The organism is Halococcus sediminicola (assembly GCF_000755245.1).
Lineage (GTDB): Archaea > Halobacteriota > Halobacteria > Halobacteriales > Halococcaceae > Halococcus > Halococcus sediminicola.
The window spans coordinates 1-56134 of the sequence record NZ_BBMP01000009.1; the positions used below are offsets into that span (position 1 = coordinate 1).

The 56134-nt window shown below is 57.6% G+C and carries 55 protein-coding genes and 4 pseudogenes (1 of these 59 cut by a window edge); 33 read left to right on the plus strand and 26 right to left on the minus strand.

Translation table 11 applies throughout. From position 1 onward, the window contains the following. Positions 1-195: 195 nt before the first annotated feature. Positions 196-801 (plus strand): hypothetical protein, encoded by a 606-nt coding sequence (locus ACP97_RS06525; protein WP_049997040.1) that lies wholly within the window; start codon positions 196-198, stop codon positions 799-801. Positions 802-890: 89 nt separating this feature from the next. Here the strand turns inward: ACP97_RS06525 and ACP97_RS06530 are convergent, their stop codons facing one another. The 3 genes from ACP97_RS06530 to ACP97_RS06540 all read right to left on the minus strand — a co-directional run bounded on the left by ACP97_RS06530 (position 891) and on the right by ACP97_RS06540 (position 1682). Next, on the minus strand, positions 891-1130 hold the full coding sequence (locus tag ACP97_RS06530) for a hypothetical protein (protein WP_049997041.1): 240 nt from the start codon (positions 1128-1130) through the stop codon (positions 891-893). 34 nt (positions 1131-1164) lie between these two features. Then, positions 1165-1446, minus strand: coding sequence for a PadR family transcriptional regulator (locus ACP97_RS06535; protein WP_049997042.1), 282 nt, complete (start codon positions 1444-1446; stop codon positions 1165-1167). A 68-nt stretch (positions 1447-1514) separates the two neighbouring features. Continuing rightward, positions 1515-1682 carry a DUF1931 family protein gene (locus tag ACP97_RS06540; RefSeq protein WP_049997098.1) on the minus strand — a complete coding sequence of 56 codons (168 nt, stop codon included), beginning with the start codon at positions 1680-1682 and terminating at the stop codon, positions 1515-1517. 583 nt (positions 1683-2265) lie between these two features. Between ACP97_RS06540 and ACP97_RS21255 the strand changes: the two are divergent. Both ACP97_RS21255 and ACP97_RS06545 read left to right on the plus strand, forming a co-directional pair. Further along, a pseudogene (locus ACP97_RS21255) lies at positions 2266-2454 on the plus strand (RNA-guided endonuclease TnpB family protein); the annotation flags it as partial. Between the two features lie 239 nt (positions 2455-2693). Next, positions 2694-4016, plus strand: coding sequence for an orc1/cdc6 family replication initiation protein (locus ACP97_RS06545; RefSeq protein WP_049997043.1), 1323 nt, complete (start codon positions 2694-2696; stop codon positions 4014-4016). On the opposite strand, the gene ACP97_RS19815 is transcribed toward ACP97_RS06545, so the two are convergent. Next, positions 4017-4370, minus strand: coding sequence for a hypothetical protein (locus ACP97_RS19815; protein ID WP_154019962.1), 354 nt, complete (start codon positions 4368-4370; stop codon positions 4017-4019). Between the two features lie 151 nt (positions 4371-4521). On the opposite strand from ACP97_RS19815, the gene ACP97_RS06550 reads away from it, so the two are divergent. Further along, a complete protein-coding gene (locus ACP97_RS06550) occupies positions 4522-6561 on the plus strand; it encodes a S9 family peptidase (protein WP_049997044.1) in 2040 nt (679 codons plus the stop codon). Between the two features lie 659 nt (positions 6562-7220). Here the strand turns inward: ACP97_RS06550 and ACP97_RS06555 are convergent. Continuing rightward, a complete protein-coding gene (locus tag ACP97_RS06555) occupies positions 7221-8282 on the minus strand; it encodes an RNA-guided endonuclease TnpB family protein (protein WP_049997045.1) in 1062 nt (353 codons plus the stop codon). Between the two features lie 426 nt (positions 8283-8708). Next, the gene (nucS, locus tag ACP97_RS06560; RefSeq protein WP_049997046.1) at positions 8709-9416 is read right to left on the minus strand and encodes an endonuclease NucS; all 708 of its coding nucleotides are present in this window, start codon (positions 9414-9416) and stop codon (positions 8709-8711) included. Positions 9417-9790: 374 nt separating this feature from the next. Here nucS and ACP97_RS19820 point away from each other — a divergent pair, with 374 nt between their 5' ends. Together ACP97_RS19820 and ACP97_RS21405 are read left to right on the plus strand one after the other, a co-directional pair. Then, on the plus strand, positions 9791-9979 hold the full coding sequence (locus ACP97_RS19820; protein ID WP_154019963.1) for a hypothetical protein: 189 nt from the start codon (positions 9791-9793) through the stop codon (positions 9977-9979). A gap of 60 nt (positions 9980-10039) precedes the next feature. After that, positions 10040-10150 (plus strand): DUF7692 domain-containing protein, encoded by a 111-nt coding sequence (locus ACP97_RS21405; protein ID WP_449404919.1) that lies wholly within the window; start codon positions 10040-10042, stop codon positions 10148-10150. A 412-nt stretch (positions 10151-10562) separates the two neighbouring features. On the opposite strand, the gene ACP97_RS06570 is transcribed toward ACP97_RS21405, so the two are convergent. Next, positions 10563-10901, minus strand: a complete 339-nt coding sequence (locus ACP97_RS06570) for a hypothetical protein (RefSeq protein ID WP_202593572.1) — start codon at positions 10899-10901, stop codon at positions 10563-10565. A gap of 1355 nt (positions 10902-12256) precedes the next feature. On the opposite strand from ACP97_RS06570, the gene ACP97_RS19010 reads away from it, so the two are divergent. Continuing rightward, the gene (locus ACP97_RS19010) at positions 12257-13084 is read left to right on the plus strand and encodes a DUF7260 family protein (RefSeq protein ID WP_079977573.1); all 828 of its coding nucleotides are present in this window, start codon (positions 12257-12259) and stop codon (positions 13082-13084) included. A gap of 117 nt (positions 13085-13201) precedes the next feature. Here ACP97_RS19010 and ACP97_RS06585 read toward each other — a convergent pair whose 3' ends face one another. Then, positions 13202-13861: a DUF4013 domain-containing protein gene (locus ACP97_RS06585; RefSeq protein WP_049997049.1), complete on the minus strand. Its 660-nt coding sequence runs from the start codon at positions 13859-13861 to the stop codon at positions 13202-13204. A gap of 411 nt (positions 13862-14272) precedes the next feature. Further along, positions 14273-15469 (minus strand): RNA-guided endonuclease InsQ/TnpB family protein, encoded by a 1197-nt coding sequence (locus ACP97_RS06590; RefSeq protein WP_237561115.1) that lies wholly within the window; start codon positions 15467-15469, stop codon positions 14273-14275. Positions 15470-15563: 94 nt separating this feature from the next. Between ACP97_RS06590 and ACP97_RS06595 the strand changes: the two genes are divergently transcribed. The 4 genes from ACP97_RS06595 (at position 15564) to ACP97_RS06610 (ending at position 18535) form a co-directional block, all read left to right on the plus strand. After that, entirely contained in the window at positions 15564-16310 is a 747-nt protein-coding gene (locus tag ACP97_RS06595) for an integral membrane transporter (RefSeq protein ID WP_237561116.1), read from the plus strand. A gap of 381 nt (positions 16311-16691) precedes the next feature. Next, positions 16692-17126: a cytochrome c maturation protein CcmE domain-containing protein gene (locus tag ACP97_RS06600; protein WP_237561117.1), complete on the plus strand. Its 435-nt coding sequence runs from the start codon at positions 16692-16694 to the stop codon at positions 17124-17126. Beyond that, the gene (locus tag ACP97_RS06605; protein WP_049997051.1) at positions 17123-17848 is read left to right on the plus strand and encodes an ABC transporter ATP-binding protein; all 726 of its coding nucleotides are present in this window, start codon (positions 17123-17125) and stop codon (positions 17846-17848) included. The genes ACP97_RS06600 and ACP97_RS06605 overlap by 4 nt, the downstream gene beginning before the upstream one ends. Positions 17849-17854: 6 nt before the next feature. After that, positions 17855-18535: a heme exporter protein CcmB gene (locus ACP97_RS06610; protein ID WP_154019964.1), complete on the plus strand. Its 681-nt coding sequence runs from the start codon at positions 17855-17857 to the stop codon at positions 18533-18535. Here the strand turns inward: ACP97_RS06610 and ACP97_RS19020 are convergent, their stop codons facing one another. From ACP97_RS19020 to ACP97_RS06625, 4 genes are all read right to left on the minus strand, one after another. Continuing rightward, complete coding sequence (locus tag ACP97_RS19020; RefSeq protein WP_079977575.1) at positions 18536-18652, minus strand: CcmD family protein; 117 nt, start codon at positions 18650-18652, stop codon at positions 18536-18538. It abuts the gene before it with no gap. 6 nt (positions 18653-18658) lie between these two features. Further along, the gene (locus ACP97_RS06615) at positions 18659-19327 is read right to left on the minus strand and encodes a cytochrome c biogenesis protein (protein ID WP_049997100.1); all 669 of its coding nucleotides are present in this window, start codon (positions 19325-19327) and stop codon (positions 18659-18661) included. Between the two features lie 110 nt (positions 19328-19437). After that, positions 19438-20124, minus strand: coding sequence for a cytochrome c biogenesis CcdA family protein (locus ACP97_RS06620; RefSeq protein WP_049997052.1), 687 nt, complete (start codon positions 20122-20124; stop codon positions 19438-19440). Beyond that, positions 20124-21581, minus strand: a complete 1458-nt coding sequence (locus tag ACP97_RS06625; RefSeq protein WP_079977576.1) for a c-type cytochrome — start codon at positions 21579-21581, stop codon at positions 20124-20126. Before ACP97_RS06625 ends, ACP97_RS06620 begins: the two co-directional genes overlap by 1 nt. Before the next feature lie 169 nt (positions 21582-21750). On the opposite strand from ACP97_RS06625, the gene ACP97_RS06630 reads away from it, so the two are divergent. Genes ACP97_RS06630 through ACP97_RS06640 form a run of 3 tightly spaced genes read left to right on the plus strand, consistent with a single transcriptional unit; the run spans position 21751 to position 25825 of the window. Further along, positions 21751-22221, plus strand: a complete 471-nt coding sequence (locus tag ACP97_RS06630) for a thioredoxin family protein (RefSeq protein WP_202593573.1) — start codon at positions 21751-21753, stop codon at positions 22219-22221. Then, positions 22218-24611: a cytochrome c biogenesis protein CcsA gene (gene ccsA / locus ACP97_RS06635; RefSeq protein WP_049997053.1), complete on the plus strand. Its 2394-nt coding sequence runs from the start codon at positions 22218-22220 to the stop codon at positions 24609-24611. Before ACP97_RS06630 ends, ccsA begins: the two co-directional genes overlap by 4 nt. Before the next feature lie 2 nt (positions 24612-24613). Continuing rightward, complete coding sequence (locus ACP97_RS06640) at positions 24614-25825, plus strand: carboxypeptidase-like regulatory domain-containing protein (protein ID WP_049997054.1); 1212 nt, start codon at positions 24614-24616, stop codon at positions 25823-25825. 555 nt (positions 25826-26380) lie between these two features. Here ACP97_RS06640 and ACP97_RS06650 read toward each other — a convergent pair. Then, positions 26381-26953: a DsrE/DsrF/DrsH-like family protein gene (locus ACP97_RS06650; RefSeq protein ID WP_049997056.1), complete on the minus strand. Its 573-nt coding sequence runs from the start codon at positions 26951-26953 to the stop codon at positions 26381-26383. 61 nt (positions 26954-27014) lie between these two features. Next, positions 27015-27272 (minus strand): sulfurtransferase TusA family protein, encoded by a 258-nt coding sequence (locus ACP97_RS06655; RefSeq protein WP_049997057.1) that lies wholly within the window; start codon positions 27270-27272, stop codon positions 27015-27017. Between the two features lie 201 nt (positions 27273-27473). Between ACP97_RS06655 and ACP97_RS06660 the strand changes: the two genes are divergently transcribed. From ACP97_RS06660 to ACP97_RS06680, 5 genes are all read left to right on the plus strand, one after another. Next, positions 27474-28661: an MBL fold metallo-hydrolase gene (locus ACP97_RS06660; protein ID WP_049997058.1), complete on the plus strand. Its 1188-nt coding sequence runs from the start codon at positions 27474-27476 to the stop codon at positions 28659-28661. Beyond that, positions 28662-29168 carry a YeeE/YedE family protein gene (locus ACP97_RS06665; RefSeq protein WP_049997059.1) on the plus strand — a complete coding sequence of 169 codons (507 nt, stop codon included), beginning with the start codon at positions 28662-28664 and terminating at the stop codon, positions 29166-29168. After that, on the plus strand, positions 29165-29632 hold the full coding sequence (locus ACP97_RS06670; RefSeq protein ID WP_049997060.1) for a DUF6691 family protein: 468 nt from the start codon (positions 29165-29167) through the stop codon (positions 29630-29632). Before ACP97_RS06665 ends, ACP97_RS06670 begins: the two co-directional genes overlap by 4 nt. A gap of 325 nt (positions 29633-29957) precedes the next feature. Further along, complete coding sequence (locus ACP97_RS06675) at positions 29958-30620, plus strand: DUF2270 domain-containing protein (protein ID WP_049997102.1); 663 nt, start codon at positions 29958-29960, stop codon at positions 30618-30620. Positions 30621-30963: 343 nt separating this feature from the next. Further along, entirely contained in the window at positions 30964-31368 is a 405-nt protein-coding gene (locus ACP97_RS06680) for a helix-turn-helix domain-containing protein (protein ID WP_049997061.1), read from the plus strand. Between the two features lie 299 nt (positions 31369-31667). On the opposite strand, the pseudogene ACP97_RS06685 reads toward ACP97_RS06680, so the two are convergent. Continuing rightward, a pseudogene (locus tag ACP97_RS06685) lies at positions 31668-33417 on the minus strand (transposase). Positions 33418-33718: 301 nt separating this feature from the next. Here ACP97_RS06685 and ACP97_RS06690 point away from each other — a divergent pair. Beyond that, complete coding sequence (locus ACP97_RS06690; RefSeq protein ID WP_049997062.1) at positions 33719-34102, plus strand: ArsR/SmtB family transcription factor; 384 nt, start codon at positions 33719-33721, stop codon at positions 34100-34102. 1 nt (position 34103) lies between these two features. Further along, entirely contained in the window at positions 34104-35063 is a 960-nt protein-coding gene (locus ACP97_RS06695) for a permease (RefSeq protein WP_049997063.1), read from the plus strand. 131 nt (positions 35064-35194) lie between these two features. On the opposite strand, the gene ACP97_RS06700 is transcribed toward ACP97_RS06695, so the two are convergent. Further along, positions 35195-35614: a RidA family protein gene (locus ACP97_RS06700; protein ID WP_049997064.1), complete on the minus strand. Its 420-nt coding sequence runs from the start codon at positions 35612-35614 to the stop codon at positions 35195-35197. Between the two features lie 141 nt (positions 35615-35755). Between ACP97_RS06700 and ACP97_RS06705 the strand changes: the two genes are divergently transcribed. The 3 genes from ACP97_RS06705 to ACP97_RS06715 are packed head-to-tail and all read left to right on the plus strand — an operon-like array spanning position 35756 to position 37791. Continuing rightward, the gene (locus tag ACP97_RS06705; RefSeq protein WP_049997065.1) at positions 35756-36154 is read left to right on the plus strand and encodes an ArsR/SmtB family transcription factor; all 399 of its coding nucleotides are present in this window, start codon (positions 35756-35758) and stop codon (positions 36152-36154) included. Further along, positions 36147-37310: an ACR3 family arsenite efflux transporter gene (gene arsB, locus ACP97_RS06710; protein WP_049997066.1), complete on the plus strand. Its 1164-nt coding sequence runs from the start codon at positions 36147-36149 to the stop codon at positions 37308-37310. Before ACP97_RS06705 ends, arsB begins: the two co-directional genes overlap by 8 nt. Before the next feature lie 13 nt (positions 37311-37323). Beyond that, positions 37324-37791 (plus strand): low molecular weight phosphatase family protein, encoded by a 468-nt coding sequence (locus ACP97_RS06715; protein WP_049997067.1) that lies wholly within the window; start codon positions 37324-37326, stop codon positions 37789-37791. A 335-nt stretch (positions 37792-38126) separates the two neighbouring features. Here ACP97_RS06715 and ACP97_RS06720 read toward each other — a convergent pair whose 3' ends face one another. Together ACP97_RS06720 and ACP97_RS06725 are read right to left on the minus strand one after the other, a co-directional pair. Next, positions 38127-39383 (minus strand): MFS transporter, encoded by a 1257-nt coding sequence (locus ACP97_RS06720; RefSeq protein WP_049997068.1) that lies wholly within the window; start codon positions 39381-39383, stop codon positions 38127-38129. 89 nt (positions 39384-39472) lie between these two features. After that, complete coding sequence (locus ACP97_RS06725) at positions 39473-40345, minus strand: winged helix-turn-helix domain-containing protein (RefSeq protein WP_049997069.1); 873 nt, start codon at positions 40343-40345, stop codon at positions 39473-39475. Between the two features lie 190 nt (positions 40346-40535). Here ACP97_RS06725 and ACP97_RS06730 point away from each other — a divergent pair. Both ACP97_RS06730 and ACP97_RS06735 read left to right on the plus strand, forming a co-directional pair. Continuing rightward, positions 40536-40898: pseudogene (locus tag ACP97_RS06730) on the plus strand (recombinase family protein); the annotation flags it as partial. A gap of 228 nt (positions 40899-41126) precedes the next feature. After that, positions 41127-43115, plus strand: coding sequence for a transposase (locus ACP97_RS06735; RefSeq protein WP_202593574.1), 1989 nt, complete (start codon positions 41127-41129; stop codon positions 43113-43115). Between the two features lie 320 nt (positions 43116-43435). On the opposite strand, the pseudogene ACP97_RS19025 reads toward ACP97_RS06735, so the two are convergent. After that, positions 43436-43754: pseudogene (locus ACP97_RS19025) on the minus strand (transposase); the annotation flags it as partial. A 494-nt stretch (positions 43755-44248) separates the two neighbouring features. Here ACP97_RS19025 and ACP97_RS06740 point away from each other — a divergent pair. Further along, positions 44249-45124, plus strand: a complete 876-nt coding sequence (locus tag ACP97_RS06740; protein WP_049997071.1) for a ParA family protein — start codon at positions 44249-44251, stop codon at positions 45122-45124. Positions 45125-45189: 65 nt separating this feature from the next. Here the strand turns inward: ACP97_RS06740 and ACP97_RS06745 are convergent, their stop codons facing one another. After that, positions 45190-46425 carry an RNA-guided endonuclease TnpB family protein gene (locus tag ACP97_RS06745; RefSeq protein WP_049997072.1) on the minus strand — a complete coding sequence of 412 codons (1236 nt, stop codon included), beginning with the start codon at positions 46423-46425 and terminating at the stop codon, positions 45190-45192. 61 nt (positions 46426-46486) lie between these two features. Between ACP97_RS06745 and ACP97_RS21005 the strand changes: the two genes are divergently transcribed. From ACP97_RS21005 to ACP97_RS06760, 5 genes are all read left to right on the plus strand, one after another. Then, positions 46487-46621, plus strand: a complete 135-nt coding sequence (locus tag ACP97_RS21005) for a hypothetical protein (RefSeq protein WP_272913435.1) — start codon at positions 46487-46489, stop codon at positions 46619-46621. Between the two features lie 82 nt (positions 46622-46703). Next, on the plus strand, positions 46704-47105 hold the full coding sequence (locus ACP97_RS06750) for a hypothetical protein (protein WP_049997073.1): 402 nt from the start codon (positions 46704-46706) through the stop codon (positions 47103-47105). 320 nt (positions 47106-47425) lie between these two features. Then, on the plus strand, positions 47426-47743 hold the full coding sequence (locus ACP97_RS06755; protein WP_049997074.1) for a hypothetical protein: 318 nt from the start codon (positions 47426-47428) through the stop codon (positions 47741-47743). Positions 47744-48311: 568 nt separating this feature from the next. Beyond that, positions 48312-48467, plus strand: a complete 156-nt coding sequence (locus tag ACP97_RS19825; protein ID WP_154019965.1) for a hypothetical protein — start codon at positions 48312-48314, stop codon at positions 48465-48467. 242 nt (positions 48468-48709) lie between these two features. Further along, entirely contained in the window at positions 48710-49387 is a 678-nt protein-coding gene (locus ACP97_RS06760) for a helix-turn-helix domain-containing protein (RefSeq protein WP_049997075.1), read from the plus strand. A 474-nt stretch (positions 49388-49861) separates the two neighbouring features. Here the strand turns inward: ACP97_RS06760 and ACP97_RS19830 are convergent, their stop codons facing one another. After that, the gene (locus ACP97_RS19830) at positions 49862-50146 is read right to left on the minus strand and encodes a hypothetical protein (RefSeq protein ID WP_154019966.1); all 285 of its coding nucleotides are present in this window, start codon (positions 50144-50146) and stop codon (positions 49862-49864) included. A gap of 658 nt (positions 50147-50804) precedes the next feature. On the opposite strand from ACP97_RS19830, the gene ACP97_RS06770 reads away from it, so the two are divergent. Further along, complete coding sequence (locus ACP97_RS06770) at positions 50805-51263, plus strand: hypothetical protein (RefSeq protein WP_154019967.1); 459 nt, start codon at positions 50805-50807, stop codon at positions 51261-51263. Here ACP97_RS06770 and ACP97_RS06775 read toward each other — a convergent pair. The 4 genes from ACP97_RS06775 to ACP97_RS19840 form a co-directional block, all read right to left on the minus strand. Beyond that, positions 51255-55325 carry a type IV secretory system conjugative DNA transfer family protein gene (locus tag ACP97_RS06775; protein ID WP_049997078.1) on the minus strand — a complete coding sequence of 1357 codons (4071 nt, stop codon included), beginning with the start codon at positions 55323-55325 and terminating at the stop codon, positions 51255-51257. The two genes, ACP97_RS06770 and ACP97_RS06775, sit on opposite strands and share 9 nt — an antisense overlap. Beyond that, positions 55325-55525: a hypothetical protein gene (locus ACP97_RS19835; protein ID WP_154019968.1), complete on the minus strand. Its 201-nt coding sequence runs from the start codon at positions 55523-55525 to the stop codon at positions 55325-55327. Before ACP97_RS19835 ends, ACP97_RS06775 begins: the two co-directional genes overlap by 1 nt. 21 nt (positions 55526-55546) lie before the next feature. Next, a complete protein-coding gene (locus ACP97_RS06780) occupies positions 55547-55990 on the minus strand; it encodes a hypothetical protein (RefSeq protein ID WP_154019969.1) in 444 nt (147 codons plus the stop codon). A gap of 69 nt (positions 55991-56059) precedes the next feature. Further along, on the minus strand, positions 56060-56134 hold the end of the coding sequence (locus ACP97_RS19840) for a hypothetical protein (protein WP_154019970.1). It continues 216 nt past the right edge of the window; the window shows 75 of its 291 coding nt (coding positions 217-291); its start codon lies off the right edge, out of view; it ends in the stop codon at positions 56060-56062.

The following is a 56134-nucleotide window of genomic DNA, read 5'->3' on the forward strand; positions in this document are numbered from 1 at the left end:
TCTGTGTCATTACGGTTGCTTCATATGGGTCTTCTTGTGAGTATTTGTGTACTGATCTATGGCACGAGCATGAACATCACGTTTTTTTTTTTTTTAATGATCCGGCGACCACCGAGATCTACACACTGCATATCGTCGGCAGCGTCAGATGTGTATAAGAGACAGATTTAAGGGGGTTACGAAACCCACAGATGCATGGCAACCGTAGCCGCTCCGACCTCTACCATCGAAGAGATACAGTTCGTCATCGATTCCGCCGGTTCACAGTATGCTGGCATGGCCGCAGGACTCATTCTTGGATTGCCTGTTGTCGCATTCCTCTCCGGAAGTTCGACGCTCCTGTTCTACGTCCACGTCGGCCTCGGTGCGTTCTGGTTCGGCCTCGATTTCTTCTTCCGGTACGTGATGGCACCGGCTCTCGAAAACGCTGGTCCCGATACGGCTACCTCGGTTATTCCGCATCTCACGCCGAAGATCATGGTCGTCGGCGAATCGCTGACCCTCGGCACGATTGGCTCGGGTATCACACTCGCGTACCGGCTCGGCTACTGGAGTAGCCCGTCAGTCTATCTCTGGGGAGCACTCGCCGTGGCGATAGTGATGATTCTCATCGCGTTCGGCCCACTTCACTCGCTCCAAACCGCGATGCTCGTCGAACTGGCTTCGTCTGCTCCCGACGGACAGCGAGTCGGTGAGTTGAACCGGCGAGCACTTCGCTGGCTCATGGGGATGACCGGTCTCATGCTCGTGGTCATCGCCATGATGACCGGCCTCCGAGGCTTCCTGCCAACCGTCGGATAGCCCATCGAGAGATAACTTGAGTGCGAAAATTACCGTTGGATGCGAGACGACTGTCCTGTTTCTGTTGGAATTGACCCCTGCAACGGGCATTACCCGATGTAGGAGCCGTCCATCTCACGGTCGATCTTGGTTCGCACGAATTCCTCGGAAATAACCTCATAGCGAATCGTTCCGTCTGCTTTTTCGCGCACGCACGCGGTACAGAACGTCAGTCGGCGCTTGGTCCCGTCTTCTAGAACGTACGTTTCACTCTCGCGGACAGCGGCCGCTCTCGAACCACAGTTCGGGCATGGCGCGAGTCTCTCCTCGACGTCACTCTCATCGCTCATTGGTGGTTTGTTCTCGACATCCGAGTGGAGGTTGTCAGGCTTCGGCAGCCACGTATTGGTCTTCCCACTCGCGGCGCGCCTCGATCTCGCGGCGGCCACGCTGAGTCACCTGATAATAGTTCGTTCGTTTATCGATCTGGCCTTTCTCAAGCAGGCCTTTGTCGACGAGTGTGTCGAGGTTCGGGTAGAGCCGCCCGTGGTGAATCTCACCCTCATAGTACTGGTCGAGTTCGCTTTTGAGCGCGAGGCCGTGCGGTTCATCCTTGCCGGCTGCTACGTACAGCAGATCGCGCTGGAAGCCAGTCAGATCGTACATATCTCAGAAATGGTTATTCAAAGACTAAAATATATCGATACCGAACAAGGTCTGCTACTCGGCCCGATTCAGAGATCGCGGGGCTGAACGGTCTTGCGGTCGTTGTCGTTTGCTCGTCGTGCAGCCTTTTCAAGCAAGTCCGCGACTTCGCTATCGAGTGCATCGTAGAAGTCCGCCGAGACGTTCTGGTCTGCGAGCTGGTCTTTGATTGCCGATTTGACGATCAGATCCGTCATACAATCGTATTCCCGTCGATTCGTACTTATACCCTTTCGAAGCACGGCGAAAGTGAACGAGAGCTTCATCAATAACGGCTCGCGGCTTGTCGTCGAGGCGGTCGAGTCGATCGTCTCACCGTGACAGGCACGAATGAAGCAATCGAGTGCTTCGGTCACCTCATTGAGGTTGCGACAGAGCTACGCCACCACCCTCACACCCCTATCGATTTGTTCTGTATCACAAGCCCCACCCAACGCACTCAAACTACTAACAGAGTGATATGATAACTCTATGCTGCCAACGATAGCAGACGCGGACGAGAATCTATGAACTCCTCTACTGATGCCTATGGAAACTCAGGAGGGAAAGAGACCTCTACTACCGAGAAACAGGTGAGAGTATAGCTATCCGTTTCATAATGAGGCCAATCAAAAGAGCTGAAAGCTGTGGCTTCAAAACAAATCGATAGGGGTGTGTCTTTCTAGATTGCTTACAGAATGTGGAAAGGAAAGGAAGGGAGAAATAATTGGTATGATATGAATTGTAGGACACTCATTTCTCTCCTTTAGCGAGTGCTAAAGGTGTGAGTAGGAAGAGATATCCGAGAGGGAAGCGAACGCTGCGTGGAACATTCTTTCTCGTGGTCTCGATCGCATAGGTGAATCATTCTGAACCCACACCTATGGAGACTGTACTTCCTGTGAATACAACTGTATCTACAAAACGTGTCGTAGAGGCAGGAAGCCACACGCTCTTAAGAAGCAAATAACGTCAGCCATGAGTGAGTAAGACACGATGGTTCACTCACAGTTAGGAGAGAACACCCTCCCCTTCGTTTGGACTGGAACAAATCGATAGAGGTGTGGGGGTGTTAGAGTTGACAACAGGAAGAACTCTACAAAACAAATCGTTAGGGGTTGCATTGGAAAGTACTGAATCACAGTGTCTCATAGCTGCTGAGGTCCACAACGACGGAAAACAAATCGACAGGGGAAATTTTTTAGTACGTTGGGTGAGGTTGAAGCAGCATGCCCTCAGAAAGCGACTCGAAAGAAGTTCCCGAGTCCGCTAGTTCTATCAAAGATCTCATTCTTGAACAAGAAGAAGCTGCAAATCTCATCAAGAACCGGTCCCTTCTCGAACCGAACGAGATCGTCGCTGAGGATCGAATCGTCGGGCGTGACACCCAACTCACCAATATCACCCAGCATCTTCGCGTTGCAATCAGTAACGAACGCCCTCCGAATCTATTTTTGTATGGTCCCTCCGGTACTGGCAAATCACTCATCATCAATGCCGTCTGTGAGAACATCCTCGAACTCTGTGAGAGTCGCGATATCCGTTTTGGCGTCATCCAAATGAATTGTCAAAACATCGGTACTCTCGGCTCTGCTCTCTATGAACTCGTCCGGAAGGTTGCAGAGGATATTGGAGTCCCTGTCGAGATCCCTGAACAGGGGATTCCGAACAAGAAAAAATGGCGGGAACTCTATCGTCTCATCAACGAACACTACGATACTGTCGTATTCATTCTTGACGAACTCGATATGCTCGTCGGTCGCCGGGATATGGACGAACCAGCTTTCTCTCGGCTTCTCTATCAGCTCTCTCGTGCAGGAAGTACCAATGACATCACCGCACGGGTATCAGTCACGGCAATTACCAACGATACGAAGATGATGGAAAACGTCGGTAGTCGCGCGCTCAGTTCGTTTACTCCTGAAGACGTCCATTTCAGCGACTACGACGCCAATCAACTTCGAGAAATTCTCTGGGCACGGCAGGATGCCTTCTACGAAAATGCACTTAGCGAGGACGTGGTTCCTTTAGCAGCAGCATTCGCTGCCCAAACCAACGGGGATGCACGGAAAGGAATTGATTTGCTGCGAACAGCAGGATCACTCGCCGAGCGCGCCGGTGCAAACCAAGTACAAGAACAGCACATTCGCAAAGCCCAAGATAAAGTCGAGAAAAATCGCGTGTTGGAGGTCACACGCGGTATTAGCACTCAAAAGAAACTCTGTCTGTTCGCAACTGCTGCCATTGCTCGCGAGGCGGGTACTGGGGCAGCGAAAAGTCCTCTGGGTTACCAGGTCTATCAGTACCTTACGGAGACTCTCAATGTCGACCAATACCACCAAGAAACGTATGTGAACAAAATGAAAGAGCTTACTACATACTCACTGGTCGAGACCGAGCGAAAAAGTCAGGGACCCCACTCGGGAAGCTACCTAGAGTTCACCTTTGGAGAGAATCCGGCGACGATCATCGAAACGCTGCGTGAAGATTCTCGATTGGACGACGCCCACGACGAGGAACTCCGCGCAGTAGTGAACGCCCAATTGAGATAGTCAGAAAAGGTGGTGATTCCCAGAGACAATCGCTAAGGTTTCCGCTTGACGACCGTATATACCTGCGTAGGAGAGAGTATTATTCCATCTGTTCTCTCCGACGATGCCGCTCTTCCGATACGACAGAACAAGTCGATAGAGGTGTGCCCGTCCCCTCATGGCATTCTTGCTCACAACAAATCGATAGAGGTGTGCCCGTGCTGCTATTCCCCCCCCCTTTTCGAGCGTCGAAGAGGTCCCGTCAAGACGGTCGTATACCTCAACGAGATGGCGATACTCCACTGTGTCATCATCCTGCTCGAGAACAACCTCGACGAATTGCTTAATCAGTTTGCCAACTACGATGTTCTCCACTGAGAGCGTCCTGCGAAGTACAGAGGAGACGTAGCTCTACCTACATGATGGCTATTTGACAAATCAATCACCTCGTTGAAGCGGGCTGTCACTACTCGCGGACCATCAACCGAACCCCGTAATTTTTCGTACACTGTAGCCAAGGAAAATCATGGACCTCGCTGAATACTATGATTTGACAATCATCAGCGCTCCGGCTGTTTCACCGGACGGCGAACGGGTGGCTTTCCTTGCGACTGAATATGGCGAAGACAACGATGATCGCCATACCTCTCTGTTCGTCGTCCCAACGGACGGTAGCGACGAACCGTATCGGTTGACCCGCATATCAGACGCAGGGAATCCCCAATGGAGTCCAACTGGCCGCTACCTCGCATTCACTGCCAGCCGGGACGAAGACACTGAGATTACTGTCGAATCTAACGAAACTGATGAACGCGACGAAACCACTGCTGACGATGACGATGGTGACGAACCGGCGTCGCAGGTCTGGATCTTCGATATGAAACGAGGCGGCGACGCCCGACAAGTGACCGACCGTGACCACGGTGTCAACGGCTTCGACTGGGGACCTGATGGTGACCGAATCGTTGTTGGGGCTCGCGACCCGACCGACGACGAGCAGGACTATCTCGATCGACTGGAGGAGACCGGTCCTCTCGAAATAGAGCGGCTCCAGCACAAACAAGACGGCCGTGGTTGGCTCGATACGGTCACTTCCTATCTCTTCGTCGTCGACGTAGAAAGCCGAAAAACGACCCGTATAGACAGTGCTAACGACCGTGGCTACGGCGGTTCGGATCCAGGGCTTCAACCCGCGTGGGGAGATGACTACATCGCGTTCGTAACGACTGACGAAGACAACCCCGACGACACAGCGGTTCGAGACGTATTCATCGTTCGACCCGATGGAACCGGACGCAAACAGCTTACCGATAGCGAACTCTCGATTAGCGGGCCAAAATGGGGGCCATCGAACGAACGGATCGCATTCACTGGCCGTGATTCCGAGAACTTCTACCTCCCCACAGAGCTATACATCGCCGATGTCGATGCTGACGACTACTGGTCGATCTCCGAATCACTGGATCGGACTCTTGAATTTACTGACCCTTTTTGGCTCAACGATGGTACTCTTGTAGCGGGCATCGGCGACGATGGCCGGACTCGCCTCTGTCGGTTTGCTGCCGATGGTGACGACCCCAGTCGAACCTTTGACGTTCAGTCCAATTACGAAACGATTAGCTTTGGAGGTCTCAGCGTCGATGGTGGAACGGTTGCAGCCGTCTTCTCCAGTCACGATAGTGGGCGGGACCTCTATACTCTCGATGTGAGAGATCTCAACGCGGACAACGACCCTAGAACCAAACTCACGGAGAGCAACAGATCGTTACTGAGGGAGTACGACCAGCCCGGTTGCCAGCGTCTTGCCTTCGAGAGCGACGGTGTGGAAGTCGAGGCGTTTGCCTACTACCCACCGAATTTTGATCCAGACGAACCTGATCCACGGCCACTTCTCCTGAACATCCACGGTGGCCCGATGGCTTACGACGAACCCGACTGGAGTTTCGATGAATTGTTCTGGACGGACGAAGGATACATCATTCTTGAGGTGAATTACCGAGGTTCGACCTCGTACGGACGGTCGTTCTGCGAAGAACTTCGTGGAGCATGGAACGGCCAGGAAATTGCAGACTTACAGGCAGGCGTCGATGCGGTTATCGAGCGTGGCTGGGCGGATCCCGAGCGACTGTTCTGCACTGGTTTCTCACAGGGCGGGATAAACACTGGCTATCTCATCACCATAACCGATCGGTTTGCGGCCGCTGCTGCAGAGCACGGTATTTACGATCTCTACTCCTCGTTCGGCACCGACGATTCACAGGTTTGGCTTGAAGCTGACTTCGGAGTCCCGTGGGAAAACGGGGAGTCCTACCGCGCGTCTTCTTCGATCACGGACGTCGGGAACGTCGAGACACCAACACTCATCACAGCAGGTGAACAGGACTGGCGCTGTCCACCGTCGCAATCGGAGCAATTCTACGTCAGTATTCGCAAACAGGGCGTCGACTCGAAACTCATCGTCTATCAGGACGAACATCACGACATCGGCGATCCGGACCGTGCGATTCATCGACTCACGGAACTACGTAACTGGTTCGAGAAACACGATGCGACGACAGACAGCTAGCTGGACGCTCTCGATCGACGGTTCCAAAGCTTGCTACCACGCTGTACCGCTCAACGATTCGGAATGCCTCGGCAGCGTTTCCGAAAAGTATCATTCACTCGCAGATTCTCCTCACATAGTGGGTCGGACACATCCAAGTGGGCCAGCGCAGTGGGCCGAAGTTTCGTCATTCCGATCGAAGGTATCTATACGATGGTGTGTACGATTCCCCGGAGAGCGAAACGTTCTCCGGATATCTCGTTTTTAGCATACCCCAACAGGTGGCGCTTGGCGAGTTGACCGTTGAATGGACGAGCGCGGAGGAAGCGACGGGCGGGACCAGTGAGACCGCTCGCTGGTCGAAAGGCGGACTTCGCTCTAGCTCTCGGTGAATTCATCAAGGTGCGTCGGCTTGGATGCCGCTACCTCGTCTGGATTGACATCCTCCCCGCCCTAAAGGGCGAGGATTCCCCGAAGGGGATATTGGGGTTGCGCGTTTCCTCGGCACTCAAGTTCCCGTTCGGGAGGTGCGTCAGCGGTTGCCGCCCAATTGTGACCGAGGGCGTGCGTTCCAGCGCGTATAGCCGTGTCAAAGCGGCCTTCCCACCCACACACGGTGGGCGTCAAAGACGGCAGGGTATTCAGCCTGCTGGGGCGCACGGTTCGACTCGCCCGAAGCGTTAGCCCGTGCATGGTTCTCCCTCTCTGACGGCGATGTTCGCCGCCGCGTTCAAATCCGCGTGCCGTTCGTACCCGCACGACGAACACGCGAAGTGGTCGCCGTTGCGGTCGCCGCGTTCACCACACCGAGAACAGGTCTGGCTCGTGTATGCGGGGTCCACGCTTTCGACGCGGATGCCCTCGCGTTCGGCCTTGTAGGTGATGAAACGACGAAGCTGGTCGAAGTACCACGAGTGGACGCCCGACCATCCGGTACGGTCGCGGATGCCTTCGAGGCCTTCGAGGCCTTCGAGGCGAATCAGTGAGTTGTCGAACTGTGTGGCGAACTCCACGAGTCGCTTCGAGAGGGTGTGATTCAGGTCACGGATACGGCGGTGTTCTTTGTTACCCACGCGGTTTCGAGCACGAAGTGCTCCCGCTTCCGCAAGCGAATCGCGTAGGGAACGAAACGTTCTCCGGACGTACCGTGCTTCTTTGCCTGAAACCAGCATCGACTCGTCGGATTCGGGTTCGTGAACGGCAAGAATATGACGCTCACCGATGTCCACGCCGATAGGCGTCTCACCACCCGCTTCGGCGTCGTACTCGATCGTGAACGAACAAAACCAGTCGTCGCCACGACGGTACACTTGTAGCCGTGACCGCCCGGCTTCGCCGTTCACGAGGCGTTCGACGGGTTCGCGGATGTGGTCGTGTACCTCGATAGGCGTGTACCACCACTGGTTGATGCAGGGAAATCCAACTACGACCGAACCGTTCTCGGTACGGTCAATCTCCCAATTCTGGTTGTTCGTAGCGAACGGTTGTGCTGCCGTGTAGGTGAGCGCACCGTCGCGGCTGTGGTCGGCCTTCGCCTCACGAATGGCCTGATTCTGGATGGCCGAGTAGAGTGGCGAGTCGATGCTTCCGGTCGTGATGGATTTGCCGAACTCGTTGGATTCCCAGCCGTCGATGAGGAACTGCTTCACATCACGATACTCGTGCATGGCCTGTTGCCACTCGCGGCGGCGCTTCCGCGTCGGGTGCGAAAACTTCGTCGTCACGGTGGCGGTCACGGTCATGGATTAGTGTATTGAAACGGCCATTACATATTCGCCATCCTCCTGCTCGCGGCAGGACCCCGCAAAGCGGGATTCAAAGGTTGTGTGTTTCCTCGACCTCGGTCGCCCGTTAGGGTGGGTCTTCGATGGTTGCCCCGAAGTTGTTACCAGACGGGTGCTTTGCACCACATACAGCCGTGGCGAAACGGCCTGCTCCCCTGCACTCGGCAGGCACCGTGGATGGTGGTCGTGATTCATTCGACGGTCCTCCTGCTTGCCTCGCCATTACGCGGTAGGGCAGGTTACATATGTAATTAGAGACGATACTACTCAATCGTTACGACCAATATCCGGTCGCACGACACACGAAATCGGCGGTTGAACAGCTACAGAATCAGCTTACGGCGCGTATCCCCGCCGTGAACGGCGAGGCTTTGCGCCTGTCTTTCACGTAAGCGAGATGAACTCCAGATTCTCGCTTGCTAATAATCGCTCGGCGCGATCAGTCACCGACGGAGCGACTAAGATTCCTCGGACGGACCTTCCTGGACGGTTTCGTTCAAGTGCTTCGACGTAGCGATTCAACTGCCCGACTGCGTCGGGACCGACACGGCGGCGTTTGAGTTCAACGGCTACAGGAGTGCCGTCGGCGTCCTCGCCGTAGATATCGATTGCTCCGGCAGCGGTCTCGCGCTCAGTCGCCATCGCTTTGAATCCCTCTTCGAGCACGTCCGGATCTTCGAGAATCCGCTGGCGGAGATCCTCTTCACTTCCCTCGAGTACGAGGTCCGGTACGTCGTCCAATTCGAGGAGCGAAACCTGTGCGACCGTTTCGAAGACGATCTCGAGCTCTTCGTGAGGTGAAGTGCGGACACTCTCGACAATGAGGCGGTCGCCGTCGATGCGCGCACTGTGAGTTGAACCGGGTGGTTGCCAGTTGACAGGTTTGCGCTGACTGTCGCGATGAACCAACAGCGTGCCGTCGGGTTTGAGAATCACCAATCGCTCGCCCGGAGGGAGATGGCTCGACGCGCGTCCGTCGTAGTCGACTTCACACTCGCCGACGAGCGTGAGCATCCCACCACGTTCAATGCCCGACTCAAGCAGGTCGAGTGCGTCTTCGAGCGGTGGATTAGTAAGCGACGAGATCGGCATAGACCATGTTTGGTCTGCATCCACGTAGTGAGTTCGGTGGATATGGTCACTTGCCATCCTCCCTGCCCTGAAGGGCGAGGATTCCTCGCGCTGGGGGTTCCTACGCAGGAATTTCCACGGAGACAACTTTCGGGTTCGTGTGCTCCTCGTTGGGAAGGCAGACGCATGATGACACCGACCATCGGTGGCCGTCCTACTGAGGCACACAGGCTGCCGCGTCCGACGCCGGTACAGCCATCGTATCCGGTGACTGCTGTACCGGCCATCTTCGAGCAACGATTGTAGCTGCGCTATTAAAGAGATCCCTCAGCACCTAGGCGGTAGCCAACAACGAAGCAGGCATCTTGAGAATCCTCAAGGATGGGAGGATGAAAATGAGCGAGAGGCCCGTGAAAGACGGTCCCCACGCAACTGCACGGTTGTACGCCGACGAAAAGCAAACCCTCGACATGTACACGAAACTCGCCAATTCTCCGGCACTCGTGTGCATATTCACCGCCGAACCCCTCTCGTTCGTGTCCACTCGCCGAGAGACGTCAGTTGCATGTCTGCCGAGCGCATGACAACGCGGCGGTCTCTCCCTCAATCAGCACGGCTTTGAGGGTCGTGTGTACGAGCGCGCTATGCGAATCAGAACTGACGGCAAGTTCGCGTACCGTGAGAAACTCGTCGACGACGCCGCCGAGCTACCCGATGAGAATATGCGCGTCGGCGCGGTCAAAAGCTCCGTGTGAGTTCACGAGGGAGATGCTCCCGCTCTCCAAGAGGCCGTCGAACACCCGGACATGACCGAAGAACTCGCTGAGATACTGAGCACGCCCGCCGTCGGCGTCGAGTACGCGATCTCGACTGGCGTGAGCGTCCACGATCAATCAGAACTGTTGTAGAGAGTTTCCGAGCGCTCGCCGCTCTCGGCCGCGTTGACGACGTGGTGTGGCAGTCCGGCGAGCAGAACCAGTACCGGACAATGCGCTCGCCGTCGCTCTCAGGCGTGTACTGAAGCACCTGAATCGTCTCGTGCGCCGCGACGTCCTCGTCGGTCAGATAGGGGCGCACGTACTTGTCGCACCCGGCACTGACAGGGGAAATCGACCGGCTGCGCATCGATGCGCGGCGTGCCGTGGCTCTCAACCGCCTCATGGCCGCTCATGCTCCGTTCTCCTCATCACCGGATTGGCGGTCGATGTTTACGGTTCGCTCTTCGGGTTCCGCGAGTTCGAAAGCGAGCAGGCGGTCGCCGATCCACATGTTCACCTCCGGCGGATCTTCCCAGTGTCGGGGCCCTATTTCGACAAGCGCTTCGTGAGGAATAACCAGCCGCAGCGTCTCGCCATAACGACCTTCTTCTCGAATGTTCCGCGCGTAGCGCTCGCTGCGTCCGCCGACGGTCTCCTCGCTGCCGATAGCCGCGAGCATCCCGGTCTCCTTGACCGAACTCGGGTCGAAGCGGAACGAGCCACTATGGTTCCTCAATGGGGCAGCCATTCTTATTCTGCCTGCGCCATAGCGGGGTCTGGCAGCGAGCGTCAAACCGCCGTTACGCAACGGCTGTATGCGATTGTGATGCAGTCAGCGGTCCGTTGGGAACAAACTATTGAGTATTGCCAGCTACGGTGCGTGAGGGTCGTTTGAGTCGGCTAGTGGCGGTTCACCGCCCCCGATATCGAACTCCGTTTCACAGCTGAGACAGCGATATTCCGAGTCCCCATTCGCGCCTGCGGCGGGAAGAGTCTCAACGTTCTCGGACTCACAGGTGGGACAGGCGACTGTCGCGGTCACGTCGTCGGGTGTGTCGCGCATGGTGTTTTCACCCTAGTTTGACGGCCTTCGGTCCGGCAGTTGGGTTGAACTCATTGCTATAGTCTCGGCAGTGATACTGAAGCCCGCGTGCGGCAATCTCGATGGTGTTCGGTGAGTCACAAGTCGGGCACGCGACTGTGCTCTTGTTCGCATTGGCTGTATCGTTCATGGTCCTCACCTCACCGAGTATTTGGGTGCAAATGATTGTAAATCTCGTGGCCGTGCCGACAACCCTCCGGAATGAACTACTCCCAGCTCTTGTTACAAAGTCCCCGAAGATGACCACTCAGCCTTGTCGAGGGTATACCCACCGCACTCAGGGCACACCTGCTGCTGGAATCTGAAGCGTGTCCCACAGCTCTTGCACTCATATGGATAGGAACCACTACTTTCAGTCCTTGTGAATGCCGTTCTGACGCGTCCCAGAGTACTCATTGTGAACCACTCTTGGGAAGTATTAACACACCACAAGATGAAAGTCTTTCGGTATTCTATAGTTATCAATTACTCAAGAAGTCCATTGGGAACGAGAGCATAGTTCTCTCGATATATCCCTCTCCGACGGAATTATAGCCACGCTGATCCCTCTGGAATACGAGATTCACTCGAAGCGGCGGCGTCCCGCCGAGGAGCGATACCTATGGGCAACAACCATGGCGAAGCGGTCGATACAGTGTCGTGTCCAGCATGTGGTTCCACCCGAACCGAGCAGATCGAATCCTCGTCCAACCCTCTGTACGGCTGCCTCGATTACGACACTGAGTTTGGAGACGATGGCGGTCGGAAGATCGTCATGTGAGCCAGAAATCTACCTTGCCCACGACTGCGAGCATTTCGAAGAACTCTTAGAACCGCCTGAAAGGCCGTCGAACCACAAATTGGTGTGATTCTCGTTGGTAAGTTCGTTCGACACTCAGCCGGAGTGGATGAGCGAACCTACAGTCTTCCTCCCCGTGGCAGTTGACACCTCTTTTCTGCTTATATCGAAATGGTGATTGGTGGCGAATAGACCTATGTGCACGCGTCTCGTTCGGTAACCAATGACTACACGTTTCGTTCCGACCCATGTCCGGTCTGCAATAGGCATCGTCGCGACTGATCGAGAGCGCACAGTGAGCGAACGTAGAGCGTTTACGAGCTTCATCGACCGACTCTCGGACTTCTCAGTGGAGAGCATCGATTCGAATACGAGCTTAGATTGCTCCACACCCGTCCAGATAGTACTCGAGCAGACCCAGTCATCACACTCGGAATCAGATCAACTCGCACGTGTGCGCGAGCTGTATCGAGAGACTGTCATGGGAGTCGAGCATTATTCTGACGAGTACGGTGATTCGTTCGATGAGAGCATTGTCGAAGAATTTGGATCCGAAACCGCTGCTGCAATACTCAACAGTGACCAACTCACGCCACAACTCCGCGACCGACTCATCGAAGCCGGTAACCGAGCACGCGAGAGTCGTCACGCATTACTCCAGGGTCTCGAGAACGAGCATAACGCCCTCCAGAGTGCCGATGAAGCTCTCACCGAGTTAGGTGCTGATCTCGATGACGTACTTTCGGCACACTCGTTCCAGACGTGGCCGGACGAAGAGCTTGCGACTGTCCGAAAGGACCTCCATGCACGAGAACGCGAATGCGACCGGTTGGCTGTCGACCGTCAGAGTACTCTTCACGAACAGCGCGTTCCCAGTACTCATCACATCGGCCTCGAATTCACGGAATATCTATATCGATCGCTGCCAGTAACTTTTCCCGTATTAGCCGATATCGCCAGCCTAACCGAAACGCTTCGTACTGCCCGTCAGAACGTTGATCACGCGCTTGCTTCAGAAACGAACGGTTGTACACACTCTCCATTCATCTGAATTCCTCGCGGATTGGTTTTGAAACAGCGAATTCACAAAACTGTCGAGAGATGTTTCCAAATTATTATATATGCGACGATTCTGGCATTCGATAGTACAACTGTCGCCGAGCCGTATTTAGGCGACAGGACGGGTTGCGGGTTGTTCTTCGCGTGGAACAGCTAGTCTCTCGGCATCAGCGACTGCATGGCCGAAGAGATGGGAGATCACGAGGTTCATGTAGAACCCAACGAACAGACCAGCGATGGCTCCGAGGATCGGCACGAGACCGATCACACCCATGACGAGACCTGCGGCAAAGCTCACGAGGATGGCACGAAGCCAACCACTGACGTAGCGCCGGCTGGTGAGAACCGGTCGGAGGTTGTCCAGCTTGAAAGCGGCACCGACACGTTCCTCGCGTGCGAACACGGTAGTCGCAGCAGGGAGGCTGTAGGCCGCTGCCAGATACGCAATGGCACTCACGATGATGCCGACCATCTGCAGAGTGCCCGAGAACACAGCAAGGCTGAGCCCGAACAGGACGATCGGGGCGAAGAGATATCCAATCGCGATGGCGAATCCTTTGAGGCCATCGACTGCGAGTTTTCCCCAGTCGTCGAACTGGGGAAGTTCGTCATCGCCCAGCGTCGTGTGTCGAAGCACGCGGATCCCGTAGCCTCCAAGAATGAAGGCAGGAACAATGAGAACGCTGAGCAGACTCAGCACGCCGCCGATCAGGACGGTTTTTAGTACGTGGTCGCTCTCTCGCGGATAGTTGATTGCTGCTGATAGCATTTGGTTTCTCCTGTGACTACGATTGACCGATTGGAATCCAGTTTCTCTCCCCGGAGGACCGAATCTGACACCGCTGGGCAATTATAGCAATACTATATGGGTTTTGTAAGTATATAACCATTGTTGTAATCAACAATAAACAATCAGATTTTGGCAATAGCAACTCTCTATTCGGTGGTTGCACAGCAGCTAACAGCGAAACAGTATGTCGACGGCTGACAGCAATGGTTATGTTCTCATACGTTCTATAAGATGTGGAATACAGGAGCTACTCGCTCTCGTCGTTAGCATTCGACGCTCCGCTGTATTCCTCTCCCGTTCAGTCGTGTATTTGTTCTATGGCGCTGTTGGTATGCACCTGCAAAACTCCACTTACCAGACCGTCAACTACCCACGACTGAAGTCGTGGGCTTATCGGTGGACTCCCGCTCTGGCCGACACAGCGTCGGCAGGTGAATATTCACCGTTCGCGTTCACTGTCCCCGATTTTAGGGCCAGCTGACGATTGGCCCGTCCAGACCGAGACTTTTGCCCGGCCCGGACGTGTTTCCATGCAACGTTCTTCGCCGCGTTGTAATCGGCGTGAACCTCGTACCCACAGTTCCCACAGCAAAACTCATCGTCACCGTTCGGGCGATTCCCCTCAGCGGTGTGTCCGCACGCGGAACACCGCTGACTCGTGTACGCCGGGTTCACCTCTACCATGTCGATACCGAACGGTTCAGCCTTGTACTCAACGTACTCGAACAACTGGTTGAATGCCCCCTGCTGAAACTTCGAGGCGTTCGAGATGCGCTCTCGAATACCCGTCAGATTCTCGAAGGCGATTATTGAACACTCATGTTCAATAGCCTCTTGAACCAACTCTTTCGAGACGGTGTGCAAGAGGTCTTCCGACCATTGAGAGAATCGTTGACCGATGCCCTTGATGGTCCAGTGTGCCGATTCGGTTCCGGTCTGTTGCAGGTTTCCACGTAGCCGCTCGTAGGCATCGCGGCGGTGATTCAAAAGACCGCCCGACCAAAATCTGGCGGTCGAAGTGACCGCCAGATTCTCGATACCGAGATCCACGCCGAGGACCGAAGGGTGCTCGGCGGGTTCGGCATCGTCCATCTCCGTCTTTGCGCGGAGGTGGAGGTAAAACGAGCCGTTGCGGTAGTGAAGCGTTGCGCCATTGACCGAATACTTGTCGGATTCAACGTATTTGTCGAACGGTGTGCCGTCCGTCTCGGGTGGCAGGACGTACTCCGCTTCGACTCTACCGTCCGGGGTTGCAAGCGACGCCCAGTCGTCGTGAAGCGTCGCACTGCGGTTGTCGTAGTCGGCAAAATCGCTGGTGAACGTGGGCAAGGACGCTTTGTCGCCATCCTTCCAGCGTTCGACAACAGCTTTCAGGGCGTCAGCCGCCCGCGAGCGGGCGGCTTGGACGAGGTTTGCGTGCAAGTCGTCTGTTCGTTCTCGCACTTCGTCATAGGTGCGTTCGTGAAGGCATGACTTGCTCGTCTCGATGTAACCGTTCTCCTTACGGGAACGGCTGACGACACAGTTGGCAGCGAAGCGAAACTCCTCGAACGTCGCATGGAGGGATTCGGCGTCACTGTCGCTCACGTTGAGATTCACCGGGATAGTGCGCTGAATCTCCACACATCATATTATATCGTGAGTAACGTAATGGCTTTGGTGGGGGAGTCATCTGGTAGACATGCCGAATCAACTGAATGTGGCGGTGTACGCGCTCCTCCCACGAGTAAACTCGTGGGTTTCCGCGCTGGGAGAGCTATGGTACGAGATCGTCGTCCCGCTGGCGAAACTCGGTACCGGGAGCTATCTCCCGCCGGTAGCGGCTGTGTTCCTCGGCACGGGACTGTCGGTCGCCGCGACCGGTCGCCACGGCGCGATCCGTGGGCTCCGCATCGGCGGAATCGCCACCCTCGGCATCGTCTTGCTGTACGTGCTCGTCGGCGGGATCGTGCTCGTCGTCGGCCAGTGGGTACGCCCGTATCTCACGTCGCTCCAGCTGCTCGTCGGCCCGTTGTTTGTCGCCCTCGGCATCGCCTACTATCGGGGTATCTCGCCGTTGCAGGCCATCGAACTCCCCGAGCGCGGCAAGATATCCGACTCGGAGTTCTTCACCTTCGGCCTGCTCTACGGTGTCGGAAGTCTCGTCTGCAACCTCCCGGTGTTCCTCGGCGTCGTGCTCTCGTCGTTTTTTACGGGGAGTTTCCTCTCGGGACTGGCGGTCTTCGCCGCCTTCGCTGCCGGGGTGGGCACGCTGATGATCGGTCTGAGTGTTGTCGCGAGCCTCACTGAGGGATCGCTCTCGCTCGGGCGCTACGCCGCCCCGGTCCGATCGGTTTGCAGTGCTGCGTTCGTGCTCATCGGACTGTACGTGACGTGGTACACGCTCCGCTCTCTCGGCCATCTATCTGCCGGTGAAATCATTGGATAGTTCAGCACGAACCGACGAGATCATCACCGCTCACAGGAGCGGTCCATCCGGTACCGGACTACAAGACCTATCGCTCCAACTGTTAGTGCTGACACCAGTATCTGAACAAGACCGCCGCCGACGGCCGCTATCGCCCCGCTAGCAGCCGTCACCCCACTGGCGACGCTTACGGTGGGAGCCACGATACAGCAGAGACTGCCGACACCCGCCAGTCCGAGGAGCGACCACCGTGGCCCAGAATCGTCACTTGATATATCGTCCACGTCCGAATGATCCATTTCCTACCAGTTTGCGCGGTTGCAGAATGTATCTTTGGTTGTGCTGATTGAGGAAATATTGGTCTTGACGTCCACTAATCACTGACCTCGGCACAGTAAGCGGTTGCAGCGACCGTTTCAAGACCTGACCGACACAGTAATGGGTATCGTCTACCAATCGCTCTCAGTGCGTCGGAAGGCAAAACTCCTCGTGACGGTCGTGGGTATTCTCGTTCTGCTGGGGGTTCTCGGAGCGACTACCATCTCTGCATCGACAGAATTCGTCACGCCGACGAACGTTTCGGCCGAGCACAGCGGCGAGTGGGTCAACCTCGAAGGCAGAGTGGCTGACCTCGAAACGACTGGGCAACGAACCACGTTCAACGTAACCGAAGACAACCAATCTGTGCCTGTCACCCACGAGGGGACGCTTCCCGACACGATGCAGGAGGGCCGCATCGTCGTGGCGAAGGGACTGTACGAGGATGGACGACTTGAGGCGAGCCAACTGTCAGTACGTGCCCATGAAGGCTCCGAACGGCCAGCAAGTACCGAATGAACGACAACGGCTCCACGACACCGCCACTCCGGGCCGACCAGCTCGAAAAGTCTTATGGCTACTTCAGAGCGGTCGACGATGTCTCCTTCACTATCGATCGAGCCAGTACCGTCGGACTGTTCGGTCCTAACGGTGCAGGAAAGACCACTCTTCTCCGGATGCTCGCGGGCATTGTCGAACCGACGCGCGGACGGGTGTTCCTCAATGGTGTCGAGCGCACGACCGACTCACACGGTAGCGTCGGCGTGCTCACCCACGATTCAATGCTCTATGATGCACTTACCGCCCGCGAGAACCTCCGATTTCACGCTCGGCTCCACGGCGTCGAGACCGTGGCTGAACGCTGTGAAACAGTTCTTGACACCGTTGGGCTTTCCCACCGCGCGAGCCATCGGCCTGATGAGTTCTCACACGGGCTTCGCAAGCGGCTATCGCTCGCTCGCGCATTAATTCATGACCCCGACATCCTGCTGCTCGATGAGCCATACGCGGGTCTCGACCGGCGCTCGATCGAGACTCTCTCGGACATCCTCAACGGGTTCGCCGACAGAACCGTAGTGCTTGCAACCCACGACCTCGACAGGGGGTTCGAGCGCTGTACCCGCGCGCTCATCATTGCCGACGGACGTCTCGAAGCCGACCTTGCCACCGACTCGCTGTCGAGTACGGCGTTCGAACGCACTTACGAACAGGCCATCGATCTCACCGAGGCGAGATCCTGATTGTAGATGGCTGTGAAAGGATTTCTCGCGGCAACCTATCATGTCATTCGTAAGGACATCGTTGCCGAACTCCGGACGAGACAGTTGACGACGACTGCAACGGTGTTCGGCCTGTTGGTCGTGCTCACGTTCGCCTTTAGCTTCGTCAAGACATTTGCAGACCCACGTATTGTTGGGCGCGGTGCGCTTTGGATCGCCTTTGTCTTCGCTGGCACCGTCGGCGTAAGCGAGACAATGGCCATCGAGGACGAAAACGACGCGCTCACCGGACTTCTGCTTGCGCCCGTCGACCGCTCGGCGGTCTATATCGGGAAGGTGCTGAGCACCACCATGTTCGTTCTCGCCGTCGATCTCGTCACCCTCGGTGCGGCAGTCGTCCTGCTCGGCTATCCGATTGCCGCAGAGATGCTGCTCCCACTTATCGGAGTGCTCGCGGTAGCGGCGTTCGGTTTTTCGGCCGTTGGCGTCGTGGTCGCGACGCTGACCGTGCGCTCTGGTCTCGGCCAACTTGCTATTCCCATCCTGCTCGTTCCGCTGGTTGTTCCAGTGCTGCTCTCGGGCGTTGAACTCACCGCCGCGCTCGCAAGCGGCGCACCGACAGGGGGATGGCTCCGGGTGCTGGCCGCCTACGCCGGCATCCTCTTTCTCGCGGGGCTTGCGACCTTCGAGTTCGTCGTCGAAGAATGATTATCGGGTGTCTTCGAGCCGGCGTTCGAGACGGGTGATGCGCCGCTGCAAGTAGAGCACGTAGCCGAAAAAGGCGACGAACAGTGCGGTATATCCCGCAAGCAGCAGTGGTTCCATCCGTTGTCACCGCCTCGTCGCGTTGCGGACAAGTACCTTGTCTTCGAGTTCGTGGAGGTGAATTCGCAGGCCGAGCAGATAGATGTAGAGGAGGGTGGCCGCAACGAGTGAGACGACTAGCGTCAGAGGATCGATGTTTGCGCTGACAGTCGGATTACCGAGCGTCGTCTCGTGGAAGGTAGGCGTCCAGAGTCTGGTCGAAGCGTAGGAAATGGGCACCGTCACGAAACCGACGACCCCATAGACTGCCGCGTACCGCTCGTCGCCCTCGCGGTCGACCACCGAATACACGACGAGATAGCCGGCGTAAATGAACCAGACCACCAGAAAGGTGACGAGGCGCACGTCGGTCCACTCCCACCACGAGTTCCAGATGACCTTCCCCCACGCGCTGCCAAAGATCAGCGTGAGCGTTGCGAGGAGGAAGCCGAGTTCGCCGGCGCTGTGGGCGAGGCGACTCCAGAAACGACCCCGATAGCGCAAAAAGAGCGCACTCCCAACGAACGTCGTGGCGAGCGCGACCGAGGCAATCCACGCCAGCGCGATGTGCCAGTACGCGAGTAGGTTTCCGCTGTTCTCGACGCCATACATCGTCTCTGAGGCGACACCGAACACCAGCAGCATCGATGCAATGCCGAAGCCGAGCGTCCCCCACTTGACGAGGCGGCTGTCCATCACGCGGTGGAGTACGCTCACGACGCGCGCCACGACATAGCTGAACCGCCGGTTGCTCGTTCGTCCCCGCTCTTCCCTGCCTTTCGAATCCGATTGGTTCGTATCCATGATCACACCCATTCGACGACCGATGCGAGCGCGAGTCTGTCGATATCGAAGAGGATCGCCACCCCCAACAGCACGAACGCATAGCCCGTTATCGTCCGAAAGCGTTCACCGGAGGCTCCCGTAGTCACGTCGAGCAACCGCCGTATGCTCCCCTGTCCGACGTACGCGACGATCAACAGCGGTATCGAGAACCCGACGCCGTAGACGAACAGTAGCATCGCCCCCTGCCCGACGGTCGCCATCGCACCTACGTAGGCGAGCACGCCGCCGAGGATGGGTCCCACACACGGCAGCCAGATGGCTCCGAGGAAAACGCCCACGAGCAGACCGTTGCCGACCGGGTGGCGCTGCTCGTCGATACGCCCGCTGATGGCCGTCGCCCGTCCGGTGAGCCGGGAGCTGTATTTCGAGTAGAGTTCGTTCACGTCGTCGTCGGCCATCACGACGCCGAAGACGAGCATCCCGACCGCAAACGGCGCGCGGATGGTATCGGGTGTTACCGACCCCATCAGGCCGGTGAGCACGCCGAGGGCGGTGAACGTTATTGTACTTCCCGTTACGATGGCGACCGGACGCAATGAGTGGCCGTTCGCGCCGACCACGAGGACAGGAATCATCGGCAGACAGCACGGCGTCAAAATCGTCAGCACGCCAGCGAGAAACACCGCAGCGACCGTCGGATCGTCCATCACGTGGCCGTCGCTCGCCGTGTCTCGCTCGCTACCTGTCCGCGAGATTCGCGCTCGGCACCGTCGCCGTTCATCGCGGACGCCATCGTGTCTCGAATCGCTGCCGTGGCGTTTGACGAAGCGTTGCCGTCCATCGTCGTGTTGGCTGTACCAGTTGTCGATGCGTTTGCGGTGGCCGATGCATTCGTGGCATTGGCGGTCATGTTCGCTGTTGTGTTCCCGGTGGGCAGAATCCACGTCGTCTGCCACGAGCCGTTGGCCGATTCGTTCCGGAGCGGCTTATCGTAGCGCTTGACGTTGTTCGGAATGTCGCTCTGGTTGAGCGGCTCGGAGCCGATGGGGATATCCGCGAGCATGAGCTTCTTCGTCATCGGGTTCATGTCGTAGCCGAGTCGCTGCTGGGTCCGGTTGTAGTAGATGCCCTCGTCCGGCGATCCGCTGGCCTTCCAGTCTTTTGGCTGGCGTGGCAGGTGCGGGCGCTCATGCGCGTTGACGAAGCCGGCCACATCTTGAACGTCCTGCCAGTCGGTGAACGTGTGTGGTGAGCCGTAGGGCATGGCTTCACGGATGAAGCCGGCGGAGGTGTACAGCCGTCCCATCCCTGCCCCATCGTTGTAGGATTCGGGACCCCACAGCGGTGGATACTGTCCCTCCTCGCCCTGTCCATCGGCACCGTGGCATGATGCACAGTTCTGGAGGTAGAGGTCCGCTCCGCGGACGGGGTTGACTTTCGAGACGTTCGTCTCGCTTTCGCCCTCGGGCTTTTCGATGTGTCGCCAGTACGGAACACGACCGCTCGGCGTTCCTTTGTTGAGCCAGACGAGATACGACTCCATCGCCTGAATCTCACGGCTGTCGTATGCCGGAACACCCTCAGATGAGTTCGGGGCGTTCATGCTCCGGAGGAAGCAGCCCTGGATGCGCTGGCGCATGTCGCGCATCCGCTCGGTTCGGCCCGTCCACTCGGGGTAGCCCGCGGCGGTCCCGACCAGCGGTATCATATCGATATCTTGGCCGACCATCCCACTGACCGTCGGTAGGTCGCCGCCGCCGTGACAGTTTGCACACGAGAGGTCGTTGCCGACGTGTTCGGGTGCCTCCGCGGAGGTGTTGGCGAACAGCTCGCGCCCCCGTTTGACAAGTTCTCGCCGGTTTTCGTCTTCTGGAAGCGTCGAGTTATTCATCTGTTTCGGGACGAACTGGATCTCGTCGCCCGCTGTCTCGTTTTTGTACCGCATCCCCTGGTCGCGCAGATCTTTACTATACCACTTCTCGCCGCTCCAGTTGCCGGGGAGTTCCGTGATGTCTCCACCACCGCTCTCAGCACTTCCAATGCCACCGCCACCGAGGAATGCCAGCAGACCGTTGGCCGCGAAGGCGATGACCAGTGCGCCGATTATCGCTCCGACTGCCAATAGCGTCGGCTTGAGCAAAAGGGTCGAATCACCGTTACTCATCTCTTTGCCTCAGTAGTGTTCGATCGTATTCCATGACTTGTATCCTACTATCAGGGGCTGATATCCGCCGTTCGGACCCCATTTTAATAAATGTGTGCACTTTCCTCATTTCTCAACAACACAAAGCGCACACGTTTTGTCGGTCGATACCAAACCCGACCAATAATCGATGCGTCCACGGAAGCTACTGACGTTGGTCTTCATCGCGCTTCTGCTGAGCATTGGCTATCTATCGATGAACGCTGCACCCGTGCTGAGTGACGAGAACTTCTCCTACCACGGCGATACCGCATGGCGGACTGACTTTTCCGAGGCGAAGGAACTCGCAAACGAACAACATACCCCCATCGTCCTCTATTTCTGGACGACGTGGTGTACCTACTGCGAGGACTACAACGAGAACGTATATCCAAACGAAACGGTGCAAAATCGACTCGATGACTTCGTGAAAGTAGCAGTAAATCTCGACGGCGATTCGTCGCTTCAGCAACAATACAACGTCAACTTCCCGCCCCAGCACGTCATCATCACCCCGGATGGAGAGGAGCTCGTACGTATCACAGGCTATGCCGATCGTGAGGACTTCCTCAGCTACCTCGAAACGGCAAACAAGCGTGCCAACGGGACTGAGAGCACATGAATCTCGGCACGGCTCTGCTCGCCCTTGCTTTTCTCGCGCTCACCAGTAGCACCCTCATCCTCTCGCGGGCGTATCTCGCCGACGACGAACACTACCTCGGCTACACCACACCGCTGGTCGGTATCGGTGCCACGCTATTGGTGAGCGCGCTCGTCCAACTCACCTACCAGTTCGTCGTCACCGACTACTCGAACGCCTACGTCTGGCAGAACACCGCCGACTATCTCCCCATTCTCTATCGCATCACCGGCGTCTACGCCGCCAACAAAGGGTCGGTGCTGCTATGGGCGACCATCGTCGCCATCGTCGCACTCGTTGCCATCGCCGCTCGGGGCGTCCCCGACCGTCACACCCGATTAGTGTATGCGCTCACGACCGGCGTCGTAGCCTACTTCACCGCGATGCTCCTGTCCGACAGCCCCTTTGCACCCGCCCGCGGCGAGTTCCCGAACGCACCACCCGGATTCGTTCCCGCGAGCGGGCAGGGCCTCAACGCGCTGTTGGTTGATCCGTACATGGCCATCCACCCGCCAGTGATGTTCACCGCCTACGCGCTACTCACGATGCCATTTGCTATCGGGGCGGCCCACTTCGTCTCCGTCCTCCGCGGCGATGGAGGACTGTTCGCGGCGTGGCAGGGCACGCTCACCCGTTGGCTCCGACTCGGCTGGCTCTTTCTCACCGGGGCGGTCGCCCTCGGCGGATTCTGGTCGTACACGGTGCTCGGCTGGGGCGGCATTTGGGCGTGGGACCCCGTCGAGACGGCCATCCTAATTCCGTGGCTGTTTCTCACAGGAACGCTTCACGCCGTCACCAACTATCGCCCTGGCAAGCGCTACACCATCCTCGCGCCCGCGATGACCGCGACAGTGTTCGCGCTGGCCATCTACACCACCACCATCGTCCGTAGTGGCGTCTTCCGCAGCGTCCACTCCTTTGCCGATGGCGGCATCGGCATCGCCTTCCTCCTGTTGATGGCTGTGACAGCTGTTTTGGGTGTAGGCCTCCCGCTCGGCTACTGGGCCTGGAAGAACGATGACGCCGGACTCACCGATGGAAAGCTCCTCACGCGCTCGAACCTGCTCCACCTCGCCGTCTTGCTGTTCGGCCTGCTCACGTTCGTCTCGCTGTGGGGACTCTCCTTCCCCGTCCTCAGAAACGCCATCACCGGTCTCGAAGTCGCCGTCGAGCCACGCTACTACAACCTCTGGAGCTACCCGCTCGTGCTCTCCGTCCTTCTCCTGTTAGGCTTCTACATGGACTTCGACGTCGAGGGCCGCCGCCGGAGCCTCGTTGGACTTGGCGTCTTTGCGGCTGCGACATTGCTCGCCACTTTCATCGCCCCCTCCGCAACGTGGCAACTATCGAGTCCGCGCCCGACCGATGCGTTCGTCTATCGAATCATCGGGAGCGCGAGCGTGCTTTCGGCGCTGCCGCCGGTCGCCTACGTGATTCTCGCCATGCTCAAGCGCGGTCTCGTCCGCATCCCGGCGGCCGTCACCCGGAACGCGAAGTTGAAGGAATTGGGCATCATGCTGATACACGTCGCAGCAGCGCTACTCGTGCTCTCGCTGCCCTTCATGTATCTGTTCGGTGGACAGGCATCGGTGATGGCGGCCACCGGACAGGGGAACATCGATTCCTCAGCCCAGCAGGTCCCCGGCTCGGAGTATTCGATTCGCGTACTCAACAACACGACTAACGAGTTCCCCCGGGACCCCGACCTCTCGGACTACGCGCTCACCGCCGAGCAGGTCACCGCCCGCGGCGACACGCTCAACGGCTCAGTACAGACGCTGTACGGCAACGTGACGGCTGTCCGGAACGGTCCACAGGCGACGGTCGCCCAGCTCGACGGCTCGCCCATTTGGGTCGGACTCGTCGACCGAAACGGGACGAACGTCTCGCTCCAGCCCGGCCAGTCCATCGCGGCGCGCGGGCAGTTGCTCTGGGAATTCGTCCCCCAGACTGACGCCGTGTTGCTCACCGGTCCCCAGACCATCGGCCCGGCGGCTGACCCACCCGAGAGCGTCGAGCCGACCCGCGTCATCGCTCGCGGTGCAGCGGTCGCGGTCTACGAGGACGGCGACCTGCTCACTAGTGGCGTCGTCGGCCAGCGCGAGTACGTCCGGCAAGGGGGATTGCAGGTCCGCGACGTGCTCATCGATCGCGGTCTCGTCAGCGACACCTACGTGATAGCCGGCGTCAGCGACGGCACGGCATCCATCACCATCAAACGGGTGCCGATGATGACGCTCCTGCGAGTCAGTCTCGTCCTTCTATTGTTGGGAATGGGGCTTGTCTTCATCTTCGACCCGCGTCACGGACTCGCCCAACGAACGAGTGCTGCACATTCACAGTCAACCGCCGATACGGAGGCTGCAGATTAACAATGAATACACGACTCACGCTCGCCATCCTGCTCGCCTGTCTTGTTCTCGTCCCCACCACCGCCGCAGCAGCAGAAATTTCAGGTACCGTCACGACTGACAACGGCTCCACCGACGGCGCGAATGTGACCATTGCCGCCGTCTCGGAGAACTTTACCGCCGTCGGCGACCCCGTGCGGACGAGCGTCTCGGGATCGTCCTTCGAGGCTGAAGTGCCCGACGCGCCGGTCCACGTCGTCCGCGTGGCGCGCGGTGGCGCGACCCACTATGCAGTGCTTCGGGAGGACAACTCGACGACCATTGCGCTCAACTCGTCCATCACGGGCCGAGTCATCGATGACAACGGTGAGGGACGGGCGAACACGACTGTCGAGCTGGTCGACGAGAGCGGCTTTGCGGTCGACCGCGCGCTGACGGGCGACAACGGGCGCTTCGTATTCGACCCGGTCGAATCGAACGAGAGCTATCAGCTTCGGGTCTCGGCCGATGGAGTTCCGTATCAGGAGACCGTGAACACGACTGTTGGCGAGCGGAACGTGACCGTGACGACACCCGCGCCGACCGACGATATCTCTGTCCTCTCTGTTGCGAACCGCAGCCCCGCTGGCCACGTCCTGCAGGTGCTCGCGCCGCAAAACGAATCGGGCGTGCCGAGCATCGTTGAGACGATTTCGCTGCGAAACATGGGCGAACGTCCGTTCGTCGGCACCGTCTCGATCAACGTGCCGGCCGATGCCCAGCCATACTCGGGGATGGTTGACGGCGAGACTGCTCAGTACCGACGAGCGGAAGGGAGCGTTCGGCTCAACCTCACGGTGCCGGCAAACGGCACCACGCAGGCTGGCGTGGCCTACGACCTCCGGAATAGGAGCTTCGAGAAGACCCTCCAGCGGAACACGACACGGCTGGCAGTCGTCATGCAGGACTACAATGTCTCGGCAGTTGGGCATTCGGAAAATCTCCGAGTTGGCAATGCCTCGATTTCACTTCTCACCAACGACGAACCACTCCGAGCCAATGACACTATCAGTGTGAATCTCTCCGGCGCGCGGGCGGAAGGTCCGCATATGGACCTCGGAACGCCCAGCGCGGCTAACGCGAACGCGTCGGCACCCTCCGAGAGCAGTTCGCTCACGCCGTTTCCAACGGTACCGGTCTTCGGTGGTTTGGCCATGGTCGTTGTTGGCGGACTGATTGCCTATCGGGTTTTCTGATCTCGTTATCGCGTGCTATCGGTTAGAGCACCAAGTTTTCCGGAGCTGAACCCCGACGCCGATCACGCCGACCGTCAGTGCTGCCACGAGAATTTGGACGAAACCGCCGCCGACAGCGGCCGTCGCACCGCTGGCAGCTGTCACTCCCGTGGCAGCGCTCATTGTCGGGGCTACGATACAGCAGAGGCTCACTACCCCACCCAGTCCGAGGATTGACCACCCAAGCTCCGAGTCCGTGTCCGCCTCCACATCCGCATCTGACGGCGCGTCTGCGTTTGAGGATTCCATTTATGCACCTAGGTACACGTGACCGATCCGTGTATCTTGGGGAGTGGCTACATCACTCAGTGTTCTCGCTCAGATATCGTCCAATTTACCACACACGTTTCCGCCGAGAAATTCTACTGGCTTAGTGGTAGGCGAGACTCTTCAAGCAACACCGAAGCGCTGACTGGTATTTCGTCAGGGCTCTTGAGAGCCTCAATCCAGAGTTGCTGCGCTGCTGTACCGAAGATTCGGATGCTTGCGCGAAAATACAACCGACATGTGGCCGATTCAGACGAGAAGCTGAATATCGGCATCGGCCATCCGCTGAAAGGCCGTCGCCGCGCCAACACCGACTTCGACACCATCGTAGAAATCGTCCGGATCGTAATCGAGCAGATCGATGGTCATCTGACAGGCCTGCATCTCGACGCCACTCTCGAGCGAGGTCTCGACGAGCTCCTCGACGCTTGCGACGTCGTTGTCGGCGATGCGTCGTTCCATCATTTTCGCGGTTGCTCGGTCCATGCCCGGCAGCGCGGCGATGGCGTTCGGGATGGGCATGTTCGGGTTGCCGACCGAACTCAGACCCAGCTCCTGAGAGTGTTCCTCGTGGAGGATTTCGAGACCCCAGAACGTGTGAAACACCGTCACGTCCCAGCCGAAGGCCGCCGCCGTCGAGGCTAGGATGAGCGGCGGATAGGCCATGTCGAGACTACCCTTCGTAGCGATGATGACCATCTGCTGGCCGTTCTCCTCGCTTTTGACCGCTGCGAGTTCGTCTTCGAGTTCCTCGATACGCGCTTCGAGCGCCGCAGCGTTCTCAATCGATTCGCTGCCGGTCGATTTCGTTTCCGTACTCATTGTTTATCTCTCACACGTCGCGTCTGCTGCGTGCTCAGACTCCCGGAGGTGAACGCACTCATCATTCGGTCTTGCGAACGTAGTGTTTGTAGACGTCCTCGCCACCCTGCTGACTTTCGATCTGGTCGACTAGCTCGACGCCGTCCGTCGTATCAGCCCAACCTTTGAGGTCGCTCATGCTGCCGGGGTCGGTCGCCAGCACTTCGAGAACCTCCTTGGGCTGGAGATCGTCGGTCGCGTCTTTGGTCTTGATGACTGGCATCGGACAGTTCTCGCCCTGTACGTCGAGCGTCGTCGTAGCGTCGTGTTCCGTACTCATTTTCGTATTGCCTCTGATTCACAATACAATACAAGGCCCTAAAAGTGTTGCGGATATTGATCAATACATACACTGTGGTAAGTGAAACCGCCCTGTTCTGGGCTTTTCTCGCGACTCTGTGCTATTTTGGAAACTCACTATTGTTCTTCTTCCACCATACTATGGAAACCCTTATTTGCCTCACTCCGGTATAGGCGAGTGATGAGTGAACAGGAATTTCCCGAGCCAGACGTGGACGTAGAGTCCATCGAACCGGCTAAGCTGAAGGAACGAATCGACGACGGCGAAGACGTGTTCGTGCTCGACACGCGCGCGAACGAGGAGTTCGAGGAGTGGCACATCGACGGTGAGAGGGTCACTACCCACAACGTACCGTACTTCGAGTTCCTTCTCGGCGACGTCGACGAGGAAATCTTTGAGGGGATTCCCGAGGACAGGGAGGTAGTGGTGCTCTGTGCGAAGGGCGATTCGAGCGAGTACGTCGCCGGCCTCCTGAAAGAGCGCGATTATGATGTGAGCCACCTCGCGCGCGGCATGAACGGTTGGGCGGAACTCTACGAGTACCACGAACTCGATACCCAGGAGAATCTGACCATCGCTCAGTACCAACGGCCCTCCAGCGGCTGTCTCGCCTACCTCGTCGTCAGCGGCGACGAGGCCGCCGTGATCGATCCGCTGCGAGCGTTCGTCGGCACCTACGCACAGGATGCACGCGCACTCGGGGCAGATCTGACCTACGCGCTCGACACGCACGTCCACGCCGACCACATCAGCGGCGTTCGCACCGTCACTGAAAACACCGAGGCGACGGCCGTCATTCCCCAGCCCGTCGTCGACCGCGGCGTCGAGTACGACATTGAGTACGAAACAGTCGCAGACGGTGATTCCATCTCGGTCGGTGAAACCCACATTGAGGTGCTTCATACGCCCGGCCACACCTCGGGGATGACTTCGTATCTGGTCGAGGACGTGCTGTTCGCCGGTGATGGCTTGTTCCTCGAGAGCGTCGCCCGACCGGATTTGGAGGAGGGTGCAGAGGGGGCAGCCGAGGCTGCGGGCGAGCTCTACGACACTCTCCAGCAGACGGTTCTCGAACTGCCCGACGACACCGTCGTCGCACCGGGACATTTCAGCGACAACACCGAAACCGACGACGGAACCTATACCACACAGCTCGGTAATCTCGAAGAATCAATGGACGCGCTCGACCTAGACCGCGAGGAGTTCATCGAGTTCATCCAATCGGACATGCCGCCACGGCCGTCGAATTACGAGGAGATCATCGCCACCAATCTCGGTGAGCGCGAGACGAGCGACGAGAAAGCCTTCGAACTCGAACAAGGGCCGAACAATTGTGCGGCCAGCCAAGACGCGCTAACGAGTGATTAGATGATTGGACCGGAGCTACTGACGATACTGGGCCAACTCCCCACCGGACTCTTCCCGCGCGGCATCAGCCAGTACGCCGTCGGTGGCGTACTCATCGGGCTTGGAGTGTCGACTATCTACCTCGGGACGGCCATCACGCCCGGCGCGAGCACGTTCTTCGAATCTACCCTCTCGTATTTCTCGGAAATTCCCCGGTTCAACCGGGCGAAATACCTCGCCACCCGTGACTGGCGGATCGTCTTCACGCTGAGCATGGTCGCCGGTGCGAGCATCTATGCGCTCACGCTCGGCGGTGGAGGCTGGACGACAGACGTGGGAGCGTGGCGGCTGCTCGCTGGCGGCGTGCTCGTCGGCATCGGCACGCGACTCGGTAAGGGCTGTACCTCCGGGCACGGCATCAACGGCATCGCGTCGTTATCTGGGACTTCCCTGGCAAATGTCGCGACCTTCATGCTGGCGGCAATCGGCGTTGCACTCTCAATGCAAGCGCTTGGAGTTTCGCCATGAGCACAAACGACTCCCGCAACCCGCTGTTCATGCCATTAATCGTTCTCGGTGGCGCGCTGTTTGGCTTCGGACTCGCCTACAGCGGGATGGCCAAACCTGAGATCGTCCTGGATTTCCTCCAGCTACAAGACTGGGGACTCGTGTTCGTGATGGGCGGTGCAGCGGCCGTCACTGGAACAGTTATCACAGTTGCAACGCGGTATCTCAGCCGTGCACCGCTCACCGGCGAGCGGTATGGCAAGCGTGAGAAGACCTTCGACCGAAGTGTGCTCCTCGGTGGAGTGATCTTCGGTGTCGGGTGGGGAATTTCGGGACTTTGTCCTGGTTCGGCGTATGCCAGCCTCGGCATCGGGAATTTCCCCATCTTGATCGGGATCGCCGGGATGTTCCTCGGTGCGTATGCACAGGGGTACTGGCGTTCCTATCGAGAGAACACTACTGGAACGGCCACACCAAGTGACTGAGACTCTCGACCAATTCACAGATGACCACAACAAACACCGAGCGATACACGGACCACAAGCGACACGACTGCGATCGATACGTTGACGACGAACAACTGTCACAATGGAGTAGTACTTGTAGCTTATCACTCATGCATGCTCGAGAAACGGTAACTGAAGAACCGAACACACCCCGACGACAAGAAAGAGCTTCGTACGATTCAAATTTGACCCAGCTATGAGCAATCCTGAACTGAATTCGGCCGAGAACGATCAACCTGACTCCGAGAGAGACGGATACGACTGTGATGAGTCGTTTGACGCCAGGAGCGAGGAGGCTCGGACAATGGGACGCGGGTTCTTTGAGGAGTCGAGTGCACCCGGATCGGCGATGGCGCACCTCTATCGGGGCGAAATCCACCGGATGAAACTGTGGCGTGAGCGCCTTGACCGAACCTCAAACTGGGTAGTGACGCTCATCGCCGCTATCCTCACCTATGCGTTCTCTGCTGCAAACCGTCCCCACTATCTCATCCTCGTCGGTGTTGTGATGGTAACGGTTTTCCTCGTCATCGAAGCCCGTCGGTACCGGGGATACGATATGTGGCGGTCGCGGGTCCGGATGCTCCAGCGAAATGTATTTGCGTACTCGCTTGACCCCTCTCAGGGTATTGAAGACCCAGACTGGCGCCCACGCCTCTCTCGAGACTATCGTAAACCTCACGTGAAAGTCTCCTATGAAGAGGCGATAGCACACCGCCTTCGAAGAGTGTATCTTCCGCTGTTCACAGTACTACTTGGGGCATGGTTAGTCCGTATTCTCCTCACTCATGGGGCCGGGACGTGGCCGACGACTGCCGCGATCGGTGCACTACCAGGAACGCTTATCACCGCTCTCGTTGCAATATTCTACCTGTCACTTGTCGGAATCACATTTCGTCCACGTGTCTGGCAGGCGACCGGTGAACTCCGGAGGAGTGAAATCGGTGCGTGGGACGATATCGAATGAGGGAAACATCATATAGCGAGACAGAGATGCACGTAGGTCCACAGCAAGTTCCACGACGAAGAAATTCCGAGACACAGCTGTAAAATAATCGCTGGGAACTGCCAGGTATCGCTTAGTGTGATGTTTGAAGCGGACTTCATCCTGATCTTCGCCATCGCGGTAGGATCGATATCACAGACATATGTTGAGGACAAACGGCGAACCCCGCCTCACAGATATCGATTTCTAGAGTGATCCCAAAAGTACATCAGAGACGGCGGAACCCGTTTCATGACGATTGTGCGCAATCGTGCAGAATATGCACAACATCTTTATCCGCTCCCCAATTATGGATACCTAAGCAATGCCCGACTCAATGGCAGATTACCTACGCGCAGACATGGAATGCGAGGGGCTCCTCAAATGCTTCCACGGTCTCACCGATCTGGACCGAGACTGTTTCGAAGTCGTCGTTAGCGACGAAGCGCCGATGACTATCGATGAAATCGCCGACGATGTCGACCGCGAACGATCGACCGTATATCGATCGATCCAGCGGCTTCGGCAGGCAGGATTCGTCCAGAAAGAACAGGTCAACTACGAGCAAGGTGGCTACTACCACGTTTTCTCGCCGACTGATCCCGATGTCGTCGCAGACGATATGCAGCGAATGCTCAACGACTGGTATGCGAAAATGGGTCAACTCATTGGCGAGTTCCGAACAAAATACGACACCCACGACCAACCAGCGGCGGCTGCTGAGGGGTAATCTTTCCCGTTCAAGGACGAATACGGCACTCATTTACTGTTTCACGGGGCTATCGGTACCAAACGGACCAAAGCACTATTACGCAACACGCACAATACTCTCGTGTATGTCTGGTGTCGGCTAGGTCGGTGCTGAATGCACGGAATGGATGTTCGTTGCAGCCGGTTTCTTGACGTAGCAAATGAGCCGCGGGCAGAATCGGGTCGCTATTTCAGGATCAGTGTCTCAAAACGTGAAACAAACGAGCGTCCAATAGAGCTGTCGCTCACGACCGGGCAGTCACAGGGGACGGCCAAGCCTCAGTCGGGCGGATCGATCCCGTACCACTGCTTCGCTACGGTCAGGAACTGGTTTGCGTCCACTCGCGGTGCGTACGTGTGGTTCTCGCCGTCGATGGCAATCTTCACGAGGAGGTCCACCAGCCGCCAAACATTGTAGAGCACGCACGCGAACGCGAAGTTGAAGAACCGATAGTCGTGTTCAGTCGAGGTGGTTCGCACCATGAAGTGTTTCTGCTTCTTGAAGCCGTTCTCAATGCCCCAACGGTGGCGATACCACCGGATTAACCGCTCGATCATGTGAACGAACGCCTTGCCGTCCATTTGCTGATCGTCGGTGTTATCAGCGGTTACATAGGGGTGATTTGTCTCGAACACCACGGTTTCGCCGGTGTCTACGTCTCCCTCCTGCGCTTTCTGCTTACGCTCTTCGACGTCCTCTTCGCGCTGGATATCCGCGAGCAACCGCGAGAACGACATCCCCTCGCTCGGTTCGCCGTCCACGTCCTCGAACTCCCACTCGCCGCACAGCTCCGTCCATACTGCTGAGAGATCGTCGTCTTCATCCTCGTCGTCGTCCGAATTCGATCGCTTTGGGAGATAGACCTGCTTGCGGGTGGGCGTCCCATCGTCGGCTTTCTCCTCGGTGATATGGAACCGTTCGCCGTTGCGGTACATCCACGCGATGGTGTCTGCTTCGTCGCTGGTGGCGAAGATGCGTGTCGGGTTCAAATAGTGGACACCGTGCTCTTCGCAGGTATTCTTCACTGGATCGCTGTCGAACTCGCGGTCCATCATCACGAGGTCGATGTCGACCATCTCGGTCGCCTGCGACAGGAACTTCTCGACGATTTCGTCCTTCGACTGACCGCGCACGCGCGGGAGCATCGAGGACGAGCGGGACGTCCATCCCGACGATCTTGAGCACTGCCCACTGATAATAGTCGTTACCGTCCTTGTGCCCGAGGATATTGCCTTCGTGATCCTCCACGTCGCCAGTAAACGGGAATCCCTTGGTTTCGTCGATGGCCGCCATGACTGACCCATCGAGTTCGCCGTTCTGACGGGCGCGGGCGATCAGCATTCGCGTGGTATTGCGGAGCATCTCCCGAATCTCCGCGACAGAGAGCTTGCCGATCTGGTAGCGGTGGGTCGATCCCGTCGGGATGCGCTCGCGCGTCGTATCGAGCGAGAACGACGCCGGACCGCTCCGAGCGTACATGTCCTCGCGCATCCCCATGTAGGCGTGTTGCTCCCAGAAAGCGTTCTCGTGAATCTGCCAGTTCTGGCCACGGTCGAGCGCGAAGGCATCGGTCACGAACGGTTTGGCCTGTTGCCACACCTCGTCGGTCTTCTCGGCGACAAGTTGGTGTTTCGGACGCCCGTCGGCTTTCGATTTGCCCGCATTATTCGTTCCAATCCGGTCAGGAAGCGAGACTTCGCAGGTGCGTGCAGCCCTCACAATCGCGTTAGCACACTCCTGTACCACGTCGCGCAGTTCCGCGCTGAAGCGTTCGTTCCATGCCCGCCAGAACGTCGATTGATTCGGGAGCGTCTCGAATCCCAGGCTTTGACGGAGCGAGGGATGCGCTCGGAGATGGTCGTGGAGGGCGGTTTCGTCACAGCCGTTGATCTCCTTGAGCAGGCATGCTCGCACCAGTAGCGCCATCGGATACGGTCCCGAGTACGGCGCGAGCGAATCATGCGCGGCGAGCGTGAGATGGTCGATCGGGAGGTCACAGATCAGCGTCTCGACGTCGGCATAATCCATAGCATGCTCGCACTGTGACTGCGCGATGGTCGTGACACCCGCGACGAATCCATCGAGATCGCCGTCTATCAACACTTAACGACTGTATCGCCCACCACAACCTTCATATAGATTGTGAAAATACGATTTGATGCGATGTCACAGAGCACCCTCGGTCGAATCTGGAATCGTCTCACAGCACGCTACGAACAGGACACAGAATCCGACTGCTGCGGGACTACTGTTGGAGAAATCACACAGGACTCGCCCGAAACCGAATCGGAGAACTGCTGCGAATAGATACGAAACGCAAAGGTACGATATGTCTCAGACAGACTCACCACCCGACGAAGCCTACAGCGCGCTCGACCGATTGTACGACGACCCGGAGGCACGGATCGCCGCCCTGCGGGACTCTCGCCCTCCCGAACGAGATGTTGCCGGTCAAGAAGCCGTCTTCAAGGCGCTCGCCAACGAAGACCGCCTCCGCGTTCTCGAAACGCTCCGCGAGTCCGAGTGCTGTGGCTGTGAATTGCAGATCGTGCTCGATGCACCGCAATCGACGGTCGCCACGCACCTCCGGAAGCTGAAGAACGCAGGGTTGGTTAAATCGCGGAAGAAGGGCAAATGGAGCTACTACCGCATCGCCGATACCGCGGCGCTCGAACTACTCGATCTCGCCCACGCCATTCAAGAGGACGCCTAAGATGCTTCCAGCGGGACTCGAAAGCGGCCTCATCGACTCGTGGAACTACTTCGTTCATCTCGTGGTCCTCCTCGTCCCGCTGTTCATCGGGGCGTCGTTCCTCGTGGGCCTCGCACAAGAGTATCTCCCACCGGAGAAAGTCGAGCGAAAGCTTCGCGGGCACGATGAGGGTGCGGGGAACGTCGCTGCCGCCGGACTGGGCGCGGTGACGCCGTTCTGTTCGTGTTCGACTGTGCCTGTACTGGCTGGATTATTGCAGGCAGGCGCGCCGCTCGGGCTCGCGTTTTCGTTTCTGCTGGCCTCGCCGCTCGTCAACGAGATCGCCGTGTTGTTGCTCGTCGGCCTGTTCGGCATCGAGGTGACGGTCTGGTACATCGTCATGACGTTCGTCGCGGCAGTCGTCGGTGGACTCGTGATCGGGCGGCTGGGATTGGTCGAACAGGTCAAAGAAGTCAGTATTACTGACGATACCGATCAAACCGTCGCAGCGGATGGCGGAACGGTCGACTGCTGTGCTGGGGGAACGACGCAGACCGAACAGACCCACAGACAGCACGTCGAGAGTGCCGCGCGTGATGCATGGTCGTTCTTCGTCGATACGCTTCCGTATCTGGTTTTCGGGATGGTGATCGGGGCATTGATCCACGGCGTCGTCCCAGTCGACGTGCTCCAGACCGTCCTCGGGTCTGAGAACCCCCTAGCCGTGCCGCTGGCTGCGCTCGCCGGTGCGCCGGTCTACGTCAGCCTCAGTGGAATGTTGCCCATCGCCGCCTCCCTCAGCGAACAGGGGATCGCTATCGGAACCGTTCTCGCGTTCGTCGTTGGCGGAGCTGGTGTCAGCATCCCGAACGTGATTCTCCTAAACAAACTCTTCAAGCGCCGGCTGTTGGTCGTTTACGCTACCACCGTCGTTGCAATCGGTGTCGTCGTTGGTGTCGTATTCAATGTTTTCATCGTCTAAGTTACCCTGTTGGTCAGTCAGACATCCATCTTCACTTCCGACAATATCGTGAAAACACCGATTCGCCGCCCTGACGGTCCAGGTCACGAGCGCCCGGGATCGGCTTCGTATCCGTAACAGTCTGTTCGGTGCTATTCGAGGGCGGCGACCGCGTCGACGGTGACTGCGGCACCACCGAGTAGTTCGCAGGCTCCGACGGTCGTGCGCGCTGGATACGGTTCCTCGAAGTATCGCCCGTAGGTTTCGTTGACCGACTCGTAGGCGTCCATATCGGCAAGATAGAGCGTCAGCTGAAGCACGTCGTCCATCCCCTGTCCGTGCTGGTTCAGTTGGGTTTCGAGGTTCTGTAAGGCGAGTTCGAGCTGCTGAGCGGGAGATTCGTTGCTTTCGACCCGCCCTTCGTGTTCGGGCAGCTGCCCCTCGATGAAACAGAGGTCCGAGTCGCCGGTCTTCTTTCCGTAGCCGCCGATGAACTCCGTTCCATCGCGCTGCTTTCGACTTGTCTCGCTCGCTCGGTCTGAAATCGATCTACTGACTTGCTCTGATTGCACACATCGGTTTAGTTTTCGTTCAAGTAAAATCCTTTCGTTCGCATTCAGATAATCAGCATAGAGCCGTAATCAGCGCACAGAGGTGATCGATCGCATTGCTTATCGAAACGATTAATTGATTCCGTATTCAATTCAGATTTCATGGCGCAAGCGACCGAACGACTCCAGCGATACCTCGAAGACGAACTCGGGGAGTGTCGGAACGAGGATGTCGAGCGGCGACTCGACGAACTCGGCACGCTCGAAGCGGCGCTCGGCCCAGCACAGGTGGACGCCGAACTCGACGTCCTTTCCGCACTTGCCAACGAGACACGCTACACGCTTGTTCGCGTGCTCGTGGCCGCTGGCGAGGAGCTCTGTGTCTGTGAGCTGCAAGCGGTCGTTGACGTGAGCGAAAGCGGGCTCAGTCACGCGCTCTCGGCGCTCGTCGATACGGGACTCGTTACCGGGCGCAAGGACGGACGCTGGAAGAAGTACCAAGCTACCAACCGTGCCATCACCCTCGTGACCGTCCTCGAAGGGAACGTGAGCGATGAGTAGCATCGACGCCCACGAGCATGGTCCGAACTGCGAGTGTGAGAGCTGTGGCGACCCACGCTCGATGGACTTCCTCGATAAGTATCTTACCGTCTGGATTTTCGGCGCGATGGCCGTCGGCGTAGGATTGGGCTATCTCGCTCCGTCGGTGACCGAACCGATTCAAGACCTCTATCTCGTGGAGATCGGACTCGTGCTGATGATGTACCCGCCCCTGGCGAAGGCCGACTACTCCCAGCTCCGGACAGTGTTCAGCAACTGGCGCGTGCTCGGACTGAGTCTCATCCAAAACTGGCTCATCGGGCCAACACTGATGTTCGGGCTCGCGGTGATATTCTTCAGCGGACTCGTCCCAGGCCTGCCAGCCCGTCCGGAGTTTTTCCTCGGGCTCGTGTTCATCGGGATGGCCCGGTGTATTGCGATGGTGCTCGTCTGGAACGAACTCGCCGAAGGATCGCCCGAATACGTCACCGGGCTAGTCGCGTTCAACAGCCTCTTCCAAATCGTCACCTACGGCGTCTACGTCTGGTTTTTCGGGTTGTTCCTCCCGCCGTTGCTAGGGATGGACTCGCTCGTTGCCGGTATCACCACCTTCGATATCACGCCGATGCAGGTGTTCGAGGCCATCGTGGTCTTCCTCGGGATTCCGTTCGTCGGCGGCTTTCTGACTCGCTATGTCGGCACGCGCGTCAAGAGTGAGGAGTGGTACGACGAGAAGTTCGTCCCGAAAATCGACCCGCTGACGCTGGTCGCGTTGCTGTTCACGGTCATCGTGATGTTCGCCACGCAGGGCGAGAACATCGTCTCGGCACCCGCCGACGTCCTGTTGATCGCCGTGCCGCTGACGATCTACTTCGTGGTAATGTTCTTCGTGAGTTTCGGCATGGGCAAGGGAATCGGTGCGGACTACTCGACGACGACCGCAATTGGGTTCACAGCGGCCTCGAACAACTTCGAGCTGGCCATCGCGGTCGCGGTCGCCGTGTTCGGTGTCGGCTCCGGCGTCGCCTTCACGACCGTCGTCGGCCCGCTCATCGAGGTGCCCGTCTTGCTCGCGTTAGTCAACGTTGCACTCTATTTCCAGCGCAAGCTCGACTGGAGTGGAGCCAGGACTGGCAATCTCAACGCATCTCGGTCCGAGGCGACGCCTGACGATTAATCCCACTACACCAATGACCACCACTACTGATGCGGCCGACCCGATTCGACTCGCGTTCATGTGCGTCCAGAACGCTGGACGCTCGCAGATGGCGACCGCATTCGCCGAGCGCGAACGCGAGCGCCGAAACCTCGACGACTCCATGGAAATTCTCACTGGTGGGACTCACCCAGCGAACCACGTTCACGAGGGCATCATCGAAGTCATGCGCGAAGAAGGGTTTGATCTCTCGGAGCGGACGCCTCGCAAAATCACGAATGAGGAACTCCATTCATGTAGGTACGTGGCGACGATGGGCTGTTCGACGCTCGACGTTGACAAAGCGGATGCTACGGTCGACGTCCGCGACTGGGATCTCCCCGATCCGCATGGTGAGGACATCGACACGGTACGTTCGATTCGAGACGACATTCACCAGCGTGTAGTGAATCTGTTCGATGAACTCAGCGACGACTCGCAACTGAGCGCCACCGCGAACTGAGATGGCCAACGACCCCTGGTGGGAGCACTTTCACCATCTCGGCTTGGACCCTGCTGCTGTCCACTGGGCAGTTGCTTTCATTGTCGGGTAGTTCGTGGCATGGACCTGGTTCGTCCTCTACAGCGGGAACGAGCTCGTTCCAACGCTCATGCAAGGAACAGCGTTCGCGGTCGCTCTCGGAGTAATTGCCTATCTCACCAGAGGTCGGCTAGCTAAATTCGTTATGCACAGTTCCCTGCGAAATTTGTACTCCCGGTATGGGTTTTCGAGCCAAGCCGTGCATCAACAATCTATCTAACTATCCTCCAGAATAAAATATCAGGTTCACATATACTCTATAATTGTCCCAAACCATATTCTGATGGATCGAGCTTTTCAACAGATGGAACATAGCGTAGGAGGGGATGAGAGAGCCAATACAGCGTCACAAACAGGAAACCAACTCCTGTCACGCCCACTACGACGGTGCTCCCTATCGCATCGCCTGCGACCCCACCAAGCAACGAACCGACTGGCATCGCTGCTGCTGAAGCGCTGACGTTGACCGAAGTCACACGTCCCAGTAGCCTCTCAGGAACATACGTCTGGGTCATCGCCATGAACACGACGTTCGTAACACCAACAGGAACCCACGCGAAGCAGAATAAAACGGCGGTCACAGGAAGCCATTGAACGTAGACCGCAGTAAGCCACGCAAAGCCACCGAGACTGAATCCAATGATGTTCAATCGACTCAGTGAAACCTGTTTCAACGGTGAGGCCATGAGCGCACCGATCAAGAGCCCCGCAGTCATTGCCGCGAGTAGTATTCCATACGTCTCGGAACCGCCACGTGATGCCGCGAACGCGGGAAGAACGGCCATCATCGCTCCAATCATGAAATTGACAATCACCGACGCACCAAGCGTTAAAATGAGGATGGTTCCTCGAATGTATTCGATACCTTCGCGGAGTTTCTCCACATAATCTGAAAATGTCGACGTGACTCGGTCTGTATTCTCTTGATTTGTCTCACTCTCTGCATCAGGAATCCGAGTTACAGCGAAGATTAGCGCTGTCAGAATAAACGTCACTGAATCGATTAAATATAGCGAAACCGCACCGAAGAGTGCGACAAGCACTCCACCGAGTGACGAGAAGGCCGTATCGACGCCTTGATACGCAAACGAAAACGCCGAGTTTGCGTCGACGATCTCTTCCTCTTGAACGATTCGTGGTAGCGCAGCGTTTTGGGCCGGGTAGACGAACTGGCTCACCATCGCAGCAAGCGGCATAACCACAAGCACGACCGTCACGGAAAGCCAGCCTGTCATCGCTGCCACTGGAATGATGAGCACAAGCGCGGCTTGAAGCACCTGCGTCCCCACCAATAGTCGACGGAGATCCCAGCGATCGGCGAACGGTCCCGTGAGAAACTGTAAAGTCGTAGGAACGAGTGTCAAAAAGCCCGCCAGCCCGGTATAAAATGCTGAGCCGCCGAGATCATAGACTAGCCACATTGCCGCGACATAATAGAGACTATCACCAGCGTTCGTCACCAACCGTCCCACAAAGAGTCGCCTGAATGCTGTGTTCCGAATGAGCGATTTCATCAATCTAAATATCCGGCCGTAGCAGATAACTATTAGCAGAACGTCATTTCTGTGAACTGACCGACCGAAGCCTGCTTCTGTTCTACCCGCTATATGACTGAGGCAGACAGATCATCCTCTACTTCAAGCCTGAGATAGTCATCGTCAAGCTTCAAGGCTAACTGGACGCGCCATGGATCTGATGAAAGTACCGTGGCGTTCTCTTCACGGAGCCACGGCAATTCCCAAAACGGTGTTGTATTGAGATTGATACCGTGGTCATAATGAAAGGCAACAACCTCCGGTTGAGAGAGAAGATACACGCCTATTGAGGTAATGGAGCGGTTATCACATCGTTCACAGACATGCTCAATGCCGACTTCTTGATCTTCAAGAAGATATTCGGAGTTCGGGATTATTGAGCCATGCATACGGCCGGTACAGTTGAGACAGAAGCACTTCCTCACCGCCGAAAGATGTGCCCGGATTTGTCCGTCGAACGCATGAGGTAGTTCCTCGTGGGTCCGGTTTTCGAATGCTCCCGGTGGGAAACCAAACGTCGAGATCTGGTCGTCGCAAGCCTGGCAGACGATAGTAACACGTTCATGCTCATATTCAGCCACTAGTGAAGACCCACAGACACTGCACATCGCGTCAAGTTCAAACGATCTCGGAGTTCCACGCTGATTGAACGTTCCCGAGAAGATAGCTCCGATAACCCGCATTCCGGCATAGGTGAGTTCGTATTCATCCGCATCAGTCTGACGAATGAAATTGTTGACGAGCTTTCCGAGATGATAATTGAATTGGCCACTATCAGCTACGCTGGCACGTTTTCGCAGTGTAGAGAAAGAAAGTGAGTCGTCAGGCGTCATCCCTAATGCCCGGATGATAGCGATTCTTGTTTCATCACCGAGGAGAGCAAATGCGTCCTCCGGCGACATCTCGTTGAGCTCGTTTTGCTTGGTCGATGAATCGGCCATATTAGGAAGCGCTCCGGCAAGAAAGTTAACCCTGTTCTAGATGCTCGATGAGTGGGCTCAGACATGTTCCCTGCGCTGTATTAGCCATCAGACCTTTTAAGAGCTAGAACACATGTTACGATGCTACATTCGGATTTTCCTGGTTGACAATGTCTCAACCCTACTGGACGCCGGTCACAGCGTCGTAGCAGAGATGACCCGCTCGCACATCCAAGAAGGCATCGACGCCGCCAAGCGTGTCGGTCGACCACCGTTCGGCTACACGGTCGAAGACGGCTCCCTACAGCAAGTGCCCGCCGAGTACGTCCGTGTCCAGAGCCTCATCCGCGAGGTTCGCAAGAGCCGCGAAGAGAAGGCCACCGCCGCGTTCTTCAAGATACCCGGCTCGAAGATTCGGAGTACCATCACACGATCCGAGGCGAACTACAACATCCCCTTCGACAACGATCAGTGGCAACTCGAACGCGCGAAAGTCGATGTCGGCGAGAAGAATTTCCCGCCGCTCGATGTCCGAGGCGTACATCCAGTCGAATCCAAGAGAAATCCTGAATAACACTTCTCTGGGAGAAGCGTTCGCAGCGAGTTCGGACTATGGACAAAATCCGGCGAGGGCTCTGGGAAATCGAACCCATTATGTTCGGGTGATGAGCCGTTCGTGGTACCGGCAGAACCCAACCCATGACACAGCACTCACCGCACCACAGTTGGACGCACGCAACGGGCGAGACATCGCCCAGCGTCCGTCTGTCGGGTAGCTTGTGATGGCGGTGATTCAGATGTCATGGCTAATCATTCAGCGTCGGAGACCGACTCATCCGATCCGGACGCACGTATCGACACGCAGCCACCAGCCGCAGACCGATCGAACGGGACCACGGAGACCTTCTCACCGGATCTCGCCGACATCGCTAATGCCGGACGGTTACAGTTTTTCGACGACAAAGCCGACGGTGTAGGCGACGATCTCGGTGGATTCGTCGCAGATGTCACCACCGTCGTACAGACGCGCTGCGAGCATTGTGAGGACTACGCCGACATCGAGGCGCTGGTCTGTGATCTGCCGATTGACCACCTCACGTTCGCCGCGCATGATTCGCTCGCACCGTACTCGGGACCGTATCCGATGGCGCTACTGGTTCGAGCGTGTCTGCTCAAGGAGATCAACAGGTGGGACGAAACCGCGCTCCACGACCACCTCCGAGCGCATCCCTCACTCCGTCGTCAGCTCGGCTTCGAGACGCTCCCGAATCAATCGACGTTCTGGCGGGCATGGAACGAACGCTTCAGCGCGGAACTCCGCGATGCCGTACAAGAGTGTGCTGACGCGATTGTGAGGGCCGCGCGTGCCTGCGAGGTTCCGCTTCCCGACCGGATCGACACCAGCGAAGCGGATGAGTCGGACGCCAATGACCCTCCAGAACACCAGCTCGTTGCCGAGAAAACCGACGAGGTCTGGCAGCAGGCCAAACCGTTCGTGACCGACGCCTTCGCGCTTGATCGCGGCCCGAACTGGCAGATCCACGAGAACGCCTTCTGGGAACAGCATGCCTACATGGGGATGCGCGAGGACATGTACGCTCGGAGCGGCCCCGCCTCGTTCTCGCTCGATACCACGCGCGAGCATATCCCAACTGGATCGACCCACCGCTATCAGATCGGCAAGCACTCGGTCGATGACATCCGTTTGATGCTCCGCAACACCACGCGGATGCTGATCGCCCGTGCGCGCCAGCACGGCGAACTCACCGGGAAGCTCTGGGCGGCCATCGACGTCACCAAGGGGTTCCCGTTTACCGGCGACCCAGAGGGTCACGAGGACGACATCCTCGGACACAGGGATCAAAACGAGTACTACCAATGGGCGGTGATCAAAATCGTCGGGAGAGACGTTCCGTTGGTGCTTGACGCTATCCCGCGCGTGCGCGGCCAATCGAAAGACGAGATCGTCGGGAAGCTCCTGTCGCAAGCGACCGAGATGGTGAATCTCGATCTCGTGATGATGGACCGCGAGTTCGACAGCGAGTCGGTGAAAGGCACCTGCGAGGAATACGGCATCCACTACCTCAACCCGACGCGTATCTACACCAATAGCGACGAATCCGATACCATCGCATGGATGTACCGCAACGGCGAACGGTTTCACGTCACCGAAGAGAAAGCCAACGATGGGACGTCTACGCGCAAGCAGGTCTACCTCCCGAAGCAGTCGCGCTCGAACGATGCGGACGAAGACAACGGTCTCTCGGAGGTATGGCAAGAGATGTGCGGCGAGTGGGAGTTCGACGACATAGAGGGTGAACCGAGCGAAGGAATGTCGTTCTCGCGGCTGATCGCGGACATCCAACGCGAAGAGGAAGTCGAAGAGCGCAAACAGAAAGCAGAGAACGGCGACGTTGACACTGCCGGTACCGTCGTCTTCGAGACGAACCACCCCTACGTGACCGCCGGTGACGCCGACGGTCAGCAGATGGACGCGAGAGCGTTCGTCCACATGATCGAGCGGCTAATTCGCTGGTATCGCCATCGCTGGGGCATCGAGAACGGGTTCAAGAAACAGAAACACTTCATGGTGCGAACCACCTCGACCGAGCGCGACTATCGGTTCTTCAATTTCGCGTTCGCATGCGTGCTCTACAACGTCTGGCGGCTGGTTGATCTGCTGGTGAAACTCGCCATCGACGGCGAGAACCGCACGTACGCACCGCGAGTGGACGCGAACCAGTTCCTGACCGTCGCCAAGCAGTGTTACGGCCTAGATCCGCCTGACTGAGGCTCGGTCAACCCCCTGTGAGCCCGTTCGTGAGCGACAGCTCTATCGGGCAGTTATTTGTTTCGCGCTTTGATGCGATGATTCTGAAATTGCGATCCGACCCCATCCACAGCTTGTTTGGCACATCAGGAAAACGGCTGCAACGAACGCCCAGTCTGTGCATTCAGCGGCCATCTAGCCGACTTCAGATCTCACGAAAGCCCGTTCTCTCTGCTGAAATCTAAGAGACGAATTTTCATCTGTGGAGAGTGACGAGGCTACCCTCGTTAGTTTAAATTTTATGGGTTTTATGCATGACGAATCAAGCTAGCCGAACTCAGCTCTTGGGAAGTCCACGCCTCCGATCGGACTTCGACGCTCATGCCGTACTCTTCGGCGGTACACGCGAGCCGGGCGATGAACGTTTGGAACGCCAGGAGTTGTGCGTCTTCGCGTTCACCTCGACCGACACGACGCTTCGAGAACGTCCGTGAGAGCGCCAACGTACACCGTTGAAACACCGTCGTCGTACAGGCGTTCCATCAGGTTGCGGACGAGCGCGTCCATCGCGTGATCGCGCCGCGTCCGACGCTGGTACAGCCGTCGTATCCAGTGACTGCTGTACCGGTCATCTTCGAGCAATGATTGTAGCTGCGCTATTAGGATCCCTCAGCATCTAAGCGGTAGCCGACAACGAAGCAACGAATATATTGCGGTCTGTGGTTTATCATCAATAACTGCAGGCTGGAACTCACAATTTTCTCTGCAACGAATAATCCATCCCACACGCGGATGTCAATATTCAAGAGTATAACACATGGCGCCATATCGACTGGCTTTTATACTCAATTTGCTACTTCTCCATTTCACTATCGAGGTCGTCAAGAACGCTTGTCGAGAGGTACCAACGACAGAATAACGTTTGCGAACGCTCCCACAAATACATTCAGCAACAACTCACATCAGTTGTATTCCTAGAGTGTGTTCAGTAGTAATATTCAGTGATTGTGTTCACTACTGATGTTCATTGATGATGTTCACTACTGGTGTTCATTAACAACATTCATTGCTCACTGACTGAGACACAACTAATTGTTCAAATTAGAGAATGTGTCTGACGAACTTTTAAGATGAATAGCGGTCATGATCATCATATGCTAGCGTATTCAACGTACAGTGAGGCAGGCGGAGTTGGGAAAACTACGACCGCAGCGAATCTAGCTGTCGCACATGCCCGCGCCGGACTAGATCCACTCGTTGTCCCACTTGATCCCCAGGATGGGAATCTATCACGATTGTTCGATATCGATGAACAACGAACAGAGCCAGTCGATAATCTCGTCCGACATATGATTCGCCGTCCGAAAGGCGACTTCGGGGATCTCGTTCGGACAGTCGAGGGAGTGGACATCATCCCGGAACACAACATGCTCTCAGATCTCACCGAATATCTTCAGCGTGAGAAAGATCAAGCCGAAGCAATGGGTGAGGCGTTCGGTATGCATGCTCAGCTACTTCGTGTACTCCGAGACGCAGGAGTACCTGACAAGTACGACGTTCTCATCTGTGATCCGCCCGCCAGCGAGGGACCACACCTCTACAATGCCATCCATGCAACGCGATCGTTGGTTATCCCTGTCGAGCCCAGTGCGAAAGGGCGGGCAGCTGTTCGGGGTCTAGAGTCGCTCGTAACTGGTCTCCAAGAGCAACTCAACGTGGCTGTTGGTGTCCTCGCTGCGATCCCTATCGGAGTAAAAAACACGCGCGATCAGCGAACCATTCTTGATGAAATCGAATATTCGATCCCGGAAATCATCGGCGAGCGTACCTCGCTGATGGAAGGGTGCTGGATGCAGCAGTGTTCGGCCTTCAGGTACGTTCGTGAGTTTCGTGACCGTCGTCGCGACTACGAACTCGACACGCTTGCCCAGTTCGACCGAATTGCACGCCATTTAGAACAGGAAGCCGGAATCGAAGCACCAAATTCCCCTGAGCCAGGTGACCTCGATCACGAGGGGATGATCGTTTGACATCCTCCACCGGCCTGAAGGCCAGGGAATCCCACACAGTGGGAATCCAGTCTCTCGGAGAGGTTTCAGCCCCACTCCGCGAGCGTCATCTGCGCGGATTTCGCGCTCCGCTCGCGGCGGGCTGTGGTGCTGTCAAGGGCACTCCCGTCCTGTGGCGAGTCATCGCCCGCCGATTTCAACGGCAGGCTCTCTCCCCACGGGTCAACGCGACTGGCGATGTTGCTGGCCGCGTTCAAATCCGCTTGGTACTCCGATACCCAACAATCGGCGTTCGTACACCGAAACTCCGCCTGCGACGATCGGCGACCAATGTGGCCGCAGGCGTGGCACGTCTGGCTCGTGTACGCCGGGGCGACGAACTCGACGGCGATACCGACCTCGCGGGCTTTGTCCGTGATACGTCCCTGAAGCCGGGCGAACGCCCATGCGTGCAACCGCCGGTTCATGTACGCGCCGTAATCCAGTCGTTCACGGATGAACGACAAGTCTTCCATCACGATAACCGGCGAGTCGAACCCCTGTGCGTACTCGACGGCTTCGCGGGACGTTTTCTCAACGATGTCGGTGAGCGCGTTCTGGTAGTGGTCGAATCGTTCGTCGGTACGCCACTCGGCGGCGTCACGCTCTTGGAGTCGCTTGAGCGTGGTGTGCATCTCTTTGCGGAGGTGTCGCGCTCGCCCGCCGTCAACGAACATCGGACGAACAGGAGTACCGTCGTCTCGGCAGGCACAGCCCGCCAAGAGCTTGGATTCTCCGATGTCGAAGCCGACGTGGGTGGGATCGCCCGATTCGTCGGGTTTGGGGACTTCGTGTTCGACCGTGACGTGCAAGACCCACGAACTCCGCCGTTCTTGAACGCGGAACTCGCCGACCGACGCATCGCCATCAAGCAAACCGAACCACAGCCCGCGCTGCTCGGGATTGATGTGGAGCGGTATCCAGAATCCGTTGCCACGGCCGGCCTGCGGGACGTACCAGCAGAACCCGGCTTCGCGTTCAGCGGAGTGGTCGAGACGAAACCCCCGATTCGTGAACCGAACGGGGTGGTCGTCGGCGAGTTCGGACGCGCCGTAACTATTCCGAAGCGTCGGGACGTAGCTCTTGAGCGCATCCTTCGCATACGAGGTGAGGCGATACGGCGTCACCACATCGTTGACCGCCGCCTGCGTGGTTGCTCCCGAATCAAACGATTCGCGGAGCGCACGCCGGTAGTTCGCCACCGTTCGCTGAAGCGCACGCTCTTTACCCGCAGTGGGCGAGACGAGCGTGGCTTCGAGCGTCTTAGTGGCTGTGGCGGTCATTCTCCGACAGTACCGAGTACGAACACAACAAGGTTAAAACCTACGAAAAATATGGTTATGTATGAGCAAAACGGTTCAATTCGACCTCACGGACGAACAGCACGAACGACTCGCGGCGCTGAAGGACGAACGCGGCTACACGTGGAAAGGGTTGATGCTCGAAGGGGTGAAGCGGTTGGATTCCGGCGAGCAGTAACGCCGCCGCGCGGCGGTTGCAGAAGACTACACGCTCCTCCACGCTCTGAAAGGCGTGGTATCCGCGCTTGGAGGTTTAGCTTATGACGGGTATGAAAGAAGGTGCTGGTGAGGATCCGTTCAGCGACGACACGTCTACGAGCGTAGAGTCAGCAGAACGAACGGGTACCGATGACACTCAACCAATTTCCAGTACCAGTCAAGAAGCAACCGAGAGACAACAGCCCAGTCAACAACGGATGCAGATTCCGTACAAATTCCGCCGTGATGGAGTCCAAGATGGTCGTAATCGGGTGCCACTGTTTCTTCAAGAGGACACCAAAAGCGCCGAGCGTGACGCCTTACGAGAACTCGAAGAGCGATTCGATAGTACTGTCTCTCTGACTGATCTGCGAGAGGCACTCATGAAAGTTGGTCTTCAACATCTCGATGAGGTTCAGACCGACCTGGAAGAGTGGGGGTACGGAATGTCGTTCGATGAGTGATATTCGCACCCATCAAAACAGGGTGAGTATCTACGGGGAGCAGCGAGCTTGGCGAAGCGATCACTGTGGGTGATACCGTCTACGAGGCCGGCGACAAGCATCCGGTTGACACAGAAAGCTAGAGCTGCGAAACAGCTATGACAGCTATCCACGACATCTATGTCCTCTGACCATCCTCGAACCCGACGTGGGAAGGCGCGGCGAGCAACAGACCGCGAGAGAATGCACGGCATAAGGCGACCAGTACCGAAGCTCACTCCGAAAGCAAGAGCGACAGCGGCCTACTGAAACCACTACTCGTACTCATCGTTGGGATCGTCGTGGGCTGGGGAGCGTATCTGGTCTCCGCGTTGGCCGTTCTGAGCTATCCGACCGATGTAGAAGCGGTGTCGGTGACTGGCCTTTCGACGACAACGACGTTCTGGATCGCGGTCGTTCTCCTCGCTATCATCGTCTTCGCGATGCTCGCCCGACCGGGAACGGTCTTCGTGGGCTGGCTGCTGATGGCCGGTGTCGTCGCTGTGGTGGCTTCTTCTGGTAGTGGCTGGACGGACGGGACACTGCTCATCGAGGGCCTGACGCTCGCGTTCGTCGGGATTGCGGCGTTCGTGAAGATGATCCTGATGCTGCCCGACTGATATCTTTTCGCTCAGGCTCTGAACAACTAGAGATGAGAGCGCCGAGAGAGTACGTGGTATTCTTCTGGCATTCTCTCTCGTACGGGATTTACTCCGAACAACGGGCGATCCGAAGCGCCGGCCGGGTGCTTTCGTCGCTGACTGCTTCCGTGGCGTTTCCTCCCGTGTAGGATCCATCTCTTCACCGCTCGCTTGTGAGTACGTCTGTGCCTTTCTGAGAGCAATGACGATCCGACTGGTGTTCTCTGGGTTCTTATGGTGCGTACTCTCTCGTAATCACTGTGTGATCGAGCGTAGTCTGGCGTAATCTCTGTCCCTTGCGGCGTACTCTGCCTTGCTTCGGCCTCGCATACGGACTGGTCCGGCACTCCGACGCTGATCTCACAGGCCGGAATACGACTGCTATCCTCGCCCGCCGGAGGCCATCGAGCGTGTCTTCGATGTCGATACCAGCGACATCCGCGAAGTTATCAACCAGTGGGAGGGCCGAGACGCCCGCTCACCTTTCCAACTTACCGATGATTTCGGCGATCCCCGCCATCGTATCGGAGCTACCGACGACCGCCTCATGAACCAAATTGACGCCCTCCAGCGCAAACAGTACGGCCACCTCCAACAGCACGCGCTCGCCGCCGAAAGTGTGCGCTCGCAGTCGCCGTCGGCGCGGTCGTCGTGTATCTACTCGTGGTCGTCGCAGTCGTGCTCACCACGCCCGAACTGCTAGCGAGCGTACTGATTGGTGGAATAGGTGGAGCGCTCGGTATCACCGTCGGAATAGGCGTAGTAGCCGACGCCCGAAGCGAATCATAGCCACGAAATCGTCTCTCTGGTGGCTTCATGCGTATCCTGCCTGCGCCGACGGCCCCCTGTGGGCCGAAAGGAGACGCGATCATAGAGGATAATTTCGGTAGTGTCGCCAATTACACAATTGGAAAGAAGTATTAACGTTTGATGAGATATCAATATATGACCAGCGCTTGCATCGTTAAGGCGCGAATTCCTGCTGATGAGTTTGCATTCTACAAAGCGCTAAGTTCGCTACCGGGCATCGAATTTGAAGTCGAGCGCATCGTCCTGAGCGGTGACAAGGCACCCATGCCACTCTTCTGGATACGAAACGGCGAGCAGGAAGCTATCGAAGCTGCCATCAGCGACGACCCAAGCGTCCAGAATCTCACACTTCTCTCCGCATTTGAAGACGAACTACTCTATCGTATGGAATGGATTTCGGAGGTGAAGCCCGTTCTTCAGATACTGACAAATTCAAAGGCAACAATTACTGATGCGTTCGGCAACGATGGTCAGTGGATCCTTCGGATACTATATCCCAACCGTGAGTTACTGAGTAAGACTATAGAATACGCCGAACAAGAGGGATTGACCATTGAAATAGATGCTATTCGGAAGATGAGAGGCAAAACAGTTGGCCGATTCGGGTTGACTGAAGAACAGTTCGAAGCACTCGAAGCTGCCCACGAAACGGGCTACTTCGACATTCCGCGCGACACCGATCAGAATGAGCTTGCTGACAAGCTCGATATCTCCCACCAAGCACTCTCCGAACGACTCCGCCGCGCAACAGACGCGCTCATCGAGGATACACTACTGGTTAGGAAAGCAGAGGAATCAGACGGGCAGAAATAATCCACCGCTCGATTCTCCAGCAGTTGAGACGATAGTTCATCTATCGGTTGTGGCTAAGGCCACCGTTCAAAGACACACCTACGCCACAACACGACCGTATCGCCTCACGCGAACGCCGTCGCGTGACCGACGCGCTCCGACGCTCGCTACCGCGAGGCCAGCCCCGCAGTGGCTGGCGACTGCACCCGAGGTCTTACGGCCCCGGGGGGCCGTCGGCGCAGGCGGGATAAGTATGATCGCGATAGACCTGCCAGCTTCTGATTGTGCTGATTTGGCAGCGAACCTCGATCTCGTTCGACTGTGCTGTGACAGGCGAGCCGTCGCTGATGCTGCCGACCCGCACCGCAACGGGGGCCGCTCACCGCGGACCGCAGGACCGCACTACAATCGGGGGTCCATCCGTGCTGGTACTGCACCAGCAGTCCTGGATGTCAGGCTTCCATCGCAGTGGCGTCGTCGCACTCAGCCCTAACTCTAGCCAGTCGGATGTCGGGTGTCGCACTCGAGGTTTTCGCGCTGCTCACAGCAGTATCGCACCTCTTGTATATCAGGCCAGCACTCGTGGTCTTCGTTGTGCTCGCCAGCCAGTCGCTTGCGGTGTCTCGCAGCCAGCGGTTCTCGTCGGTCGTCGTCGGAGCTTCGCTTTCCTAGAACCCTAGCCGGCCTCAGCAGTTCCCCGCAGTTGATGTTCGCTGTCTCGCCTAGTTGTATCGGCTCGCTGGACCCCCGGCCGGCATTCGCGGTCTTCGTCGTCACCATAGCCGCTGCTCGCCTACTGGACCCCCATTGGTCGTCGCCAGTAGCATCCATCCTGTCGGCTGCTGTACTCGGCTGTACTCCCAGTAAGCCATCGTCGGTCATCATCGTCATCGTGCTCAGTTGCTCGCCCACTGGACCCCTGGTCTGCTGTTGCACTGCCTCGCCACTGGACCCCCAGTCGGCACTCGCTGTCAGCGCCATTCTCCCCCGGTGATTTCGGTCAGTCGCCGCTCAGTCCACACTCGAGATTTCCTGGATCACACTCGGCTACTCGCCACCTGACATCCCCCTTGCTGGTTACCACGCAGTCGGACATCCACCATTCTACTGTTACATCATCTCAGATATACATCCGGCATGGCACGGCGCTTATCTCAGCGCTCACACCCGCTGGTTGCTCACCAGACATCCAGGGCTCGCTCAGTCAGCGCCACACCGCCATCCGGCCGGGCATGGCTACGGGGCTGTTGCCAGCACCGCCGCGGCGGCACCCGCTCACTCGGACCCACATCACTACAAAAGCTCTCACCACAGGGAGGGGGTCCCCCATGCGGGTGTGTCGGCGTTGCTGATTTGAGGTCAATTAACCTCTAATTATTGATGGTGTGGAGGGTGTTAGATGGCAACCTATTTGAGCTTGTGGAGGGTGTTAGAGGGTATGGGAGAGGCGGAGCAGACAGATACGGAGACGCTTGAAGCGCTAGTTGAAAAGACACGCGGGCCTCGTGAAACAATTCTCGCCGGTCTCCGCTTCTACGGTGGGGAGGCAGACACGCAACGACTACGCCGCTACGAAGATGTGCCTTCTCGAAGCTATCATTTCAAAAAGTTGGAAGAGCAAGGATTGACGGAAGAAGTGGGCAGCGAGGATGCTTCGCAAGGTGGGGATGCCGCCAAGGAATATCGGCTGACTGATCTCGGTCAGGAGGTGGTTGAAGCGTTGGATGAAACAAGTGGTACCTCGACCGTCACAGAAATCGAAGAACGTCTCGATCAGGCTGAGGAATCCATCGATCAGATAAATGACCTACTCATAGATATGGCCGTGCATACTGGGATTTTCGACGAAGATCAAGCAGCGGAGTATCGCAAGAAGAATGGAATCGAGTCAGCCTAAGTAATCTTCAAACTTCTCAGTCATCTCCTCACTGCTTTGTCCACTTTCGTTTTGATCTGTGGGTTTGGCCTCCTCTGATTCCTCTGACTCGTCCGTTTCAGTGCTGATATCCACCTGCTCGTCGCTGGTAGATTCACTCCTCTCAGCGCCGCCGTCAGATATCGTTGGTTCTCCTCCCGCTGTACTCGTTGGAGTCGATGGGATGGTACTCTCGCTGTCGGCTGATTCATCTATCAGTGATAGGATTAGCTCTGAGAGCGGTCGATTCTGTTCATCCGGCCGGTAGAGTTCGAGATCCGCTGGCGAGAGCGGTATCTTCTCACCGTCCTCGTCGCGTTCACGCTTCGGTACGGTGATGATGTCCCATTCAGCAGCGCCCGCATCGCCACCGTCGAACTCGTATTCGGGGATGGCCGGCGGCTTGATCGTCCGGTCGCCACTGGAAGGATAGGCGCTGGCGTCGTTATAGATGTCTGATGCCGTGTCGAAGCGGGCGTGCTCGGTGCCGTCGTTATCGCGGAGAATGTACTGGCCGGTCTGCTCGTCGTAGACCCACACGTTATCGGATGCACCGGGACGGGTGATCTGCTGACCGTCGATGCTGAGGCTGTTTGTGAACGTGTAGAAACGCTTCTCACCCTCGACGGAGTGGTTGTCACGAGCACACGGTTCCTCACCGGCCACCGTGTCGTAGATCGCGTTGGCTTCTCCCGGCCGGCAGATGAACAGGCACCGATGGCCCGCGTTATGCGCTTGTGCGAGGTTTGAGATCGTTTGCGAGGGCTGGGTCTGTCCGGTCGAGTGTTCGGACTCGATGAACGCATCCTGCGTCCCGGCGAGACGGTCGAGGATTGCGTGTTCATCGCGATAGTTGTTGATTCGGTTGGCTACCCGGTCGTGATCGTCAACATCGAGATCGTCCAGATAGAGCGCGTCATCGAGCTTGGCGAGACCGTCGGGCATGGCCCCGCCCGTCTGCTCGGGAATGTCGAAGACGAAGCCCAACTGTGTAAACGGTACGTAGGCGTCGGCCATCTGTTCCCAGTGCTCTTTCCCGCCGTCGTTTTCCTTGTCGCCAATGTTCATGAAGCCCGTATCGAGCGCTTTCACTTCGGTCTGGACCTCCTCACCCTCCTCGATGATATTTTCGCGGTCGGCGAGGTAGGCATCCGAGATTTCTTGGAAGACCTTGCGCCATGCTTGCCCGACGTTGTTGATCTGCTCGCCACCGGGGAGATACCGACGCAACCGGTCAAGACAGTCCTCGACAGCGACGTACTCGCCGGGGTTGCCCTGCCGCACTGACTCGTCGTAGACGACTTTCAGCGCGCGATTGCGAACGCGCTTGTCTTCCATATCGAGTTCGTCTGGCAGCACTGCGTCGGCGTTGATCGTGCCGGTGCCAGTGCCGCCGGTCGCGTCGATCAGCATCTCGTCTTTGATGTCGCTGGTCGAACGGGCGGGCTGGCCGTAGCGCTCCTGTGATTCGGCGATTAGCGCGTCGGTTTCCTCGTCAGAACGCACTTTCTCGTCGGAGAGCGATTCCGGCGCTGGCGGGAATGTCCGAACCTTGTAGGAGTCGGTTTTGTCGTTCTGATCGTCGTGGGTCCGCATGTAGATGCGGAACTGCGACAGCTCCTCGATGTCCTCGCCGTCGATGTTTTTCGAGTGCTGGTGAGCGATGTCCTTCGCATCTTCAGGATCACCGGGATCGAACGTCAGGAACGTTTTACAGTTGCCGCGAATCGCTTTCTGAATGCTTTGGGGAATGCCAATGTCGTCGCCACCACCCGTATCGAGGTTCTGAGCCGCGAACGTCAGCGAGAGATCGAATGCACGCGCCTCTCGCAGGATGTTGTGGATGTTCGACTGTTCGGAGACCACTTTGTCGAACTCGTCACAGACGACATAGAACTGCGGCGGGTCCGGGCGGTCGTCGCGGTTGGTCTGCTCGCGGATCGACACCCACAGCCGACGGATGAGCGCGGTTGTAACGAGGCGCTTCGGCGTGTCCGCACCCGAACTATTTCGCACAACGATGATCTTGCCATCACGAACGATGTCGTCGATCGAGATCGTTGTGGATGGATGGCTGGCGACCGAGCGGATGGTACTCGAAAAGATCCATTCCCAGAGCCGCCGAAATAGTGGTTCGAGGTCGTCTTGTGAGTATTCGGCGATCACATGGGTCGCCTGCTGAATCCACTCGATGCGCTCCTCGCCCATCATCTCGTGGATGCGTTGGCGGCCTTCCTCGTCGGCGAGCAGGAACGCCATATCGAGCATCGTCACGGTCTCGTCGGTGCGGACTTGGTACTCGGCGAGGCCACGGACGACCGCGCGGGTAATGCCGCTCATGCGGGGTCCCCAACTGCTGCCGTCACCGGATTGGGCCAGCAGTGCCTCGAAATCGTCTGCGAGAGCGCTGACGGCACTATCGAAGGCCTGACTCTCGGGGTCGGGGTCTTCGAGTGGGATTTCGAGGAAATTGAAGCCGACCTCGTATTCGGCGTCCGCACCGATGTCGATGAATACGAGGTCTTCTTCGCGATGGTCGGGCAGCAGCCGAACGACATCCTTGGCGTCCTGTCCTTTCGGATCGAAGAACAGCCCGCCGTGGCCGCGTTGCATGATCTGATAGAAGAAGTTGGTCAGCAGCGTGGTTTTGCCGACACCCGTAGAGCCGCCGACGAACTGGTGAACGTTCAATATATCGGGTTCGACGCCGGCTTCGACCTCGCTGCGCATGCCGTAGCCATACCAGTAGGGTTTGGCCGGATCGGTCGTCGAAAGCAGCGCGCGCTGACGCTCGGTGAGCGAAGCCGTAGCCCTGTCGAGGCCGACTTCATCCCAATCAAACCGGGGTGTGCGTGGTGGAACTCCTTGTCCGGCGGCGGACATCGAGTGGTCGAACTGTTGGAGAGCGAGGTCGGTTGGGATTTTGCAGACTCCGGTGAGCGTGTCCACGGGGAAGGTCATTTTGCGGTCGGTGTATTCGCGGCTGGCGGCGTGCTGAAGCACGCGGTGAAGCTTCTTGCCGGAGGGGTTGACCGGGACGAATCCCTGCTGGAATCGGCTATCGTAGAAGTTGCGGAACATCCCGGCCGTGTCCTGGACGCGCTTCTGGGCTTCCTCGCGGTCGTCGCTGACGGCGATGATGCGGATGCAGAGATGGTAGCCGCGCATGCCGCGCTGCTGATCTAGCAGTTGGGCAACGTCCGACCGGCTGGCGGTTGGTTCCTCGCCCGTCCCGGTGAACCGACTCCTGCCACTGCCACCGTTGCGCTCCTGCTCACGAATTTCCCGGCGCTCCTCTCGACGGCGCTGGCGTTCGGTCATGCCGGCGCGCTGGAAGGGTTCGGCGATGGATTTTCCGACCTCGCCCCAATCCATCGAGCCGCCGCTGTCCTTGCCGGTCACGGAATCAATCGTCTGGTCGATCCCATACCACCAGTTGTTGCGATTCCACTTCGCCGTCGAGACGGCTGGTTTGATGACCGACTGAACGAGCACGTCGCAATCGGGACGGTGGGCCGCGCCGACCATCTCACGGGCTATCGAGCGGAATGGCCCGATCTCGAAGTGTTCGGGATCGAGCCGAAAGTTTCTGATCGGCCGCAAGCGCTCGAACTCCTCGCGCTGGCGGAGTTGCAGCGTCGTACCGGAAACGTACTGTCCGGGCTGGATTTCGAGAAACGCGGGGTCTATTTCGCGTGTGTCTGAGTCGCCGTAGTGCGATTGCACCTGCCGATCGACTAGCTCGAAGCGCTCGTCGGATTTGGTGGCAACGCGAGACTGCAACAGTTCGGTTTCCGCGCCGTAGTGTAGCTCGAAGGCGAACGGTTCGGATTTGTTTCGCATGCCGAGCATCCCCGTGTCAGGATCGTGAAGCGCGGTGAGCAACTTCATGCCGCGCTCTAAGCCATTCTCGGTGTTCTTGTACGGCCGGACAGTCTGAAGGCGGGCGTCTCGCGAGCGGTCGTAGAGGTCGGTCGCAAGCGTGTCGTCGGCCTCGATCACCGACGGTTCTGAATCACCGCTGAAGAACGAGGTCAGGCCCATTAGCTCTCGCTCCTGTCAGTCACGTCCTCGTCGTCGGCTTTCGAGTCGATCCACTCGGGGGTGCTCTCGGCATTGAAAGCGGCCATTACTGCGGTGAGACGGTCAGTTTTGCCGGTTCCTGTACGTCCAGCGATGAAGCGGTGAGCGGGCGATTCGTCCATTGCGAACGGGTCGTCTTTCGTGGATGTATCGTCAGTCATGGCTCGGATCTGTCGTGTCGGCTATTTCGTTGGCGATACTGCTCTCGTCGGCGGATTCTCCGCTCTCGAAACCGGGGTTGCATCGTCGGGACTACCCTCCACGGGGTTGTGTGTGCCAGAATCTCCCGATTCGTCGGTGTCGCTCTCGCCGTCGGTGTCAGAACTGGCCTCGACGAAAGCATAGGAAGCGGTGGAGGTACCGCTGAGAGCGATGATCTCGGCGACGACCTCTCTGTACGCTCGTTTGGCGACGTACATCACGTCGCGGTGGGCGAGACCGTACACGCGGAGCATCGCGTAGGGTACGGCAATGGGCAACACGAACGCGACGATGGCCGTGACGACGACGTACAACTGCCATGGTGCCGAAAGCATCACCGTCGCCGCTGCGAGCGAGAGGCCGACGACGGCCGTGAACACTCCAACGATAACTACGCCGACCAGTCGGGCGGCGCGAGAGCGCACGGCGTGTCTCGGCGTTCAACACCCGGTCGCGCTCTTGTGTAAGGATATCTGAATCGCTATCGAACACCGCTACTCACCTCCTGTTCTGGTTTCCATGAGTCGCGGAAGCCACTGCTGGCGCACGCTCTCTACCCAGTCGGCAAA

What these genes read in the sequence shown, in the direction of transcription:
- ACP97_RS06735 (WP_202593574.1), top strand. Translation starts at nt 41,127, where the DNA reads ATGGCTAATCATTCAGCGTCGGAGACCGACTCATCCGATCCGGACGCA.
- ACP97_RS06530 (WP_049997041.1), bottom strand. Translation starts at nt 1,130, where the DNA reads ATGAGCGATGAGAGTGACGTCGAGGAGAGACTCGCGCCATGCCCGAAC.
- ACP97_RS06550 (WP_049997044.1), top strand. Translation starts at nt 4,522, where the DNA reads ATGGACCTCGCTGAATACTATGATTTGACAATCATCAGCGCTCCGGCT.
- ACP97_RS06740 (WP_049997071.1), top strand. Translation starts at nt 44,249, where the DNA reads ATGCTAGCGTATTCAACGTACAGTGAGGCAGGCGGAGTTGGGAAAACT.
- ACP97_RS21405 (WP_449404919.1), top strand. Translation starts at nt 10,040, where the DNA reads ATGCGAATCAGAACTGACGGCAAGTTCGCGTACCGTGAGAAACTCGTC.
- ACP97_RS06540 (WP_049997098.1), bottom strand. Translation starts at nt 1,682, where the DNA reads ATGACGGATCTGATCGTCAAATCGGCAATCAAAGACCAGCTCGCAGAC.
- ccsA (WP_049997053.1), top strand. Translation starts at nt 22,218, where the DNA reads ATGAATCTCGGCACGGCTCTGCTCGCCCTTGCTTTTCTCGCGCTCACC.
- ACP97_RS06555 (WP_049997045.1), bottom strand. Translation starts at nt 8,282, where the DNA reads ATGACCGTGACCGCCACCGTGACGACGAAGTTTTCGCACCCGACGCGG.
- ACP97_RS06585 (WP_049997049.1), bottom strand. Translation starts at nt 13,861, where the DNA reads ATGCTATCAGCAGCAATCAACTATCCGCGAGAGAGCGACCACGTACTA.
- ACP97_RS06720 (WP_049997068.1), bottom strand. Translation starts at nt 39,383, where the DNA reads ATGAAATCGCTCATTCGGAACACAGCATTCAGGCGACTCTTTGTGGGA.
- ACP97_RS06715 (WP_049997067.1), top strand. Translation starts at nt 37,324, where the DNA reads ATGACCACCACTACTGATGCGGCCGACCCGATTCGACTCGCGTTCATG.
- ACP97_RS19825 (WP_154019965.1), top strand. Translation starts at nt 48,312, where the DNA reads ATGAACCAAATTGACGCCCTCCAGCGCAAACAGTACGGCCACCTCCAA.
- ACP97_RS19020 (WP_079977575.1), bottom strand. Translation starts at nt 18,652, where the DNA reads ATGGAACCACTGCTGCTTGCGGGATATACCGCACTGTTCGTCGCCTTT.
- ACP97_RS19835 (WP_154019968.1), bottom strand. Translation starts at nt 55,525, where the DNA reads ATGACTGACGATACATCCACGAAAGACGACCCGTTCGCAATGGACGAA.
- ACP97_RS06695 (WP_049997063.1), top strand. Translation starts at nt 34,104, where the DNA reads ATGCTTCCAGCGGGACTCGAAAGCGGCCTCATCGACTCGTGGAACTAC.
- ACP97_RS06770 (WP_154019967.1), top strand. Translation starts at nt 50,805, where the DNA reads ATGGGAGAGGCGGAGCAGACAGATACGGAGACGCTTGAAGCGCTAGTT.
- ACP97_RS06760 (WP_049997075.1), top strand. Translation starts at nt 48,710, where the DNA reads ATGACCAGCGCTTGCATCGTTAAGGCGCGAATTCCTGCTGATGAGTTT.
- ACP97_RS06605 (WP_049997051.1), top strand. Translation starts at nt 17,123, where the DNA reads ATGAACGACAACGGCTCCACGACACCGCCACTCCGGGCCGACCAGCTC.
- ACP97_RS06595 (WP_237561116.1), top strand. Translation starts at nt 15,564, where the DNA reads ATGCCGAATCAACTGAATGTGGCGGTGTACGCGCTCCTCCCACGAGTA.
- ACP97_RS06625 (WP_079977576.1), bottom strand. Translation starts at nt 21,581, where the DNA reads ATGAGTAACGGTGATTCGACCCTTTTGCTCAAGCCGACGCTATTGGCA.
- ACP97_RS06665 (WP_049997059.1), top strand. Translation starts at nt 28,662, where the DNA reads ATGATTGGACCGGAGCTACTGACGATACTGGGCCAACTCCCCACCGGA.
- ACP97_RS06725 (WP_049997069.1), bottom strand. Translation starts at nt 40,345, where the DNA reads ATGGCCGATTCATCGACCAAGCAAAACGAGCTCAACGAGATGTCGCCG.
- ACP97_RS06705 (WP_049997065.1), top strand. Translation starts at nt 35,756, where the DNA reads ATGGCGCAAGCGACCGAACGACTCCAGCGATACCTCGAAGACGAACTC.
- ACP97_RS06630 (WP_202593573.1), top strand. Translation starts at nt 21,751, where the DNA reads ATGCGTCCACGGAAGCTACTGACGTTGGTCTTCATCGCGCTTCTGCTG.
- ACP97_RS06680 (WP_049997061.1), top strand. Translation starts at nt 30,964, where the DNA reads ATGCCCGACTCAATGGCAGATTACCTACGCGCAGACATGGAATGCGAG.
- ACP97_RS06610 (WP_154019964.1), top strand. Translation starts at nt 17,855, where the DNA reads ATGGCTGTGAAAGGATTTCTCGCGGCAACCTATCATGTCATTCGTAAG.
- ACP97_RS06660 (WP_049997058.1), top strand. Translation starts at nt 27,474, where the DNA reads ATGAGTGAACAGGAATTTCCCGAGCCAGACGTGGACGTAGAGTCCATC.
- ACP97_RS06615 (WP_049997100.1), bottom strand. Translation starts at nt 19,327, where the DNA reads ATGGACAGCCGCCTCGTCAAGTGGGGGACGCTCGGCTTCGGCATTGCA.
- ACP97_RS06640 (WP_049997054.1), top strand. Translation starts at nt 24,614, where the DNA reads ATGAATACACGACTCACGCTCGCCATCCTGCTCGCCTGTCTTGTTCTC.
- ACP97_RS06750 (WP_049997073.1), top strand. Translation starts at nt 46,704, where the DNA reads ATGACGGGTATGAAAGAAGGTGCTGGTGAGGATCCGTTCAGCGACGAC.
- ACP97_RS06670 (WP_049997060.1), top strand. Translation starts at nt 29,165, where the DNA reads ATGAGCACAAACGACTCCCGCAACCCGCTGTTCATGCCATTAATCGTT.
- ACP97_RS06675 (WP_049997102.1), top strand. Translation starts at nt 29,958, where the DNA reads ATGGGACGCGGGTTCTTTGAGGAGTCGAGTGCACCCGGATCGGCGATG.
- ACP97_RS06620 (WP_049997052.1), bottom strand. Translation starts at nt 20,124, where the DNA reads ATGGACGATCCGACGGTCGCTGCGGTGTTTCTCGCTGGCGTGCTGACG.
- ACP97_RS19010 (WP_079977573.1), top strand. Translation starts at nt 12,257, where the DNA reads ATGACTACACGTTTCGTTCCGACCCATGTCCGGTCTGCAATAGGCATC.
- ACP97_RS19830 (WP_154019966.1), bottom strand. Translation starts at nt 50,146, where the DNA reads ATGGTGACGACGAAGACCGCGAATGCCGGCCGGGGGTCCAGCGAGCCG.
- ACP97_RS19820 (WP_154019963.1), top strand. Translation starts at nt 9,791, where the DNA reads ATGAGCGAGAGGCCCGTGAAAGACGGTCCCCACGCAACTGCACGGTTG.
- ACP97_RS06690 (WP_049997062.1), top strand. Translation starts at nt 33,719, where the DNA reads ATGTCTCAGACAGACTCACCACCCGACGAAGCCTACAGCGCGCTCGAC.
- nucS (WP_049997046.1), bottom strand. Translation starts at nt 9,416, where the DNA reads ATGCCGATCTCGTCGCTTACTAATCCACCGCTCGAAGACGCACTCGAC.
- ACP97_RS06570 (WP_202593572.1), bottom strand. Translation starts at nt 10,901, where the DNA reads ATGGCTGCCCCATTGAGGAACCATAGTGGCTCGTTCCGCTTCGACCCG.
- ACP97_RS06535 (WP_049997042.1), bottom strand. Translation starts at nt 1,446, where the DNA reads ATGTACGATCTGACTGGCTTCCAGCGCGATCTGCTGTACGTAGCAGCC.
- ACP97_RS06545 (WP_049997043.1), top strand. Translation starts at nt 2,694, where the DNA reads ATGCCCTCAGAAAGCGACTCGAAAGAAGTTCCCGAGTCCGCTAGTTCT.
- ACP97_RS06655 (WP_049997057.1), bottom strand. Translation starts at nt 27,272, where the DNA reads ATGAGTACGGAACACGACGCTACGACGACGCTCGACGTACAGGGCGAG.
- ACP97_RS21005 (WP_272913435.1), top strand. Translation starts at nt 46,487, where the DNA reads ATGAGCAAAACGGTTCAATTCGACCTCACGGACGAACAGCACGAACGA.
- ACP97_RS06650 (WP_049997056.1), bottom strand. Translation starts at nt 26,953, where the DNA reads ATGAGTACGGAAACGAAATCGACCGGCAGCGAATCGATTGAGAACGCT.
- ACP97_RS06775 (WP_049997078.1), bottom strand. Translation starts at nt 55,325, where the DNA reads ATGGGCCTGACCTCGTTCTTCAGCGGTGATTCAGAACCGTCGGTGATC.
- arsB (WP_049997066.1), top strand. Translation starts at nt 36,147, where the DNA reads ATGAGTAGCATCGACGCCCACGAGCATGGTCCGAACTGCGAGTGTGAG.
- ACP97_RS06525 (WP_049997040.1), top strand. Translation starts at nt 196, where the DNA reads ATGGCAACCGTAGCCGCTCCGACCTCTACCATCGAAGAGATACAGTTC.
- ACP97_RS06745 (WP_049997072.1), bottom strand. Translation starts at nt 46,425, where the DNA reads ATGACCGCCACAGCCACTAAGACGCTCGAAGCCACGCTCGTCTCGCCC.